This window comes from Chromobacterium haemolyticum (assembly GCF_009936155.1).
Taxonomy (GTDB): Bacteria; Pseudomonadota; Gammaproteobacteria; order Burkholderiales; family Chromobacteriaceae; genus Chromobacterium; species Chromobacterium haemolyticum.
The window spans coordinates 3,672,974-3,730,644 of sequence record NZ_AP019312.1; the positions used below are offsets into that span (position 1 = coordinate 3,672,974).

At 66.5% G+C, this 57,671-nt stretch carries 35 protein-coding genes (1 of these 35 cut by a window edge); 11 read left to right on the forward strand and 24 right to left on the reverse strand.

The annotated features are described in order from the left end of the window. From der to ndk, 9 genes are all read right to left on the reverse strand, one after another. Positions 1 to 1,296, reverse strand: the 5' portion of a protein-coding gene (der, locus tag GYH29_RS16840; RefSeq protein WP_019104354.1) for a ribosome biogenesis GTPase Der. Its footprint begins 132 nt before the window's first position; the window shows 1,296 of its 1,428 coding nt (coding positions 1–1,296); its start codon is at positions 1,294 to 1,296; its stop codon lies off the left edge, out of view. 13 nt (positions 1,297 to 1,309) lie between these two features. Next, complete coding sequence (bamB, locus tag GYH29_RS16845) at positions 1,310 to 2,449, reverse strand: outer membrane protein assembly factor BamB (protein WP_019104353.1); 1,140 nt, start codon at positions 2,447 to 2,449, stop codon at positions 1,310 to 1,312. Positions 2,450 to 2,453: 4 nt separating this feature from the next. Continuing rightward, positions 2,454 to 3,083, reverse strand: coding sequence for a YfgM family protein (locus tag GYH29_RS16850; protein WP_019104352.1), 630 nt, complete (start codon positions 3,081 to 3,083; stop codon positions 2,454 to 2,456). A gap of 14 nt (positions 3,084 to 3,097) precedes the next feature. Further along, on the reverse strand, positions 3,098 to 4,369 hold the full coding sequence (hisS, locus tag GYH29_RS16855; RefSeq protein WP_043594442.1) for a histidine--tRNA ligase: 1,272 nt from the start codon (positions 4,367 to 4,369) through the stop codon (positions 3,098 to 3,100). A gap of 56 nt (positions 4,370 to 4,425) precedes the next feature. Then, on the reverse strand, positions 4,426 to 5,709 hold the full coding sequence (gene ispG, locus GYH29_RS16860) for a flavodoxin-dependent (E)-4-hydroxy-3-methylbut-2-enyl-diphosphate synthase (protein WP_019104350.1): 1,284 nt from the start codon (positions 5,707 to 5,709) through the stop codon (positions 4,426 to 4,428). Positions 5,710 to 5,722: 13 nt separating this feature from the next. Beyond that, a complete protein-coding gene (locus GYH29_RS16865; protein ID WP_043594445.1) occupies positions 5,723 to 6,655 on the reverse strand; it encodes a RodZ domain-containing protein in 933 nt (310 codons plus the stop codon). Between the two features lie 2 nt (positions 6,656 to 6,657). Beyond that, positions 6,658 to 7,362, reverse strand: a complete 705-nt coding sequence (pilW, locus tag GYH29_RS16870) for a type IV pilus biogenesis/stability protein PilW (RefSeq protein ID WP_039756563.1) — start codon at positions 7,360 to 7,362, stop codon at positions 6,658 to 6,660. A gap of 35 nt (positions 7,363 to 7,397) precedes the next feature. Then, positions 7,398 to 8,492: a 23S rRNA (adenine(2503)-C(2))-methyltransferase RlmN gene (gene rlmN, locus GYH29_RS16875; protein ID WP_019104100.1), complete on the reverse strand. Its 1,095-nt coding sequence runs from the start codon at positions 8,490 to 8,492 to the stop codon at positions 7,398 to 7,400. A gap of 98 nt (positions 8,493 to 8,590) precedes the next feature. After that, complete coding sequence (ndk, locus tag GYH29_RS16880; protein WP_043594449.1) at positions 8,591 to 9,016, reverse strand: nucleoside-diphosphate kinase; 426 nt, start codon at positions 9,014 to 9,016, stop codon at positions 8,591 to 8,593. A gap of 136 nt (positions 9,017 to 9,152) precedes the next feature. On the opposite strand from ndk, the gene GYH29_RS16885 reads away from it, so the two are divergent. Then, positions 9,153 to 9,947, forward strand: coding sequence for an SPOR domain-containing protein (locus tag GYH29_RS16885; protein WP_052052305.1), 795 nt, complete (start codon positions 9,153 to 9,155; stop codon positions 9,945 to 9,947). Positions 9,948 to 10,359: 412 nt separating this feature from the next. Here the strand turns inward: GYH29_RS16885 and tdh are convergent, their stop codons facing one another. The 3 genes from tdh to GYH29_RS16900 all read right to left on the reverse strand — a co-directional run bounded on the left by tdh (position 10,360) and on the right by GYH29_RS16900 (position 13,556). Further along, complete coding sequence (gene tdh / locus GYH29_RS16890; protein WP_019104103.1) at positions 10,360 to 11,385, reverse strand: L-threonine 3-dehydrogenase; 1,026 nt, start codon at positions 11,383 to 11,385, stop codon at positions 10,360 to 10,362. A gap of 50 nt (positions 11,386 to 11,435) precedes the next feature. Continuing rightward, positions 11,436 to 12,635 carry a glycine C-acetyltransferase gene (locus GYH29_RS16895; RefSeq protein WP_161524159.1) on the reverse strand — a complete coding sequence of 400 codons (1,200 nt, stop codon included), beginning with the start codon at positions 12,633 to 12,635 and terminating at the stop codon, positions 11,436 to 11,438. A 198-nt stretch (positions 12,636 to 12,833) separates the two neighbouring features. Further along, entirely contained in the window at positions 12,834 to 13,556 is a 723-nt protein-coding gene (locus tag GYH29_RS16900; protein WP_019104105.1) for a substrate-binding periplasmic protein, read from the reverse strand. A gap of 114 nt (positions 13,557 to 13,670) precedes the next feature. Between GYH29_RS16900 and GYH29_RS16905 the strand changes: the two genes are divergently transcribed. The 4 genes from GYH29_RS16905 (at position 13,671) to GYH29_RS16920 (ending at position 17,679) form a co-directional block, all read left to right on the forward strand. Further along, positions 13,671 to 14,372, forward strand: coding sequence for a peptidoglycan DD-metalloendopeptidase family protein (locus tag GYH29_RS16905; RefSeq protein ID WP_043594454.1), 702 nt, complete (start codon positions 13,671 to 13,673; stop codon positions 14,370 to 14,372). Between the two features lie 133 nt (positions 14,373 to 14,505). Continuing rightward, on the forward strand, positions 14,506 to 15,240 hold the full coding sequence (locus tag GYH29_RS16910; RefSeq protein ID WP_161524160.1) for a substrate-binding periplasmic protein: 735 nt from the start codon (positions 14,506 to 14,508) through the stop codon (positions 15,238 to 15,240). Positions 15,241 to 15,307: 67 nt separating this feature from the next. Beyond that, positions 15,308 to 16,519 carry a DUF1615 domain-containing protein gene (locus tag GYH29_RS16915; RefSeq protein ID WP_051002782.1) on the forward strand — a complete coding sequence of 404 codons (1,212 nt, stop codon included), beginning with the start codon at positions 15,308 to 15,310 and terminating at the stop codon, positions 16,517 to 16,519. Positions 16,520 to 16,644: 125 nt separating this feature from the next. Then, the gene (locus GYH29_RS16920; protein WP_043594457.1) at positions 16,645 to 17,679 is read left to right on the forward strand and encodes a DUF475 domain-containing protein; all 1,035 of its coding nucleotides are present in this window, start codon (positions 16,645 to 16,647) and stop codon (positions 17,677 to 17,679) included. Positions 17,680 to 17,914: 235 nt separating this feature from the next. Here GYH29_RS16920 and coq7 read toward each other — a convergent pair whose 3' ends face one another. Then, positions 17,915 to 18,535 (reverse strand): 2-polyprenyl-3-methyl-6-methoxy-1,4-benzoquinone monooxygenase, encoded by a 621-nt coding sequence (coq7, locus tag GYH29_RS16925; protein WP_019104110.1) that lies wholly within the window; start codon positions 18,533 to 18,535, stop codon positions 17,915 to 17,917. 131 nt (positions 18,536 to 18,666) lie between these two features. Here coq7 and ppa point away from each other — a divergent pair, with 131 nt between their 5' ends. Further along, positions 18,667 to 19,194, forward strand: a complete 528-nt coding sequence (ppa, locus tag GYH29_RS16930) for an inorganic diphosphatase (protein ID WP_019104111.1) — start codon at positions 18,667 to 18,669, stop codon at positions 19,192 to 19,194. 337 nt (positions 19,195 to 19,531) lie between these two features. After that, a complete protein-coding gene (locus GYH29_RS16935; RefSeq protein ID WP_019104112.1) occupies positions 19,532 to 20,260 on the forward strand; it encodes a hypothetical protein in 729 nt (242 codons plus the stop codon). 46 nt (positions 20,261 to 20,306) lie between these two features. Here GYH29_RS16935 and GYH29_RS16940 read toward each other — a convergent pair whose 3' ends face one another. Then, positions 20,307 to 20,873, reverse strand: coding sequence for a phasin family protein (locus tag GYH29_RS16940; RefSeq protein ID WP_019104113.1), 567 nt, complete (start codon positions 20,871 to 20,873; stop codon positions 20,307 to 20,309). Positions 20,874 to 21,255: 382 nt separating this feature from the next. On the opposite strand from GYH29_RS16940, the gene minC reads away from it, so the two are divergent. The 4 genes from minC to GYH29_RS16960 are packed head-to-tail and all read left to right on the forward strand — an operon-like array spanning position 21,256 to position 24,014. Continuing rightward, positions 21,256 to 21,972, forward strand: a complete 717-nt coding sequence (gene minC, locus GYH29_RS16945; RefSeq protein WP_019104114.1) for a septum site-determining protein MinC — start codon at positions 21,256 to 21,258, stop codon at positions 21,970 to 21,972. Positions 21,973 to 21,998: 26 nt separating this feature from the next. Further along, positions 21,999 to 22,811 (forward strand): septum site-determining protein MinD, encoded by an 813-nt coding sequence (gene minD, locus GYH29_RS16950; RefSeq protein WP_019104115.1) that lies wholly within the window; start codon positions 21,999 to 22,001, stop codon positions 22,809 to 22,811. A gap of 3 nt (positions 22,812 to 22,814) precedes the next feature. Further along, on the forward strand, positions 22,815 to 23,072 hold the full coding sequence (gene minE / locus GYH29_RS16955; protein ID WP_019104116.1) for a cell division topological specificity factor MinE: 258 nt from the start codon (positions 22,815 to 22,817) through the stop codon (positions 23,070 to 23,072). A 3-nt stretch (positions 23,073 to 23,075) separates the two neighbouring features. Next, a complete protein-coding gene (locus tag GYH29_RS16960; protein WP_019104117.1) occupies positions 23,076 to 24,014 on the forward strand; it encodes a LysR substrate-binding domain-containing protein in 939 nt (312 codons plus the stop codon). 68 nt (positions 24,015 to 24,082) lie between these two features. Here GYH29_RS16960 and GYH29_RS16965 read toward each other — a convergent pair whose 3' ends face one another. The 10 genes from GYH29_RS16965 to GYH29_RS17010 are packed head-to-tail and all read right to left on the reverse strand — an operon-like array spanning position 24,083 to position 57,046. After that, positions 24,083 to 24,847, reverse strand: coding sequence for a thioesterase II family protein (locus tag GYH29_RS16965; RefSeq protein WP_161524161.1), 765 nt, complete (start codon positions 24,845 to 24,847; stop codon positions 24,083 to 24,085). Continuing rightward, positions 24,844 to 25,758, reverse strand: coding sequence for an alpha/beta hydrolase (locus tag GYH29_RS16970; protein ID WP_161524162.1), 915 nt, complete (start codon positions 25,756 to 25,758; stop codon positions 24,844 to 24,846). The genes GYH29_RS16965 and GYH29_RS16970 overlap by 4 nt, the downstream gene beginning before the upstream one ends. Positions 25,759 to 25,811: 53 nt before the next feature. Continuing rightward, positions 25,812 to 26,717 carry an NAD(P)/FAD-dependent oxidoreductase gene (locus GYH29_RS16975; protein WP_161524163.1) on the reverse strand — a complete coding sequence of 302 codons (906 nt, stop codon included), beginning with the start codon at positions 26,715 to 26,717 and terminating at the stop codon, positions 25,812 to 25,814. A 50-nt stretch (positions 26,718 to 26,767) separates the two neighbouring features. Beyond that, a complete protein-coding gene (locus GYH29_RS16980) occupies positions 26,768 to 27,733 on the reverse strand; it encodes a phosphotransferase family protein (RefSeq protein ID WP_118268170.1) in 966 nt (321 codons plus the stop codon). After that, positions 27,730 to 28,902, reverse strand: a complete 1,173-nt coding sequence (locus tag GYH29_RS16985; RefSeq protein ID WP_161524164.1) for an acyl-CoA dehydrogenase family protein — start codon at positions 28,900 to 28,902, stop codon at positions 27,730 to 27,732. The genes GYH29_RS16980 and GYH29_RS16985 overlap by 4 nt, the downstream gene beginning before the upstream one ends. Next, complete coding sequence (locus GYH29_RS16990; RefSeq protein WP_198001591.1) at positions 28,899 to 34,577, reverse strand: non-ribosomal peptide synthetase; 5,679 nt, start codon at positions 34,575 to 34,577, stop codon at positions 28,899 to 28,901. The genes GYH29_RS16985 and GYH29_RS16990 overlap by 4 nt, the downstream gene beginning before the upstream one ends. After that, positions 34,574 to 43,729: a non-ribosomal peptide synthetase gene (locus GYH29_RS16995; RefSeq protein ID WP_161524165.1), complete on the reverse strand. Its 9,156-nt coding sequence runs from the start codon at positions 43,727 to 43,729 to the stop codon at positions 34,574 to 34,576. The genes GYH29_RS16990 and GYH29_RS16995 overlap by 4 nt, the downstream gene beginning before the upstream one ends. A 14-nt stretch (positions 43,730 to 43,743) precedes the next feature. After that, complete coding sequence (locus tag GYH29_RS17000; RefSeq protein WP_161524166.1) at positions 43,744 to 47,295, reverse strand: type I polyketide synthase; 3,552 nt, start codon at positions 47,293 to 47,295, stop codon at positions 43,744 to 43,746. Then, positions 47,292 to 51,953 (reverse strand): SDR family NAD(P)-dependent oxidoreductase, encoded by a 4,662-nt coding sequence (locus tag GYH29_RS17005; RefSeq protein WP_161524167.1) that lies wholly within the window; start codon positions 51,951 to 51,953, stop codon positions 47,292 to 47,294. Before GYH29_RS17005 ends, GYH29_RS17000 begins: the two co-directional genes overlap by 4 nt. Continuing rightward, positions 51,953 to 57,046 carry an amino acid adenylation domain-containing protein gene (locus GYH29_RS17010; protein WP_161524168.1) on the reverse strand — a complete coding sequence of 1,698 codons (5,094 nt, stop codon included), beginning with the start codon at positions 57,044 to 57,046 and terminating at the stop codon, positions 51,953 to 51,955. The genes GYH29_RS17005 and GYH29_RS17010 overlap by 1 nt, the downstream gene beginning before the upstream one ends. Positions 57,047 to 57,671 lie beyond the last annotated feature (625 nt).

Sequence of the window (57,671 nt, forward strand, 5' to 3'; positions counted from 1 at the left end):
CGAAGACTTGTACTGCACGCGCAACGGCGTGCCCTGCAGCTTGAACACTTTCCGGAAAGTATGTTCCAGATAGCGGGTATAACTGTTCGGCACCGCATCCAGCGCATTGCCGTGCACAACAATAATGGGCGGGTTCTGCCCTCCCTGGTGCGCATAGCGCATCTTCGGGCGAATCAGACCTGAGCGCGGAGGCTGCTGACGTTCCAGCGCCACTTGCAGCACTCGAGTCAGCTTGGGCGTGGCCAGTTTGGCCATGGCCGCCTTGTAGGCCTCGTCGATGGACTTGAACAAGTCTGCCACGCCGCGGCCTTCAATGGCGGAGATGTAATGGAACTTTGCAAAATCCAGGAAGTTCAGTTTGCGCGCGATCTCGCGGCGCACTGTTTCCTTTTGCTCCCCGTCCAGGTTGTCCCATTTATTCACCGCCACCACCAGTGCCCGGCCCGCTTCCAAAGCAAAACCGGCGATGGTGGCATCCTGCTCGGAGATATCCAGTTGGGCATCCAGCACCAGCACCGCCACGTTGGCGTCTTCGATCGCCTTCATGGTCTTGATCACCGAGAACTTCTCCAGCATCTCGCTGACCTTGGCCCGACGACGCACGCCGGCGGTGTCAATGATGGTGTAGGTATGGCCATCTCGCTCAAAATCAATATATATGCTGTCGCGAGTGGTGCCCGCCTGGTCAAAGGCGATGACGCGCTCTTCGCCCAAGATGGCGTTGACCAGGGTGGACTTGCCGACATTGGGCCGGCCGATCACCGCGAATTTGGGATGGCGCGAGGCCTCTTCCTCCACTTCTTCGGGGAAGTCCGCCAGCACCAATTCCATCAATTCGCGCACGCCGTCGCCATGAGCGGCGGAGATCACCAACGGCTCGCCCAGCGCGAGCTCGTGGAATTCCGCGCCGGCGATGGCGTGGCGCATCCCTTCCGCCTTGTTGACGGCGAGGAAGACCGGACGCTGCAACTGGCGCAAACGGTTGGCGATGATTTTATCTTGCGGCGTCAGGCCGTTTCGACCATCCACCAGGAACACCACGGCATCGGCTTCGTCCACGGCCTGAAGCGTCTGCTTGGCCATCTCAAACAGGATGCCTTCGTCCACCACCGGCTCGAAGCCGCCGGTATCGACCACCAGATACGGCTTCTCGCCCACGCGGCCATGGCCATAGTGGCGATCGCGCGTCAGGCCGGGCTGGTCGGCGACCAGGGCGTCGCGGCTGCGGGTCAGCCGGTTGAATAAGGTCGACTTGCCCACATTGGGGCGGCCGACCAGAGCTACGGTAGGTTTCATGAATACTGCTTTATTATCCCAAAGTCAGCATCGCCAGACGCCCGTCCTTGCCTTGCATCAAGGCGGACGAACCCAGCGACACCGGTTGATTGGCCAGGGCGGACCCGACCTTGACTCGGCCTACGATGCTGCCGCTCTCATTGGATAGCAGATGGGCGTAACCTTCGCCATCGCCAACCAACACGAAGCGGCCCAACAACGCGGGGCCGGTGACGTCCCGATATTTCAGGTCGTCGGTTTTCCAAATATTGCGGCCGGTGCCGCGGTCAAACGCCCAGACAGAGCCGTCTTCCGCGGTCACGTAGACATTGCGTCCATCCACGGCCAGGCCGCGGCTGGAGGAAATTTCACGCGCCCACAGCAAATTGCCGGAACGCGCCTCAAAGCAGGCCACTCGTCCCTGATAGGCCACCGCGCACACCTGGCCGGCGTCGAACACCGGCCGCGAAGTCACGTCGGTCATCCGTTCCAGTTCGGTGGCGCCGCGCGGATTGGCCACCGCGCCCTGCCACAAGGCGTTGCCGGTCTGCGGGTTGATGATGTCCAGGCGGCCGCCAGCTTGCCCCACCATCACCGCTTCCTTGCCCACCGCCTGCATCGAGCCGTTGTTGCGCACGGTCAGCTGCGGCAGCACATTGCCGCTGGACCACAGCTGCTTGCCACCGTCGCTCAGGGAGAACCCGGTCAGGCGCGCGTCGTTGGTGCGCACCAGCACCATGTCGCCGGCCACCTGCGGAGCCTCCAGCATCAAGCTGGTCAGCGGCTGTTGCCACAGCACTTTGCCGCTGGCGCGCTCCACCGCCAACAACTTGGCGTCCTGAGTGCCCACCAGCACCATATCGCCAGCCACGGCGACACCTGCGCTCAGCTTGCGCTTCAGGTCCACGTCCGCGCTAACGCGGCCGCTAAGGGCGTCGATGCTGCGCACGCGGCCATCGGCGTCGGCGCTCACCACCAGGCCGTTGGCGTATACCGGCAGGAAGCCGGCAGCCGGCGCGGCCTGAGTCGCCGTCCATTTAACGTCCAAACCCTGCAAGGGTTTGATCGCGGCAAGCGGAGTGGGCTTGAACTGGGTATTGCCTTCAAACCAGCTGGCGCAACCGGCCAGCAGCGAGGAGGACAGCACAGCGGTCAGCAACAATTGGCGGCGCATGCGATCAGCCTCCCAGCGCATCAAGTTTGGTCTGGATGAACTGGCGGTTGGGCGAATCGCCCACCAACTTGGCCAGCGCCGATTTGTAGGCGTCGCGCGCAGCTGCGGCGTCGCCCTTGGCGACCAGCACATCGCCCTTCAAGTCCAGGAACAACGCGTCGAAACCGGCGGGGTGTTCCTTGTTCAGTTCGGCGATCGCGGCATCGTAAGTTTTCAGGTCCAGCAGCAAGGAAGCCAGGCGCAGACGGGCGATGGCGCTTACCGATTCGTCCTTGCTATTGGCCAGCACCCACTCCAACTGACTCTTGGCCAACGCAAGGTCGCTCTTGTCGAAAGCGGCCTTGGCCAGAATCAGCGAGCCCCGCGTGGCATAGGCCGAGGAGCCGAAGTCGTTCTGCAACAGGGTTACCGCCGACTTCAACTTGGCAATGTCCTTGGCGGCTACCGCCGCGTCGATGTTCTCGTACGCGGCCGCCGCTTTTTGCGCCTGCTGCTCCTGATGATAGCGGTAGCCTTTGAAACCCAGATAGGCAATGGCGGACGCCGCCAGCACGCCGGCGATCAGCTTGCCCCACTGCTGCCAGAAGGCCTTGATCGAATCAATCTGTTCTTGTTCCTGCAAGTCGAACGCCATTGCGCCCCTCTCCCTTAAGCTTTCAGTGAGATCAGCGTGGCGGCCACCGCTTCCGCCGCCACAGTGTGTTGGTCCATCTCGGCGCGCAGCGCCTTGATCACCGCCTGACCCGTCTTGATTTCATTTTCGCCGACGATGACGGCGAACTGCGCGCCGCTGCCGTCGGCTTTTTTCATTTGCGACTTGAAACTGCCTTCGCCCAAGTGCTGCACCACCGAAAGGCCGGCTGCGCGCAGGTTTTGCGCCAGCTTCATCGCATACAGCGCCGCGCCTTCACCTTGGTTCACCAGATAGATGTCGACGCTGCGTTGCGCCGGCAGCAGTTGCTTGTCCTGCAGCAACAGCACCACGCGCTCCAGGCCCATGCCGAAACCAATGCCGGCGGCGGGCTTGCCGCCCAGTTGTTCGATCAGGCCGTCATAGCGGCCGCCAGCGCAAATCGTGCCTTGCGCGCCAAGCTCGCTGGTCACCCACTCAAACACCGACTGGTTGTAGTAATCCAGCCCACGCACCAGTCGCGGGTTTTCCACGAAGTCGACGCCCAGCTCGCGGATCATCGCCTTCCAGCCTTCGTAATGCGCGCGGGACGCCTCGCCCAGATAGTCGGACAGCTTGGGAGCCTCGTTGGCCATCTGCTGCAAGGCCGGGTTTTTGGTGTCAAGCACGCGCAGGGGGTTGCTGTACATGCGACGCTTGCCGTCTTCGTCCAGAATATCCACGTGCTGTTCCAGATAGGCGATCAGCGCCTGACGATGCGCGGCGCGTTCCTCCTGGTTGCCCAGCGAATTGATTTCCAGGCGCACATACTGGGACAGGCCCAGGCGACGCCACAAATCGGCAGTCATCGCGATGATTTCGGCGTCAATGTCCGGACCGCCAAAGCCCAACGCCTCCACGCCCATCTGGTGGAACTGGCGATAACGGCCTTTCTGCGGGCGTTCATGACGGAACATCGGCCCCATGTACCACAGCTTCTGGGTGGCATTGTACAGAAGGTTATGCTCGACCACCGCGCGCAAGGTGCCCGCAGTGCCTTCGGGACGCAGCGTCAGGCTGTCGCCGTTCAGGCTGTCGATGAAGGTGTACATCTCCTTCTCCACCACGTCGGTGACTTCGCCGATGGCGCGAACAAACAGCGGCGTGGTTTCGACGATGGGGGTGCGGATATTCTGGTAACCGTAGTCGGCCAGCAACTCGCGGAGTTTGCCTTCAAAAAATTCCCACTGGTAGGACTCGGCCGGCAGCACGTCATTCATGCCTTTGACCGCTTGATATTTTTGAGCCATTGCTTGTTTTCTTGTATATCGCTTGAATCAATGCCCGGTCATTGCGCCAAACGCGCTCAAACGCCTACCGGACGAATCGGGATGGTGCGGCCGCCGCCCTCGCGGCGCTTGGCGCCGCCTTCGCCATAACGGCTTTGCACGTAGCGATCAACCAAGGCGGTGAACTCGGCGGCGATGTTGTCGCCCTTGAGGGTAACATCCTTTTGACCGTCGACGTAAACCGGCGCCACCGGCACTTCGCCGGTGCCGGGCAGCGAGATGCCGATATCGGCCAACTTGCTCTCTCCCGGGCCGTTGACAACGCAACCCATCACCGCCACCTTCATGTCTTCTACGCCCGGGTACTGCAAACGCCATACCGGCATCTGGGTGCGCAGATAATTCTGGATCTGGTCCGCCAGCTCCTGGAAGAAGGTACTGGTGGTGCGACCGCAACCCGGACAAGCGGTCACCAACGGGGTGAAGCTGCGCAGCCCCATGGTTTGCAGCAACTCTTGCGCCACCACCACTTCCTTGGTGCGCGCCTCGCCCGGCTGCGGCGTCAGCGAGATGCGAATAGTGTCGCCGATGCCTTGCTGCAGCAAGATCGCCAGCGCCGCGCTGGACGCGACGATGCCCTTGGAACCCATGCCGGCCTCGGTCAGCCCCAGGTGCAAGGGGAAGTTGCAGCGGCTACCCAGATCGCGGTACACGGTAATCAGGTCCTGCACATTGCTGACCTTGCAGGACAGCAGGATTTGCTCGGCCGGCAACCCCAGTTCCATCGCTTTGTCGGCGGACTCCAGCGCGGAAACGATCAACGCTTCGCGCATCAGTTGCTCCAGGAGCAGCGGCTGGGCGACGCGGTTGTTGGCGTCCATCATTCTGGCCAGCAAAGCCTGATCCAGGCTGCCCCAGTTGACGCCGATGCGCACGGGCTTGCCGTACTCGATGGCGGTGCGGATCATGAAGGCGAACTTGTCGTCGCCCTTGGCGCCCTTGCCCACATTGCCCGGATTGATCCGGTACTTGGCCAAGGCCTGCGCGCAGTCGGGATATTCCCTAAGCAGGCGATCGCCATTGAAATGAAAATCGCCGACCAAGGGGACGACACAGCCGGCGTCGTCCAGGCGCTGGCGGATTTCCGCCACCTTGGCCGCCGCCTCCGGGGAGTTGACGGTAATGCGCACCAGCTCGGATCCGGCTTCCGCCAGTTCCAGCACTTGCCGCACCGTGGCCGCCGCATCGGCGGTATCGGTATTGGTCATGGACTGCACCACCACCGGAGCATCCGACCCTACAATGACATGCCCCACCCGAGCCTGCAGGGTGGGGCGTCGCGCGATGTTCACGCTATCCATTCGCTACCTTGAATTACTTGAGTTCCAGCTTTGCCGTGGTGCCGCGGATCTTGTCCGAGAAGTCCACCGCTTGGCCATTGAAATTCACTGCCACTTGCGAGGCGTTGCCGATCACCAGCTTGAACGGCGGCGTGCCGACCGCTTCCTGGGTACTGCCAGGCTGCAAAGTCTGGAATACCAGCTTCTTGCCCGTGGCGTCCACCACGGATACCCAGGCTTCAGCCTCCTTGACCGTCAACACCAGCTTGCCGCTGGCGGCCGCCGCCGCGGCGGCGCTGGCCTGCGGCTTGGCCGCCGGCACCGCCGTTTGGACTGGCGCGCTGGCCACATTGGCCGCCTTGACCGGCTGGGGCGCGGAAGCCGGAGAAGGCGCGACGATGGCTGCCGGCGCCGAAGCCGGCGTCTCCGCGGAGAATGCGGCGGGAGCGGAGGCTTCGCCCATCGGCGCTGAAGACAGCTCAGTCGCGATGGCGGAAGAAGCGTCTGCAGCCGGCCGGCTGTCGCCGCCGTGGTTGCTGGCCAGCCATGCGACGCCGCCGCCCAGGGCCGCCACCACCAGCAGGCCTACAATCCACTTGCCGGAAGAGCCGCCCTCCTCCAACGCCGCTGGCTCGCCGACATGCCCCGGAGCCTCATGCGCGCCGTCGCGCACCAGATTGGCGACGTCGTTGACGGCGGAAGGAAACTGCCTGTCCAGCGCGTGCATCAACGGTTCGGGATCAATCTGCAAAAAACGGGCGTAATTGCGCACAAAACCGCGCACGAAGGTTGCGCCCGGCAAGATCGTAAAATCGTCGCGCTCTATCGCCTCCAACTGCCGCATCGACAGTTTCAGCCTATCCGCGACTTCCCCCAAACCCATGCCGGCCGCTTCTCGAGCGGCTTTCAGCCGGGCGCCGACGCTGGATCCCGTCGGCTGTCCCTGTTGTTCGAATTGTTGCTCCATCCTCAGCTTCCACTCAACAGCAGTTGTGTTTCTTTGGAATCCGGATAACGGTTCTTGAGCGCGGCGGAACATTCGCTTTCCAACACCCTGTTGCCGCTCTTGCGCCCAATCTGCACGCCCAGCCACAGGTCGTCGGCTTGCAGCGCCGCGCTCTTGCCTATCCGTTCGAAATAGAAAGCAGCCAATTTGGCATTACCCAGCCCAAGATGCAACTGTGCTAATTCCCGCAGCGCGGGCGCGAAATTGGGCGCGGCGCGCAGCGCCGCCAGCAAGTAATCGTTGGCCTGCTCTTGATTGCCGGCCTTGGCGCTGCAATGCCCCAGGTTCAAATAAGCCGTCTGAGGCGAATCATACAGCGGGTTGGCCAGCGCTTTCTGAAAATAGGACAAAGAATCCTGCAGCCGGTTTCGATCGCACAAAAACAAACCGTAATTATTGTTGGCCTCGGGGTTGCTTGGATCCAGTTGCAGGGCCTTGCGGTAATTGGCTTCGGCGGGCCCGTCCTCGCGCAACTGGGTCAATACATAGGCTCGGGACACATAGGCCGGGACATAGGCCGGGTCCGCGGCGACGGCCTGATCCGCCGTTTCGAGCGCCACTTTGTAATTGCCGATCTTGGCGTATTCAATCGCCAGTTGGCTGCGTATCGTCGCCAACTCGCGCGACACCTCGGCATCGGCGGCAAATGCGGTTGAACTCACAGCCATCCATAAACAGGCCATCAACCCCATTTGCCGTATCGTCATTGCTTATTGTCCTCTACGAGCTGCATCCATTTGGCTTGACGGCGGGTTTTGTCCATCACTTGGCCTGCCAGTTGGCCACAGGCGGCGTCGATGTCGTCGCCGCGCGTTTTCCGCACCGTCACCACGTAACCGCGTTCCTGTAGAATTTCGCGGAACGCGCGAATCGCATTGTTGCTGGAACGCTCATAACCCGAGTTCGGGAACGGATTGAACGGTATCAGATTGAACTTGCACGGCACGTCCCGCACCAGTTCCAGCAGTTGGCGAGCATGTTCCGGTCTATCGTTGACACCGTCAAGCATCACGTACTCGAAAGTGATGAAGTCGCGCGGCGCCTTTTCCAGATAGCGCTGACAGGCCGCCATCAACTGCGCCAACGGGTATTTCTTGTTTATAGGCACAATCACGTCGCGAATGGCGTCGTTGGGCGCGTGCAGCGACACCGCCAGCGCCACGGGGCACTCTTCGCGCAACCGGTCCATCTGCGGCACAAGGCCGGAAGTGGACAAGGTCACTCGCCTGCGGGACAGGCCGTAGCCATGATCATCCAGCATGATCTGCATCGCGCTGACCACATTGTCAAAATTGGCCAGCGGCTCGCCCATGCCCATCATCACCACATTGGACACGACTCGCTCGTTCTTGGGCGTCACGCCCATCGCCTTATTGGCCCACCATAGCTGGCCGATGATCTCGGCGGTGGACAGATTGCGATTGAAGCCCTGGCGGCCGGTGGAGCAAAAAGTGCACTCCAGCGCGCAGCCCACTTGGGATGACACGCACAAGGTGCCGCGTTCATCCTCGGGGATGAAGACGGTTTCGACGCCGTTGCCGGTACCGACATCGAGCAGCCACTTGCGGGTGCCATCACTAGACGCCTGCCCGGTCATCAGCGAAGGAACCTTCACTTCGGCGCGTTCATGCAGCTTGGCGCGCAAGCTTTTGGCCAGATCTGTCATCGCGTCGAAGTCGGCTTCCGCCATCTGGTGCATCCAGCGCATCACTTGCTTGGCGCGAAACGGCTTCTCGCCCATTTCGGCGAAATGCCGGGTCAGCTGGTCCAGATTGAAGTCGAGCAGGTTGGTTTTCATGCATTCCTCGGGATAAAGCAAAGGCGGTGTGGACGACCGCCTTTTCGACGGAGCCCGTCCATGAGGACAGGCTCCGCAAACAACGGAGTACTATGAGATTAGCGGGCGCTGATCTCGGATGCAGCAAAGAAATAAGCCACTTCGATCGCGGCGTTTTCCACGCTGTCGGAACCATGAACGGCGTTGGCGTCGATGGAGTCGGCGAAATCGGCGCGGATGGTGCCGGCTTCAGCCTTCTTCGGATCGGTCGCGCCCATCAGCTCGCGGTTTTTCAGCACGGCGTTTTCGCCTTGCAGCGCCTGGATCATCACCGGGCCGGATACCATGAAATCAACCAGATCCTTGAAGAACGGACGGTCTTTGTGCACGGCGTAGAAGCCTTCGGCTTCGGCGCGGGACAGTTGCTTCATCTTGGCGGCCACGATTTTCAGGCCGGCGGATTCGAAGCGATCGTAGATTTTGCCGATGACGTTTTTACCAACGGCGTCCGGCTTAACGATGGACAAGGTGCGTTCAATTGCCATATAAATTCTCCCAAACATCAAGACAAGTGGCTAAACTTGAGTATTATGCAGCCACTCGGGTTACCCAATTTTGACGAACCCGATATTTTAGCAGTGTTTTCAACCATGTGCTGCACATTTCTCAGTCTCACGGACCATGCGCGAACAAAATCAACAAGACCCCGATAAGACCGGCGGCGAGACCGACCTCAACAGCAAGCTGAAAAAGCGGCTGCTGATCGCCGGCGGCCTGGTCGCCGTGGCGCTGGCCGCCATTCCGCTGACCGACAGCCTCAATAAACCCAAGGTGGAAATGACCGCCAGCAGTCAGAGCCCCAGCTCCGGCAAGATCATCAAGCCCGCCTCCGCCCCGGCGGAAGCAGCGCCGGCGCCCGCTCCAGCCAGCGCGCCGGCAGCGGAAAGCAGCGCGCCCGCGACGGAAGCCGCCGGCGCGCCGCAAACGCCCAGCGCCGCCAGCCCGGCCAGCCCGGATCTGGACAAGACCCCTGCCGTGGTCAACAGCCGCCCGCCCGTCCACGCTGCGACCCCAGCGCTGGCCCATGAGCGCGCGGCGGCGAAAGCGGCGCCCGCCCCCAGCCCGGCAGCGGCTCCGCCGCAGACGGCAGCCGCCAAAGCCTCGCCGGCCGAACCCGTCAAAGCCCCACCTCCCGCCGCCATCGCGACGGACAAGCCCGTCGCGCCGACCAAGGAAGCCGCGGTCAAGGCAAAACCGGCCGGCAGTTCCATAGGCTATCAAGTCCAGCTGGGACTGTTCTCCAGTATCGGCAACGCCGAAAAACTGGTGAAGGAGTTGAAACAGCACGGCATTCCAGCCCATACCGTCACCCGCGTGCAGGTAGGCCCGTTCAAGAGCCGCGCCGAAGCCGACGAAACCATGGAGAAGTTACGCGGCCTGGGTTATGCGCCGCTGCTGGCCCCCTCCGGACAGTAAGAACCTGCTTACGATCTGCTGCGCATCGTGAGGCGCCATGCGGTCAGCACAACTCCGACATGCTTATGCACCATAACTACACTCCGTTTTTTCGCTCGTTTTCGCCTTGTCTCGCCCTTGCTCACAAGACTTTTAGCAGGCTCTAAGTCGAAATAAAAAAAGCCCCCTTCGCAATGCGAGGGGGCAAGCTCTGAACTCACTCAATCCATCGGAACGGGGCAAAGGCTCTGCGCGTGGGCGGCCCGAGCAGCCACGACCGCCCCTCCGCCCCCTTCTTTCTGGAAGCGTATTCTCGCCGCCCCGCCCCCTGTCGCTCAAACATTATCAAAACAAGTTCAAACCAACGGCCGGGCATGTAAAAACCCCCTCTTCGTCAGCGAAGAGGGGGTTTTCATCAAACCGGTCCCAGCCATCAGCCCCAGTCCAGAATCACCTTGCCGCTCTGGCCGGACAACATAGCTTCAAACCCTTGCTGGAATTCCGCCACTGGGAAGTGGTGAGTGATGATGGGGGTGATGTCCAAGCCTGACTGGATCAGCGCCACCATCTTGTACCAGGTCTCGAACATCTCCCGGCCGTAGATGCCTTTGATTTCCAGACCCTTGAAAATGACATGGTTCCAATCGATGGCGGTATCGGCCGGCGGGATACCCAGCAGCGCCACTTTACCGCCATGATTCATGGTTTCCAGCATCTGACGGAAAGCCTGCGGGTTGCCGGACATTTCCAGGCCGACATCGAAGCCCTCGGTCATATGCAGCTCGGCCATCACCTGCTTGAGGTCCTGCTTGGCCACGTTCACCGCGCGGGTGGCGCCCATCTTGCGCGCCAGCTCCAAACGGTATTCGTTCACGTCGGTGATCACCACATGACGAGCGCCGACATGGCGCGCGATAGCCACCGCCATGATGCCTATCGGACCCGCGCCGGTGATCAGCACATCCTCGCCCACCAGGTTGAAGCTGAGCGCGGTGTGCACCGCATTGCCGAAGGGATCGAAAATAGACGCCAGGTCATCGGAGATGTCATCCGGAATCGGGAAGGCGTTGAAGGCAGGAATAACCAGGTACTCGGCGAACGCGCCCTCGCGGTTGACGCCCACGCCGAAGGTGTTGCGGCACAGGTGACGGCGGCCGGCGCGGCAGTTGCGGCAGTGTCCACAGGTGATGTGCCCTTCGCCCGACACGCGCTGACCGACGCTGAAGCCCTGCACTTCCGAGCCTATCGCCTCAACCACGCCGACATACTCATGACCAACGTGCATGGGCACCGGGATGGTTTTCTGCGCCCAGTCATCCCAGTTCCAGATATGGATGTCGGTGCCGCAGATCGCGGTCTTGCGAATCCGGATCAACAAATCGTTATGGCCGATTTCCGGCTTGGCCACATCGGTCATCCACAGGCCGCGCTCGGCCTTCAGTTTGGATAATGCTTTCATTTCTATTCCTATCCGCCGCGCCGCCCGCCACTGGCGCGCGGCGTTACGCTTCAGATCACGCCGAGTTCGCGGCCGACTTTGATGAAAGCCGCCACCGCCAGGCGAACCTGTTCTTCGCTGTGGCGCGCCGACATCTGGGTGCGGATGCGCGCCTTGCCCTTGGGCACCACCGGGAAGGAGAAGCCGATGACGTACACGCCCTCCTCCAGCAGCTTGGCCGCCATCTCGCCCGCCAGCCGCGCATCGCCCAGCATTACCGGAACGATGGGGTGCTGGCCCGGCACGAGGGTGAAGCCGGCCGCGCTCATTTCCTGGCGGAACAGCTCGGCGTTGCGTCGCACTTTGGCGCGCAGCTCGGCACCCTCGCCGCCCTTAAGGATGTTCAGCACTTCCAGGCTGGCGGCGGCGATGGCCGGAGCCAGAGTGTTGGAGAACAGGTACGGACGCGAGCGTTGACGCAGCAGATCGATGATGGCTTTGCGGCCGGACACATAGCCGCCGGACGCGCCGCCCAGGGCCTTGCCCAGGGTGCCGGTGTAGATGTCGACGCGATCGGCGACTCCGCACAATTCCGGCGTGCCAGCGCCGCTGTCGCCGATGAAGCCGACGGCGTGGGAGTCGTCCACCATCACCAGCGCGCCATGACGCTCAGCCACTTCGCACAAGGTTTTCAGGTCGGCAATGATGCCGTCCATCGAGAATACGCCATCGGTGACGATCAGCTTGAAGCGCGCACCGGCCTGTTCCGCGGCGATCAACTGCGCTTCCAGATCTGCCATATCATTGTTCTTGTAGCGGAAGCGCTTGGCCTTGGACAGGCGCACGCCGTCGATGATGGAGGCGTGGTTGAGCTCGTCGGAAATCACCGCGTCTTCTTCGCCCAGCAAGGTTTCGAACACGCCGCCGTTGGCGTCGAAGCAGCTGGAATACAGGATGGTATCGTCGGTGCCCAAAAAGCCCGAAATCGCCTGCTCCAGGTCCTTATGCACTTGCTGGGTGCCGCAGATGAAGCGGACCGAGGCGCAGCCGTAGCCGAAGTCGTCCATGCCCTTTTTCGCCGCCTCGATCAAACGCGGGTCGTCGGCCAGGCCAAGGTAATTGTTGGCGCAAAAATTCAGCACATTGCTGCCGTTGCTCAAGGCGATGTCGGCGCGCTGCGGCGTGGCGATCACGCGCTCGGGCTTTTCAAAACCGTCGGCGCGAATCTGCGCCAGCGTGGCTTCAAGATGGGCTAAGTAGGTTCGGCTCATGACTGTCCTTGTCCAGGGATGACAAAAGAATCACCATTGCGCCGCCGGATCCGCGGCGACTCAAAAACTGGCACCATTCTAGCCCAGCCATTTCGCAGCCATCAGAGACAGTTCAACTTGTTTTTCCAAGATACTGTACCCTTGAAAAATTAATACGAGTAGACACTGTCACCATAAAATACCACGTGCCGACAATCGTCACTTCATGTACTTGGCGACGATTTTCTCCAACTTCCCGCTTTCGCGCAGTTGTTGAAACGCCCTGCTCAACTTCAACGCGGTGGCATCCGACATTTTCAGGCTGCAGGCCATATAGATGCTGGTGGTTTGCACCTGCAAGGCCTCCCGGATATGGTCGGCCGGCGTGCCCACTTGTTTGATGGTGTAGTTGGCCACCACGTCATGCACCGCCCAGACGTCCGCCACGCCCGCGGCCAACTCACGCTCGGCCTCCTCAGGCGTGGGCCTGACGGAATAGGCTATATTGTTCTTTTTCAAATAATCCGCCATCGACGAGCCCAGCAACACCACGACACGCTTGCCCTTGGCGTCGTCCAGCGAATTCAAGACCACCGGATGATGGCTGTTGATGAACAAAGATTGATTGCTTTCCATCACCAAACCCACCCAACGGTACATCTTCTCTCTCTCCGGGGAGCGCGTAAAAGGCATTAAGCAGCTGTCCGCGTCTTGCTGCACCTGAACTTGAGCGCGCTTCCAGGGAATCTCCGGCATGCGCACGCTCAAGCCGGCCAATTGCAGCGCCTGGGTCACCGCCTCCGCGGCGATGCCGCTCAATTTTCCACCCTCCCCCTTCAACACCAGCGGTGGATACTCCACGCTGTAGATGGAAAGCGTCGACGGTTCCGCCGCCAACGCCGCCACGCTCCATAAGCTGATCATCACCCATCCCAGTTTCATCCCGTTGCCTCCGCCCAGTGCCCATCACAGTCCTTAACATGATTTTTAGTCCAGCCGCCGGCGTTTGCGCACAGAAACCGCGCAGTCGCCGGCTGCGATGCTAGAATCTGCGCCATGTCCTTGTCCGTTCGTCTTATCCCCGTTTCCCTGTCCCTGCTGCTTGCCGCCTGCGCCAGCACCTCGCAACCCGCAGCGGTGGAGTCCGCCGGCTTTTACCGCGTCAAGCCGGGAGACACCTTGTTCCGCATTGCCCAGAACCACCGGGTCAGCGTGGCGAACTTGGTGCGCTGGAACGGACTGAAAGACCCCGGCAGCATCAATGCCGGCCAGTTGCTGCGCGTCTCCCCGCCCGCCGGCGCCGCTCAAGCCCCCGCCAAGCGCCCACAGCCCAGCCGGCCCGCGGCCAAGCCTTCCGCTTCGGAACCCAGCAAGCCCGCGGCTCGTCCGGTGGCCAACATCAAGCTGGTCTGGCCGGCCAAAGGTCCCATCATCGCCAAATTCAACGGCCAGGGCAGCAAGGGCATAGACATCGCCGGCGAAGCTGGCTCCCCCGTCCGCGCGGCGGCCAACGGCAAGGTCACCTACGCCGGCAAGGGCATCCGCAGCTACGGCAATCTGTTGATCATCCAGCATGACAATGCCCACCTCACCGTCTATGCTCACAATCAGTCATTGCTGGTGAAAGAAGGGCAGGCGGTCAAAGCCGGCGACGCCATCGCCACCATGGGCAGTTCCGGCACCACTCGGGTCAAGCTCCACTTTGAACTGCGCGTCCGCTCCTCTGCGGTCGACCCCATGCCTTATCTGACGGACTAAGCCGCACGGCCGCTTGTCAGCGCCAGCGACGAACGCGCAAAATGCTTTTCATGCATCATGCGCAACTCTATCGCCCGGACAGCATGGTTTCCACTGCGCGGGCCAGAAGCGAGGAAGTCGAAAAGGCAAGCCAATGGGGAGATTACTGTTACTAGGCAGCTTGCTGCTGGCCCTCGGCGCCGACGCTCACGCACACAAGCTCGTCAAGGTGGCGTTTGGCGAATCTCTGGAGCCTTATGTGATGGAGGGCGGCCAAAACGGGCTGGAGCTGGAGATCGTGCGCGCGGCACTGCAAGAACGCGGCTACCGGATTGAGCCGGTCTTCTTTTCCCAGCCCCGCCTGCCGATGGCGTTGAAGAACAAGGATATCGACGCGGTGGCCACCGTCGGCGAACAAGCCGGATTGCAAGCAGAGTATTCCGACGTCTACATCAGTTACGAGGACGTGGCCATCACCCTCAGCAGCCGCCGCATTCAATTGCACCAGGCCAAGGAACTGGGCGCTTACCGAGTGCTGGCCTTCTCACTGGCCCGGCAATACCTGGGCGAAGCCTTCAAGGACATGGCCAAAACCAATCCCAATTACGCCGAAACCGCCAACCAGGTGGATCAAAACCGGTTGTTGTTCCGCGGCTCGGTGGACGTGGTGGTGGCCGACCGCAACATCTTCGCCTGGATGAACCACAAACTCGTCACCCAGTTCAAGGAAAAAACCGCGCCGGTGGATGTCCACCGGCTGTTCCCGCCCACCGTTTACCGGATGGCTTTCCGCAGCGCCCCTTTGAGGGACGAATTCAACCAGGGCCTGCGCGCGATTCAAAAAAGCGGCGTCTACAAGCAAATCGTGAATCGTTACCAGAACCTCTGAGCGCGATTGCCGATGACAGCAAGATAGCCTAACCTTCACGGTTTGATTCCGCACCGTCCCGCGCACCGTGAAACCATCCCGTTTGCTGTTTGCCCTATTGCCCGCGCTGCTGAGCGCCTGCGCCAACGTCAGCCCGCCAGCCCCCGTCGCCGCGCCCGTCGTCGTCGCCCCGATTCCAAGCGAGCCGGAGGCCCCCGCGCCGGCGGTCGAAGCGCCGCCCTCGCCTCCTCCGGTAAGCGCGCCGCCGCTCAGGCCGGCCTACAACGACCCGCAGGCCGGACGCCTGCTGCTCAATCGCCTGCTGCCCGCCAAGATTCGCGACCGCCAGGGCTGGAGCAATGACATTCTCTCGGCCTTCACTCACCTTAAGATCCCCTACACCGCGGAGAATTTCTGCGCGCTGGCGGCGGTGATCGAGCAGGAATCCAGCTGGCAGGCGGACCCCACCGTGCCCAATCTGCCCGCCATCGTCTGGGACAAGATCGCCGAACGGGCCCACGGCTATCTGATCCCGCTGCCGGTGGTCAAGGCCGCGTTGATGAAGACTTCGCCCAACGGCAAAAGCTACAAGGCGCGCATCGACAGCCTGCGCACCGAACGGGAAATGAACGATCTGTTCGAAGACATGGCCCGCGAGGCCAGCAAGCTGGGCCTGCCGATGAGCATGAAGAACCCGATCCGCACCGGCGGGCCGATGCAAGTCAGCGTCGAATTCGCCGAAGGGCACGTCAAAGTCTGGCCCTACCCCTACCCGCGCAGTGGTAGCATCCGCCAGGAAGTGTTCACCCGCCGCGGCGGCGTCTACTTCGGCGCGGCCATCCTGCTGCAATACCCGGCACCTTACAGCCAGATGCTATACCGCTTCGCCGACTTCAACGCCGGCCGCTACAGCAGCCGCAACGCGGCCTTCCAAGCCGTGATGGAGAAACTCAGCGGCAAGGACCTGACGCTGGACGGCGACCTGCTCAGCTACAAGGACGGCAAGGTCTACCCCAGCACAACCCAGAGCGCGGTGATCAGCCAGGGCGGCAAGCTGGGCATGGGCCAGGGCGAGATTCTGCGCGACCTGAAGCTGGAGAAAAGCGCGGCCTTCGGCCAAAGCGAGCTCTACCGCAAAACCTACGCGCTGGCTGACCAGCGCTTCGGCAAGCCCGCGCCACGCGAACAGCTGCCGCAGATCGACCTGAAAAGCCCCAAGATCACCCGCAAGCTGACCACAGAATGGTTCGCCAAGCGCGTCGACGGCCGCTACCAAAGCTGTCTGGCCCGCGCGCGTTGATCTAAAGCCCCGCGCTTCGCCGAAGCGCCGCGATTATAATCCCACGTCATCACCCGCCCGCGCCGCTTGCGGCGCGAAGCGGCGGGCGGCTTGAATCCGCCCGACACAACAAGGCGAATCCATTCATGCGCACCACGCTCTCCTACTTTACCGGTTCGCTGCTGTTCAGCGTCGTCGTGCTGGCCGCCGCCGGCTGGTACGGCTTCCAACTGGGCGGCCCCGCCATGGCCGGCTCTTTTCTGGTCACCGCCCTGGTGCTGGCGATTCTGGAAACCAGCGTGTCCTTCGACAACGCGGTCGTCAACGCCAGCGTGCTGCAGGCGATGAGCTCGCTGTGGCGCAAGCTCTTCATGACGGTGGGCGTCGCCGTCGCGGTGTTCGGCATGCGCATACTATTCCCGCTGCTCATCGTCGCCGTCGCCGGCGACACGCCCTTGCTCGAGGCTTTCGCCATCGCCACCCGCGAACCGCTGCGCTACCAGCGGATCATGCATGACTCGCACCTGATGATCATGGGCTTCGGCGCCACCTTCCTGCTGATGGTGGTGGTGGAGTACTTCGTCAAAAAGGAAAAGGACGAACACTGGCTGCCGGCCATTGAGCCGCTGCTGGCCCGATTGGGCTCGGTTGAAAACGCCCAGTCGCTGATCGCCATCCTGCTGATCGCGCTGGTTGCCGCCGCCATTCCCGCCGGCCAGAAGATGGAGTTTCTCAGCAGTTGCTTCTGGGGCTACGTGGTGTTCATGGCCTTGCATGTGTTCAAGCAGCTGTTTGGCGGCATGGACATCCAAACCGCCGCCGCCAAGAACGGCCTGATCGGCTTCGTCTATCTGGAAACGCTGGACGCCAGCTTCTCCATGGATGGCGTGATCGCCGCCTTCGCCATCACCAATAATTTCTGGCTGATCGCCGCCGGGCTCGGCATCGGCGCAATGTTCGTCCGCTCGATGACCATCCTGCTGGTGGAGCGCAACATCATCGGCCAATTCAAATACCTGGAAACATCAGCGTTCTGGGCCATCGGCGCCCTGGTGGCCATCATGTTCGCCGCAGCGCTCCACATCGAACTCGGCGAAGTGCTCACAGGCCTGATCAGCGTCGCCATCATCGGCTTGGGCATTGTCACCAGCTTGCCGGGGCGCAAACGCCATCGCGACTAAATCTGTTTAGGAGCCGTTTCGTTTTGAACTTGTTTACGATCTGCTGCGCTTCGGCGATACGGCGTTGAAAACCGCCCTCGAAATGCTCATGTACCACTTGTACATTCGGCTTTCTCAGCCGTTTTCGCCTTGCCTCGCTCTTGCTTGCTAGATCGTAATCAGGTTCCAAGAGGCCCGAGCCGAAATGCGAACAGGCCTGGAGTCCAGGCCTGTTCTTTTTTTAAAGACCGCTCAGTCAAAGCCGGTAGCTGGCGCCCGTCATCACCTTGGCGGACAACTTCATCACGCCCTTCACCGGGGCCGGCAATTGCGCGGCGCCCAGGTCATGGGCCATGTCCGCATGCTTCAACTCGTCGTCGCGCATCTGCTCGACAATCGCGCGGCTCTTGACGTCCGCCGCCGGCAAACGGCTCAGATGGCTGTCCAGATGCGCGCCCACTTGCTGCTCGGTTTCCTCCAGAAAACCCAGGTTCCATTTGTCGCCCAGCACCCCGGCGGCCACGCCTATCGCCAGCGAGCCGGTATACCACAGCGGATTGAACACGCTGGGCCGGCCGCCCAATTCGCGGATGCGCCTCTCGGTCCAGGCCAGATGCTCCACCTCTTCTTGCGCCGCCTGGCGCAAGGCCTCGCGCGCCTGAGGCGTGCGCGCCGTCAGCGCCTGCCCCTGGTACAAAGCCTGGGCGCACACCTCGCCGCAGTGGTTCACCCGCATCAGCCCCAGCGCGTGTTTCTTTTCCTCCGCCGCCAGCTCCGCCTCGTCCAGCGCCGCGTCCGGATGCGGCCTCAGGCTTTGCGCGGAAGCGAACAGGGTGCGCAACCCCTTGTCGAACTCGACGATCCATTTGTCCAGCATCAATCCATTCTTTCTCGCGCTAACACAATCGCCGGCGATTATACCCGCCTGATACGCAGCACGGCAGCTACTGCTATAATTGCGCGGTTTATCGAAACATTGTGTTCAACACGTTCAACAAGGATTCCCTGATGGATCTCGCTAGCATCGGCCCGGGCAAAGACATGCCGGGCGACTTCAACGTCGTCATCGAAATCTCGGCCAACGCCGCCCCGATCAAGTACGAATTCGACAAAGACTGGAACGCGCTGGTGGTTGACCGCTTCATGGGCACGTCCATGATGTATCCGGCCAACTACGGTTTCGTGCCGCAAACCCTGGCCGGCGACGGCGACCCGGTTGACGTGCTGGTGGTAACGCCGTTCCCGCTGCCGCCGGGCGTGGTGGTGCGCTGTCGCGCGCTGGGCCTGATCAAGATGGAAGACGAATCCGGCGTTGACGCCAAGCTGGTGGCCGTGCCGGTGGAAAAACTGTGCCCGATGTACAAGTCCATCCAGAAGCTGGAAGACCTGCCGGAACTGCTGCGCAACCAGATGGTTCACTTCTTCGAGCACTACAAAGACCTGGAAAAAGGCAAGTGGGTCAAGGTGCAAGGCTGGGGCACGCTGGACGACGCCAAGGCCGAACTGGTCGACGGCATCGCCCGCTTCGAAAAATAAGCGCGCGGCGCTTGCCCTGAAAGACAACCGGCGCGGGTCGCCGGTTTTTTCATGCCCGCCCTCCCCATCCGCGCACATTCGCCTACGCTGATATTGCAACGCAATATGCCATTATTATTTGCTACAATCGCTCAAGCTTGGACGCCTTTTTCGCATCCGGTTAGTAAAGCAAGTGATTGTTACTAAATACCATAAATAATTCTTTTACCCATCGCCGCATTGCAGGTATCGTTCAATGAGGAGCGCCGGGGCGCGCTCAGGACGGCGATGCCGCAGTCGCTCGCCCAATACCCCGCCGCCCGCCGTCATCGCGTCGGGCAGCCCAACCGGAACCATAGTGACCTATATCGCCCAAGGCTCAGCACCGCAACTCCACTGGCTCCAGCAACGCCTGGCCAGCCGAGGAGTGTCCGCGACCGCGGACGCAAGCGGACTGCCGTCTTGGCTGCCTTCCGACTGGCAAGGGTTTTACCTGTCCTCCGGCTGCTGGATCAATATCGACCCCCTGCATCAAGCTCCCTTGCCATCCCGGCTGCGGCTCTGTCTCGAACAAGGCATCTCCTTGCTAGAGCTGGATGGCGCCTGGCAGCCCCTGGGCGCGGACTTCGGCTTCATGCTTTTGCTGGGGGCCGAACCCGCTCCGCCTCCCGCCGCCCTGACCTTGCTGGACGCGCTGGCTCCGCTGCCGGCCGCCTGGCTGCGTTGCGGCCCGGCGGGCAGCGCGCGCTATACCCGTCAAGTCTGGGAGGCCCTGCTGTTCATGCTGAGACGACATGCACCGCCCAGCCCGGTGACTCAAACCGTGCCGGACTGGGAAGCCTCGCTGCGAGAACAGTGGCAGCTATGGGAACAGCTGGTTCGCCTGTCACAGCGCTATCTGACGGAACAAAACCTGACCGCGGACAGCGCGACGGCGCGTCAGGACTTCGCTGAGCCTCCCCGGCAGCAAAACCACTACGCCGCCAGCCTTGCCTCGCTGATTCTCCAGGCAAACGGCTGCCGGCACGCCTGGGAGCGGCTGTGGAGCGATTTTGCGACCCAGTCGCCTCTGGCTTCCGAAAACTAAAAAAGCCCGCACGAATGCGGGCTTTTTTCAACGACAAGGACCGGAATCAGGCGGCGCTGGTCGCCTTCTTGCCGCGGGCGACAGCGGCGCTGGCGGCCTTGGCGGAGTTGGTGGCGGCTTCAACGCTGGCTTCGGCGATTTCCGCGCTGACTTTCTTGGCGGTCTTGGACACGCTTTCGAAAGCGGCGTTGGAAGTGTTCACCAGGCTTTTCAGAGCCGTCACCGCGGCATCGGAGCCCGCCGGCGCGTTCTTGGACAAACGATCCAGATTGCTCAGCAGGGTTTGGTTGCCTTCGGCGATCTGCTCTTCGACAAAAGCAGCCAGTTCATTCTGAGTGGCCAGCGCGGCGTCGTACACATTGCGCGCCACGGAGAAAGCCTGGTCGATGGACGGCTGGGCCAGGCTGCTCTGCACTTCGGCGAAAGCCTTGGGATCCTTGGCTTCGCTCAGCGCCTTGATTGCCTGGGCGTTGTCTGCCAGCAGCTTGCGCGACAGATCCAGTTGCAGCGCGGCCAAACGCTCAGCGCCGGCCAGCACGATGGAGGAGAAACGCACGGCCTTGTCGAACTGCGACTGGCCGAGAGCGGAGAATTCTTGGGTAGTGGTAAACATGACGACTCCTAAAAAATATCCAAAATTGACAGCTCAGCAACGACAGCGAACTTAACCTGCGCTCTTGATGTTGCATCGCAACAATTGCCATTGTGGCGACTCGCCTTTCTCGAGTCAAGAAAATGTTGCAACGCACAAGTCGCTAAACCACTATTTTTCATGGATTTTTACAACACAAACATTCCAGGGACATGACAGCAAGGCCCTTCCCTCCCGCTTCTAGCGATGTTTCCCGCAATTGCAACACTTGCCCGCGCCCAAGCCCATTACGCTAGCCGATTTCCACCTTTTGGCCCCAAGCCGAGCAACGCCATTGAAAGCCCGTCAGCAACCCAGTACACTCGCCCCATAGAATAAATCTATCTACATAAAGCCAAGTACAATGAGCCCTGCGGCCAACGCATTCGACATAAAATCCGCCAGCCTGGATCTGCTGGCGCTCTTGCTGCGCACCGACGACCTGGATGAGCTGAGCCAGGCGCTGGATGCGCGCTTCGGCACCGGCCACGACGCGCCGGTAGAAGCCTTCGTCCTCGACGTGGAAGCCTTGCCCGCCCCGGCCGAACTGGATTACGGCCGCCTGCTGCCCATGCTGAGCCGCCGCGGCATCCGCGCGGTGGCCCTGCGCCACCCCAGCACCGCGCTGGCCGGCGTCGCCAGCCAGTTCGGCCTAGCCTACACCAGCAGCGCCACGCCGCCGCGCTCGGCGCAGAACGCGCCGGAGCCTGCCGACAAACCCGCCGCGCCGGAACCCGCCCAGGCGACCGGCGCCATGATCGTGGACCGTCCCGTGCGCGCCGGTCAGCAGATTTACGCCAAGGGCTGCGACCTGATCGTGCTGGCCATGGTCAGCGCCGGCGCTGAAGTCATCGCCGACGGCAACATCCATATCTACGCGCCCTTGCGCGGCCGCGCTCTCGCCGGCGCCCGCGGCAACGCCGGCGCCCGCATTTTCGCCCGCAGCATGGAAGCCGAACTGGTGTCCATCGCCGGGGTCTATCGAACTATCGAACAAGCCTTGCCCGACAGCATTCTGGGCAAGCCGACTCAAATCTATCTCGAGAACGAGCGCCTGGTCATGTCCGCGCTCGGCGAGTAACAAGCCATTATTCAAAGGGATCGACTGTGGCAAAAATCATCGTTGTGACGTCCGGCAAGGGTGGCGTCGGTAAAACCACTACCAGTGCCAGCTTCTCCTCCGGCCTGGCGTTGCGCGGTCACAAAACCGTCGTCATCGACTTCGACGTCGGCCTGCGCAACCTGGACCTGATCATGGGTTGCGAACGCCGCGTGGTCTATGACCTGATCAATGTCGTCAACGGCGAAGCCAGCCTGAACCAGGCGCTGATCAAGGACAAGAACTGCGACAACCTTTACATCATCCCCGCCTCGCAAACCCGCGACAAAGACGCGCTGACGCTGGACGGCGTGGAGAAGGTATTGAAGGACCTGGCCGAAGCCGGCTTCGAATACATCGTCTGCGACTCTCCGGCCGGCATCGAAAAAGGCGCGCTGATGGCGCTGTACTTCGCCGACGAAGCGCTGATCGTCACCAATCCGGAAGTCTCCTCGGTGCGCGACTCCGACCGCATCCTGGGCATTCTGTCCTCCAAGTCCAAGCGCGCGGAAGAAAGCCGCGAGCCGGTCAAGGAACACCTGCTCATCACCCGCTACTCCGCCGGCCGCGTCGACAAGGGCGAAATGCTGTCGGTGGACGATGTAAAGGAGATTCTGCGCGTGCCGCTGCTGGGCGTGATTCCGGAGTCGCAGACCGTTCTGCAAGCCTCCAACTCCGGCACCCCGGCCATCCATCTGAAAGGCTCGGACGTTGCCGACGCCTATTCCGACGTGGTGGCCCGTTTCCTGGGCGAAGAGCGCCCGATGCGTTTCCTCGATGCCCCCAAGGTGGGCATTCTGAAACGCCTCTTTGGAGGTTAAGTCATGTCCCTGATCGAAATGATCTTTGGCAAGCGCCAGAAAACCGCGGCCATTGCCAGAGAACGGCTGCAAATCATCCTGGCCCACGAACGCAACGGCCGCAGCGCGCCCGACTATCTGCCGGCGCTGCAGCGCGAGCTGATGGAAGTGATCTCCAAATACGTCGCGGTCAATCTGGACGACATCAAAGTACAGGTGGAGCGTCAGGACGATTTTGAAGTGCTGGAAGTCAATATCGTGCTGCCGGAGCACCAGCGCTGAGCCATGACGCTGACCGAACTTCGCTATATCGTCGCGGTGGCGCGGGAGCGCCACTTCGGCCGCGCCGCGCAAAGCTGCTTCGTCAGCCAGCCGACGTTGTCCATCGCCATCAAGAAGCTGGAGGACGAACTGGGCGTCACGCTGTTTGAGCGCGGCGGCCAGGAAGTCAGCGTCACTGAGATCGGCGAGCGCATCATCGAGCAATCGCAGCGCGTGCTGGAAGAAGCCGAAACCGTCAAACGCCTGGCCGGCGAGCATCAGAACGAGTTGGTCGGCCCGCTGAAGCTGGGGGTGATTTTCACCATCAGCCCCTATCTGCTTCCGCGCCTGATCCCGGCCTTGCGCATCCTGGCGCCTGACATGCCCTTGATCCTGGAGGAGAACTACACCTCCCGGCTCTCGGAAATGCTCAAGCGGGGCGAGGTGGACGCCATCATCGTCGCCGATCCCTTCGACGAAGCCGGCACCGTGGCGAGCCCGTTGTACGACGAGCCCTTCGTCGTGGCCACGCCCAAGGGCCATCCCTGGGAAAAGCTTGGCGCCATCGCCGCCAATCAGTTGGCAGACGAGAGCGTCTTGCTGCTAACCCAGGGCAATTGCTTCCGCGACCAGGTGCTGCAAGCCTGCAGCGACCTCGCCAGCCGGCAAAGCCATGGCGGCACGCTGGCGGCCAATCTGCAAGGCAGCTCGCTCAACACCATCCGTCACATGGTGGCCAGCGGCATGGGCGTCACGGTGATGCCGTCGACCTCGATAGGCCCGACCGATGAGTCGCTGCTGTCGGTGGTGCCGTTCAAGACGCCGGCGCCGCAGCGCCGCGTGCTGTTGGTGACTCGCAAGCAGTTCTTCCGCAAGAAGGCGATCGACACCCTGCAACAGGCGGTGTTCCGCTCCGGGCTGGAAGGCGTTTCCATGCTGGAAGGCGCAACGCCAACGCCCTGAGCCGGAGCCCAAACCGCCCCAACCGCTGCGCCCCGTGCCTCAGCGGTTTTTTTCCGCCCAGCCACTGGTCACAAAAATCGGCCAAGCTCCTCGTTCAGTATCGCGAACAAACTGTCCGGCTTCCCATTCAGAAAGAAGTGATCGCCGGGAAGGATCTCGCTGCGGAAGCCGCCGGTGGTGTAGCCGCGCCATGAAGCCGCCGCCTCCGCGCCCCGGACCTCTTCGCTGCCGCCAAGGGCAAGGATGCGGCAGCTCAGCGGAGGACGCGGCTCGGGATGGTAGGTCTCTATCGCCTCAAAATCGGCATGCAGCACCGGCAGAATGATCTGAACCAGCTCCGGGTGCTCCAGCACTTCCGCCGGCGTGCCGTTCATCCTCATCACCTCGTCCAGAAACTGCTCGTCCGGCAAAGCGTGGATCGGCCGATCCCTCGCGGGCAAGTGCGGCGCGGCGCGACCGGAAACGATCAAACACGACGGCGACGGCAGGCCTCGCGCCAGCACCCGTTGAGCCACTTCAAACGCTAGGCTCGCGCCCATGCTGTGCCCGAACAAGGCGTAAGGCCGGTCCAGAAACGGCGCAATCGCGTCCGTCGCCTCGTCGGCCAGCTGATCCAGCCGGTAGCGCAGCGCATCGTGAAACCGCCGCCCCCGCCCCGGCGGATGCATCGGCCGGACATCCACCTCGGCCGGAAGCCGCTCCTCCCAGCCCCGGAACACCGCCGCGCCGCCGCCCGCATACGGAAAGCAAAACAGGCGCAGCGCCGCATGCCGGCCCGCCGGCGCGGCGTCCACCCACGCGCCGCCCGGCGCCGGCTTCCATTCGCGGTTCATGGCGCCACCTTGCGAACGAAGCCGCCGGCCTCTTTAATCGCCGCCCTCGCCTCCGGCAGCATGGGCGCCAAGGTGGCCCATGCGTGCGGCAGCCGCCGCCACACCTTGAAGTCCACCGCGACGCCGGCCGCGCTCGCCTTGCGAGCCACGCGCGCGGCGTCGTCCAGCAGCACCTCGGTGTCGCTGGCCTGGATGAACAGATCGGGCAGACCCGCGTACTCGCCGTAGAGCGGCGAGGCGATGGGATGATCGGCCGCGGCGTCGCCAAGGTAGTAACGCGAGAAATTCCTCACCGCAACGGCTGTCAGCATCACGTCGGACGCATCGTTCGCTTCGAGCGACGCTCCGGTCGCCGCCAAATCCGTCCACGGCGAGAACAGCACCGCCCCGGCCGGCAAGGGCGCGCCCGCGTCGCGCAGCGACAGCAGCAGCGCGAGCGCCAGCCCGCCCCCCGACGAATCCCCGGCGATCACGATCCGGTCCGCCACCACGCCCTCGTCCAGCAGCGCCTGATACGCCGCCAGCGCGTCGTCGACGGCGGCGGGGAACGGATGTTCCGGCGCAAGCCGGTAATCCAGCGAAAACGCCCGTGCGTCCGCTTCCCGCGCCAGCGCGGCGGCCACGCCCCGGTGCGTGACCGGGGAGCAGAAGCAATAGCCGCCGCCGTGCAGATACAGAATGACCCGCCCGGTCGCCTCGCGCCGCTCGGCGGCCTCCGGCTCTATCCACTCGCCTCGCAACGCCTGCGCGTCCAGCTTGCGCACCCGCCATCCGCGCGGCGGCTTTGCTTCGCCGCGAGCCCATTTCGCGCTGCGCTCGCGCATTTCCTGAGCGGTCAGGCCGGGTTTGCGGGTCAGAGATTTGGCCGTTCTGCGCAACAGCCACGAAAAACATAGGTTTTGCCAACTCATTGATCAATTTCCGGTAGCAAGAAAGAGAAACGCGCCGTCACGCCCCGCGCGCCTCACCCGAACACCAACTTGCGATGCGCAGCGATGCCCGCCAGCGCGCCGTTGCCGATGGCCAGCGCCACGGTGCCTCCCCGATGCGTGATGTCGCCGCAAGCGAACACGCCCGGCGTCGAAGTCTCCATCGCGTCGTCGGTCCGCACATACGGCCCCAGCGGCCCCTCCTCTATCGCGCACCCCAGTTGTTCCGCGACGGGGCTGGACAGGCGCATGCGGTTCATCGTGAACAGCCCGTCGAACGCGATCCGGCGCCCATCGGCAAGTTCGACGGTGGCGCGGTCGACAATGCGCGCGATCCGGTCGCGCACGATCTCAACGCCCCGCCGCGCCAGCGCCTCGCGCTGCTCCTCGTCCGGCTCGAAGCTAGCGTCGGTCAGAAAAACGGTCTGCCCCCACTCCGGCATCAACATCGCCGACAAATAGGACAAGGGCCCGCTGCCGAGCACGCCGATGCGGCCCCGATCCAGTTCGTAGCCGTGGCAGTAAGGGCAGTGGAACACGCTGTCCCCCCAGCGTTCCTCCAGGCCCTCCAGCTCCGGCAGCTCGTCCACCACGCCGAAGGCGAGCACCAGCTGGCGCGCCCTGTAGTGTTGCCCGGATGCGCAGATGAGCGTATAGCCGGCGTCGCTCCGCTCCGCCCGGACCACGCTGTCCTCCCGCCATTGCGCGTTAGGGTAAGCAAGCAGCTGTGCCTTGCCGTCCGCGGCGATCGCGTCCGGCGAACGTCCGTCCTGGCCGATCACGCCGTGAGATTGAGAGGCGAAGCGGTTGCGGCGCGCGCCGGCATCGATCACCAGCACGCGGCGGCGCGCGCGCGCGATCTGCAGCGCGGCGGATTGTCCGGCGTGACTGCCGCCGATCACGACGACGTCGAACAACATTGGGGAGGTTTCGGAATTCATGGGTCGAGAGTCCTTGATTGGAAATGAATGGGATGGCGCGCGGGCGGCCTTCATAGGCGGCCGCCGCCGCAAGCTTCCGCCGCGCGGTCCAGCAGCCAGCGCACGATCAGCTTGGCGCGCGGCACCCGCTGGCCTTCGTCCCGGCGCCGCAGCGCCAGTTGCTGCGTGATTACCGCCAAGCGCAGCAGGCCGTAGGCATACCAATAGGCGGGAGCCGTCACCTCGCGTCCGGCCGCCGCCGCGTACAAATCGACCAGCGCCTCGCGCGTCGGCGCGCCCGGCGCGCAGCTCGGTCCAGGCGCGTCCAGCCGCAGCAGCGACGAGTCCCGGTTCTCTATCCAGTAAGCGAGTGCGGCGCCAAGGTCGGCCAGCGGATGGCCGACGGCGGCCAGCTCCCAGTCGACGACGCCCACCACCCGCGCGGGGTCGCCCGGATCGACGAGGATGTTGTCCAGCTTGTAGTCGTTGTGCAGCCAGGCCGCGGGCGCGGTCTCGGGCATATGCTCGGTCAGCCAGTCGGCCACGGCGCTGAAGTCGGCGTCTATCGCCCCGCCCGCCTCCTCCGCGTTCCAGCGCCGCCGCCACTCGCTCAGAATGCGACGCAGATAGTCGGGGGGCCGATCGGCGGGCGCGACCTCCAGCGCATGCAGGCTCGCCAGCGTCCCGATGAAGTTTTCCGCGAGCCGGCGCACCGTGTCGGGCGCGAGCGGCCCGCAAGCCGCCGGCGCGACGCCCTCCAGCTTTTCGACCAGCAACAAGGCGGCGTCGCCGTCCTCATCAACCGCCAGCGGCCTGGGCGCGAGCCGGAACTGGCCAGCCATCCGCTCAAGGAGCGCGAAACGACGCCGCGCTTCCCGCGCGCCGCCCTCCGGCAGCCAGTAGGCAATGAGCTCGCTGTCGCCCCCTTGCACCAAAAACACTTCGCTGGCCCGGCCGCCGCCGACCCGCGTCGCGCGCGCGCCCATGCCGGAGCGGCCCAATGCCGCCATCGCCCGCTCCGCGATTCGCGCGCTCATGTCAGCTCCCGGCGGAAGCCGGCCAGCGCATGGCGCGCCACCAGCGCTTTGTGGACTTCGTCCGGGCCGTCGTAAATCCGCCCCGCTCGTTCATGCCGCCACAACACGTTGAGAATCGTGTCGCCGCTGACGCCCAGCGCGCCTTGCACCTGCAGCGCGTGATCGAGCACAGTCTGCGTTGCGCCGGCCACGAAAAATTTCGCGATCGAGATGTCGATCTGCGCGCGCTCATGACGGTTTTGCAGCCGCGTGGCCGCCTGAGTCACCAGCAGCCGCGCGGCGTCTATCGACGCGCGGCTCTCGGCGATCCAGTTCTGCACGGTCTGGCGCGAGGACAATAGCTCGCCCGCAGCCAGCTCCCGGCGGCACGCCCGCCGGCACATTATGGCGAAGGCGCGCTCGCACACGCCAATCCAGCGCGCGCAATGATGCAGCCGCCCGGTGGCGAGCCGGGCCTGCAACACGACGAAGCCCTCGCCCGGCTTGCCCAGCATCGCGTCCTCGCCCACCCGACAATCGTCCAGCTCCAGTTCGCCGTGGCTGGCCCAGCCGCAGCCTTCGTCGCCCATTACGCGCAGATTGCGGACATGGCGGAAGCCCGGCGCGTCGGTCGGCACAATGAAGGTGCTGGTGCGCGCGTGCAGCGGCGCGGCCTCGTCGGTGACGGCCAGCACGATGGCGAAGCCCGCGCCGTCGGCGCCGGACGCGAACCATTTGCGGCCGCTCAAGTGCCAGCCGCCGTCCTTGTACACCGCCGTCGTTTTCAGCGAGGAGGGGTTGGATCCCGCGGACTCGGGCTCCGTCGCCGCGAAGCAGCTGCGCAGCTCGCCGCGCAGAAGCGGCTCCAGCCAGCGCCGGCGCTGCGCGGGAGTGGCGTACTCCAGCAGCACGTCGATATTGCCGGCGTCGGGCGCCTGGTAGTTGACCGCGTAATGGCCCAGCGGCGAGGCACCCAGCAGTTCGCCTACTTCCACCAGCTCAAGCAGGCTCAAGCCCAGGCCGCCGTCCGCGCGCGGCACCTGCGGCAGCCAGACGCCTTTCATCCGGTTGCTCTCGCGGATGCCGCTCATCAGCCGTTCAACGGTTTCGAAATCGCCGTTGGCGAGCGCCGCCTCCGGTTCCGCCAGCCCCGCTTCAACGGCGGCGAATGCCTTCACTCGTGTATTCATTGTTCTTCCTCGGTTTGCTTCACGGAAACGGATCGGCGCGCGGCGGCTTCCGCGGCGCGCAAAGCGGCGGCTAACCCGTTGACGAACGGGCGGCGCATGATGCCGATATGGTCGCCGGCCAGGCGAACCGCCGTCGCCGCGCCCGACGCAGCCTGACGCCAGCCGCTTATCAGCGCTTCACCGTCCCCGTCGGCGGCCACGATCATGTGCAAGGGCCCCGCATAAGGCGTCGCCGGCGCGTAATCGGTCAGCGAATGCGCAATGAAGGCGCGCACGCGCGCCGCGAATTCGGCCAGGCCGAGCGCCTCCGGCACCGCGCCCGCCTCGATCAAGCGCTCGCGCAAGCGTTCGACTCTCCTCGCATCGTCCAGCGCGTCGAATTCGCCTTCGTCGAACACCAGTTCGGCGTCGGCCAGGCGCGCGAAGCTGTTGCCGATCTCCGCTATCCAACGGCCGCCCTGCCAATCCTGTTTCCGCGACTGCGCCGCCGGCCCCGGCGGCAAGCTGTCCACCACCGCGACCCAGTCCACCGCCTCGCCCTGTCCGGCCAATTGCCGGGCAATCTCAAAAGCGACCCAACCGCCAAAGGAATGACCGCCGAGACGATACGGGCCGTAAGGCTGCACCCGCCGGATGTCCGCGATCAGCGCCGTCGCCGTCGCTTCCACGCTGTCCGCGTCGCCGGACAGCTCCATGCCCCACACCGAGAAGGCGTTCGGCAACTCGGCCGCGAGCGCGCGCAGATACGGCACATGCCCGCCCGCGCCGGGCGCGAAGAACAGCGGCGGCGCATCGCCCTGCGCGGACAAGGCGACGAGCGAGCCGACCCGTGCGCCGTCTTCGCCCGCGCCGTCTGTCTCTATGACGCGGGCTTGCTCGGCTACCGTTTGTGCCGTCAGCAAGCGAGCCACCACCGCTGAGTTCAGCCCAAACGCCCGGCCGGCGCGGGAGCAGATCCGCAGCATCAGCAGCGAGTCTCCGCCCAACGCCACAAAATCGCTGTCGTCGGACGGCGGTTCGCGCTTGAGCACGGCCGCCCATAGCGCCCTCAGTTCGCGTCGCAGGGCCGCGCCGCTAGGCCGCGCCGCCGCGGCCCTCCCGGCCGCGGCCGGCGTCGCGGCGGTAGAGGCCCCGCTCCGGCGCTCTCCGCCGTCCGCCCTTATCGCGCCGATGGCGCCTGCGCCCTCTGCCTCGGGCTCGCCCAGCAGCGTTCGCAAGGCGCCCGCATAGAGAGCCGCGAAGCGGTTGACGGTCGCCGTAGAGAAATACCCACGCGACGGCACCAGCGTGATCCGCAGTGCGCGCTGCCGACCGTCGAAGCTGCTCTGCACCACCAGCGGCACATTAGTCATATCGCTCGCATAGCCGTCGGAAACCTCGATGTCGCGCACCGCTTCCTCCAGAGCGCGGAAATGCGTGAAGTTGAACAGCGCGTCGAACACCGTGCCGGCCTGTCGATGCAATTCGATCAAGGGGTAGCGCCGGCGACTGAAGACTTCCAGCTCGGCCGACTGCACCGCGCGCACCAGCGCGACGGCGTCGAAGGCGCCGGCCGGAAAGTCGAAACCCAGCGGCAGACTGTTCAGGAACAGGCCCAGCACCCGATCGCCGTCAACACCCTCGCTGCGGCCGTTGAACACCACGCCGCTGGTCACCGAGGATGCGCCTGCGATGCGCGACAAGGCGAGCAGATGGGCCGTCAGCAGCACGCTTTTCACTGATGCGCCCGCGCTCGCGGCAAGCGCTTCCAGGCCAGCCGACTGGGCTGCCGAAATGGGCACTTCGACCGGCTCCGCGTCGCCGCCCGGCTCCCGCGCCAGCCGCGTGACCGGCAAGGATTGCAGACGCGCGCGCCACCAATCGCGCAGCGATTCCGAACGCGCCGCCTCGCGCTCCCGCTCGACGAAATCGCGGAACCGGCTCGCGGGCGCAGCCAGCGTCAGCGGCCGGCCGGCCAGCCGCGCCGAATAGTCGGAGATCAGCTCGGAGAGCAGCAGGTTGAAACTCCAGCCGTCCAGAATCGCGTGGTGCTTGGTCACGCCGATGTGCATCGCCTCTTCGCTCAAGCGGTGCACGGCGAAGCGGATCAGCGGCGGACGCTCGACGTCGAAGCGCCGGCGCCGCTCGGCTTCGCGCCAATCTCGAATCCGCGCGTCCTGCCGCTCCGGGTCCAGGCCTCGCCAATCGCTGACCGTCAGCGGCAAAGGCACTTGACGATGCACGTACTGCAGCGGCTCCTCGTCGGCCGCGAGGTCGAAAGCGGTGCGCAGCGCCGGATGGCGTTCAAAGGCGCCGCGGAGCGCCGCCTCTAGCGCGGCAGCGTCGAATGGCAGAGCCAGACGCTGGCCGTTGACGTTGTGGTAAGCCGAGTCCTGGCCGTGCCGCATCTCGTTGGCGAGCATCGCCATCTGCATTTCGCTGAGCGGATAGGCGTCCTCGTGGACGGCATCTAGCGGCGGCGCGCTCGCGGTCCGCGGCGCCGAGTCCGCCTGCCGGACGCGCGGCGCGAGCCGCTCTATGGTCAGCGAGCGCATCAAATCGTCCAGCGAAAAATCGATGTTGACCTTGTGCGCGGCGGACAGGATCTGAATGCTCAGGATGGAGTCGCCGCCCAGCTCGAAAAAGTTGTCGGTAACGCCGATAGGCGAGCGTTTGAGCACGGACTCGAACACACCGACAAGCGCCTGCTCCACCGCGTTGCGCGGCGCTATGCGCGGACGCGCCGCGTCGGCGTCCGCCGCCAGCGCGCCGGCCAGCCTGCGGCGATCCAGCTTGCCGTTGCTCGTCAGCGGAATCGCGTCCACCTCGACTAGGCGCGCCGGCACCGCATGCGGCGGCAGGCGCTGGGCAAGCCAGTCCCGCAGCGCGGAACCGGACACGCGCGCCGAACCGCGCGCCACCACAAAACCCGCCAATTGGGCGTGGCCGTCTATGGTCGCGTCGTCGACCATGACCGCTGCCGCGGCGACGTCCGGATGCCGGGCCAGCGTCGCCTCCACTTCGCCCAGCTCGATGCGGAAACCGCGGATCTTGACCTGGTCGTCGATGCGGCCCAGATAGTCCAGCTCGCCGCGCGCGTCGAAGCGCCCTAGGTCTCCGCTGCGATAAAGCCGCTCGCCGGGCAGGAACGGGTCCGCGATGAAACGCTCACGGTCGAGCTCGGGACGATTGTGGTAACCGCGCGCCACGCCCTCCCCGCCCACGTGAATTTCGCCCGGCACGCCCGGCGGCACCGGATGCCCGGCGGCGTCGAGCAGGTAGACGCGGTAGCCCGGCAAGGGCCGGCCCACAGGGCTGCGCGACGACTGCGCGTCGCCCGGGCCCAATACGCGCTCGGTGACATGCACCGTGGTCTCGGTGATGCCGTAGAGATTGACCAGCGCCACCCCGCCCGCATCGTTCAGGCAGGCGGCGAACTGGCTGGGAATCGTCGCCTCGCCGCCAAAGAACACATAGCGCAAGCCGGCCGGCAAAGGCCGCCGCGCGTCGTCCAGCGCGCGCAGCAGTTGCTTGAAAGCGCTGGGGGTCTGGCTCAGCATCGTGACGCCCTCGCGTTCCAGCAGCGCGAGAAATTCGTCCGGCGTGCGCGAGCAGCGGTAAGGCACGATTTCCAGCCGTCCGCCATGCAGCAAGGCGCCCCAGATTTCCCATACCGAGAAATCGAAGGCATAGGAATGGAACAAGGTCCATACGTCCGACGGTCCAATGCCGTAGCTCCGGCGCGTGGCCGCGAACAAATGGTCCGCGTTGCGGTGCTCCACGCACACGCCTTTAGGCTGCCCGGTCGAACCCGAGGTGTAGATCACATAGCACAGGTCCGCGGGCGAAGTGTCTCGCGGCGGCGGCGCGTCTTCGCGCTCGCCGGACGCCGCCGCATCCCCCATCCCGATCAGAACCCCGCCGAAATCCCCGAAGCGATCTCGCGCCTCCTCGCCGCAGATCAGCGCGCCGGCGCCGATATCGTCCAGCATCCATGCGAGGCGTTCCGACGGATGGTCGAGATCCAGCGGCACGTAAAAGGCGCCCGCCTTCAGCACGGCCAGAATCGCGACGACGCTGTCCATGCCGCGCCCAAACGCCAGCGCGACAGGCGCGTTGCCGCGCACCCCGGCCGCGTCCAGCCGCCAGGCCAGCCGGTTGGCGCGGCGATCCAGTTCCGCGTAAGTGAGCGTCTCGCCGTCGCACTTCAGCGCAACGGCGTCCGGCCGCGAGCGCGCTTGCGCCTCAAAACGGCGATGCAGGCACTGGCGCTCCGCATCGTCCGCGCGACGGGCCGCCGCGTTCCAGCGCGCGGCCAGCGCGCCGCCAGCTTCGTCGCCCAACAGCGACACCCGCGCGACGCTCAGCGCCGGGCCGCCGCGTTCAAACTGGCCCAACACCCCCGCCAGCATCTCCACGACCCGCTCTGCCGACGCCGCCGAGATCCGCTGGCGGTCGAAATGCAGACGCAGGCGCAAGCGCTCGCCGGGAATCGCCACCACGGTCAGCGGGTAATTGGTCTGTTCGACCACCTCGACATCGCTCACGCCCAGTTGCTCGCGATAGCGTTTCGCATCCGCCCGCGCCGGGTAGTTCTCAAACACCACCAAGCTCTCGAACAAGGGCGCGCCGGGAGCGACTCCGCTCCAGCCCGGAATCGCGTGCAGCGGGGTATACGCATAGGCTTCGGCGTCGACGTGCTGGCGATGCAGCCGCCGCAGCCAGTCGCCCAGCGTCAGTTCAAGGTCGACGGACGCGCGCGTCGGCAGCGCGTTGACAAAGAGCCCCACCATCTGCTCGACGCCGCGCAGCGCCGCCGGCCGGCCGGACACGGTGGTGCCGAACACCACGTCGTCGCGGCCGCTCGCGCGCGCCAACAACAAGGCCCAGGCGGCCTGGATCACCGTGCTCTGCGTGAGCTCGCACTCTCGCGCCAAACGCTGCAATCCCTCGCTCGTTCGCGCGTCGAGCTCGCGTTCTATCAGACCGTGGCCGGGCGCGCGGTCCGGACGCGCGTCGTCGGCGAACGGCAGGGGCGTGGCCGAGCGCACATCGCCCAGCCGCGCTCGCCAGAAAGCCTCGGCCTCGGCGCCGTCCTGTTCGTCCAACCAGCGCAGGAAGGCGCTGTACGGCTGGGGCGGCGGCATAGCCGGAACGACGCTGCGCCGGTAAGCGTCGTAAAAGGCGAGCGCCTCCCCCAGCACAATCTGCACCGACCAACCATCCAGCAGCAGATGGTGATAGCTCCACACGAACTCGTAGCGCTCCTCTCCGGTGCGGAATAAGGCGCAACGCATCAGCGGCGCGCGGCTCAGGTGAAAGCCGGGACGCCGGTCCGCGTCCCGATAGGCGGCGAGACGGCGCTGCTGCTCCTCTTGGTCAAACGCTCGCCAGTCCTCCTCCACCCACGGCAGTTCGACGTCGCGGAAGACCACTTGCACCGGCTTGGACGGGCCGTCCCACAAAAAGCCGGTGCGCAGCACGCCGTGCCGCGCGACCACCGCTTCCAACGCGCGCCGGTAATCGGCGGCGTTGAGCGCGGCGTGGAAGGAGCAAGCCACCTGTTCGTAATAGACGCCGGACTCCGGCGCCTTCAGCGTATGAAACAGCAGGCCCTGTTGCGTCGGCGTCAACGGCAGCATGGTCTCGACTTTCGAGCGGGCTTGCTGTGCGGTATTCGATAATGTTTGGTTCATAACTGTTCGTTCAGTAGCTGTAACACTTCGTCGATATCGTTCTGGTCCAGATGGGCGAGCGGCAGGTCCGACGGCGTCAGGCCCCCAGACTCCGGCGACTGGCAATGCGCCAGCACCGCGTCCAACTCGGCGCGGAAGCCCTCGGCCAGTTCCGTGATCGCGCCTTCCCGCTGTCGCGCCGCGCTATACAGCCAATCCACCCGCAAGCGCCCTTCATGCACTTGCGCCACCACGTCCAGCCCGTAGCGCCGCGTCATCCCCGCCCCGCGCGTCCCGCCCGGCGGCTCCCCCAACCACGTGGAGCGCGGCTCGCCGCCCTCCTCCAGCCGCCATTGGCCCAGGTAGTTGAAGCACACCGTGCGCGCGTGGCCGCCCAGCTCCGACCCACGGCCGCCGTAACGCAGCGCGTGGTAAGCCAGGCCGCCGTCCGGCACGCTCCGCATCCGCTCCTTCACCCGTTTCAGATCCCCTGACAGCTCCCCGCTCAGCGGCAGCCGCAGCGGATACAGGCTGGTGAACCAGCCCACGGTGCGCGACACGTCCACGCCCGCCAGCCCGTCGCGGCCGTGCCCTTCCAGGTCCAGCACGCATTCCTCCGCGCCCGTCCATTGGCGCAAGGCGCGCGCCAGCGCGGTCACCAGTAATTCCTCCGGACGCATCCGGTAAGCCTCGCCCGCTTGCCGCAACCAGCGTTCCGTCGTCTCCGGCTCCCACTGCAGCGAGACCCGCGACTCGGCCTCAACCGTATCCTCGGCCGCGTTGAAACCCGGCAGCGGCATGCCCGGCGCGTCCATCTCCCGCCAGTAACTCAGCGTTGAGTCCGGCAAGGTTTCCGCCCATTCCCACAGCCGCTGCGACCACGCCTGATACGACACCGTCTTGGCCGGCCATGCCGCCGCCTCGCCCCGGCTCAGCGCCGCGTAGGCACGCCACAGGTCTTCCAGCAGAATCCGCCACGACACCCCGTCCACCGAGGCGTGATGCGCCAGCCACAGCAAGCGCCAGCCCTCGTCCAGCCGGTACAGCCGCGCCGCCCACAAGCTCGCGCCGCCCAGACGCAGGCTGGCTTGCAACGCGGCGGCGTCCCGCTCCAGCGCGGCCTCCGCATCGGCCAGGCCGCGCAAGTCCACGGCCTTCACTTCCACCGGTTCGCCCGCGCCGCTTTCCTGAATCCAGCGCTCTCCATTCCGCCGCCAGCCTATCCGCAGCGCGTCGTGCCGCTGCGCCACCGCCTGCAGCGCGCCGATCAGCGACTCCGCGTCGACGGCCCCGTCCAGGCCCAGATAGGCCCCCTGATTGAACTGTTCCCAGTCCGTGCCCGGCCAGTCCAGATACCAGGCCTGAATCGGGCCGGGCCTCACTTCGCCGACCACCTCGCCCTGCTCCGCCTGCGCGCCGGCTTCTTCCGCCGCGCAGCCTTCCGCCGCCAGTTCCGCAATCGTCGGATAGCGGAACACTTGCTGCGGGCTGAGGCGCAAGCCCCGCTCCGCCGCCCGCGACGCCATCTGAATGCTCAGGATGGAGTCGCCGCCCAGCGCGAAGAAGTTGTCCCTCACCCCCACGCGTTCCAGCCCCAGCAGGCCTTGCCAGATTTCCACCAGCGCCGCCTCGGCCTCGGTCTCCGCCGCCGCCGCCCCCGTCTCGACCACCGGATCCGGCAGACGCTTGCGGTCCACTTTGCCGTTGGCGCTCAGCGGCAAGCTGTCCAGCGCCATGATCGACGCGGGCAGCATGTAGGGCGGCAAGCGCCGCGCCAGCGCGTCGCGAACCGCGGCAAGATCCAAACTCGCGCCCGGCAGCAACAGCACATAGCCGGCGATGATTCGCCGCCCGTCTCGCTCGACCACCGAGGCCACGCCGCGCTCCACGCCCGGCGCCGCCGCTAGCGCGGCTTCGATTTCGCCGATCTCGATCCGGAAGCCGCCGATCTTGACCTGGTCGTCCACTCGTCCCAGGAATTCGAGATTGCCGTCGGCAAGAACACGCGCGCGATCGCCAGTCCGGTACATCCGCTCGCCCGGCACAAAGGGATTGTCGACAAAACGGTAAGCAGTGAGATCCGGCTGGCCGAGATAACCCAGCGCCACGCCCGCGCCGGCGATCCACAGGTCGCCCGGCACGCCCACCGGCACCGCTTGCAGCGAGGAGGACAACACATAAAGCCGCTGCCCCGGCAGATGGCGGCCGTAGGGCACGAAGGCGGCGTCGGACGCCAGTTCCCGCGTGTCGTACCAGCACGACCAGATGGCCGCCTCGGTGGCGCCGCCCAGCGCCAACACCTCAGGATCGGACGTCGCGGCCGCTCGGATCTGCGCGGGCAGCCCCACCGGCACGCGGTCGCCGCTCAACATCGCCAGCTTCAAGGAAGGCGGCAGCGCGCGCCCGCTTTGCCGGCACTCAAGCAGCAACAGCTCCATCACCGCCGGCACGGACTCCCATACCGTCGCCCCCTCGCGCGTCATCAGTTCCAGCCACACGGCTGGCGCGATCGTCGACGATTCCGGCGCGAGCAAGACGGCGGCGCCCGCCGCGAACGCGCCGAAGAAATCGAATACCGACAGGTCGAAACCCGCCGCCGACACGCACATCAAGCGGTCGGACGCGCCTATCTCATAGCGGCGCAGGAAAACCTCTATCGTCAGCGAGGCCGCGCGATGGGTGATCATCACGCCCTTGGGTTTGCCGGTGGACCCGGAGGTGAACATCACATAGGCCAGATCGTCGGGCGCCGCGTCCGGCAGCGCGACATCGGCCGGCGGCGTTTCGTCGATCAGGATCGCCCGCGCGGCGACGCCGCCCAACATCGGCAGATGCTCGCGCGTCGTCAGCACGTAGCCGACCGTGGCCAGCAGATCGCGCAATCGTCCCGGCGGCATCGCCGGATCGGCCGGCACATAAGCGCAGCCGGCGCGCATCACGCCCGAGTACGCGGCGACCGCGCGCGCGCTCCTAGGCAGCAGCACGGCGACCGGTTCGCGCTTCGCGCCCGCCGCCGCCACGGCCCTCGCCGTGCGCAGCGTCTCGTCGGCCAGCTCCCGGTAATTCATCGCTTCATCCACGCCGATGATCGCCGGCGCCAGCGGCGTCAGCTCGGCGTGCCGCTCTATGCCCGCGTGCAGCAGATAACCTTCGCCTACCGGCGGCGTCGCGTTCCAGTCGTGAATCAGCCGGCGCGCCTCGTCGTCGTCCACCAGGGTCAGATCGCCAAGCCGGGCATCCGGCTGTGCGGCGAGCTGGGAGAGCAGGTGCATGAAGCTCGCGCCCAAGCGGCCTATGCTCTCCTCGTCGTAACGCGAGGCGTCGAAATCGACGTAGAGCACGGTCTCCTCGCCTGGAATCAACTGGCCGACCAGCGGATAGTTGGTGCGCGTTTCGGCGGCTGCGAACTCGCTGACGTCGAAACCGGCATCGCCCCGGGCCAGCGTCCGATCCACCGGATAGTTTTCCACCACGAACAAGCTGCTCAGGAGCTCGCCGCCCTCGTAGCCCGCCCAGCGCTGGATGTCTGTGAGCGAGGCGGCTCCCAGCCTGGCCCGCTCACTCTGCTGTTCATGCAACTGCCGCAGCCATTGCGATACGCTCGCGTCGTCGTCCATGCCCACGCGCACCGGCACCGTGTTGATGAAAAGGCCGACCATCCGCTCGACGCCCGGCAAGGTCGCCGGCCGGCCGGACAAGGTGGTGCCGAACACCACGTCGCGCCCGCCGCCGGCATAGCCCAGCGTCAACGCCCAAGCGCCGGTCAGCAGGCTGGCGCGGGTTACGCCGGCCCGCCGCGCGGCGCGGTCTACCTCCTCGCGCAGCGCCGCGTCGAAGACGAAGGCGCGCCGGCCCTGGCCCTGCGCTTGAGGTCCGCGCGCCGGAGACGCGAAACCAATGGGCGTGGGCTCCTCTATGCCCTCCAGCACTTGCTTCCAGTACTCCGCCTGTTCGCGCGCGTCCCGCGCGGCCAGCCAGTTCACGAAGGGCAGAAAACGGCTGCCCGGCAGCGGAGCCGCCTCGCCCGCGCCGAGCTCGGCGTAACGGCCAAGCACCTGCTTCAGAATCAGCGGCACCGACCATCCGTCCACCACCGCGTGGTGGTAACTCCACAAGAAGCGCCAAGCGTCGCCGGGCTCGCGCACCAGGGTGCCGCGCAGCAAGGGCCCGCGTTCGAGATCGAAGCCGCGTTCGCGGTCAAGCTCCCGCAAGGCCGCGAAGCGGCTGGCGCAGGCGTCGGCGGACACGTCTCCCCAATCCAGCGTCTCCCAGTCCGGGTCCAGACGAGGGTGAACGATTTGGACCGCGCTCTTCAGCCCCCGCCAGCGGAAGGTGGTGCGCAGCGCGGCGTGCGCAGCCGCAACATCGAACCAGGCTTGGCGGAAGCGCTCCGCATCGAAAGCCCCGCTCATTTTCCAGTGCAGTTGTTCCACGTAGAGCGGCGCGCCGTCGTCGGCAATGGAATGGAACAAAATGCCCTGCTGCAGCGGCGTAAGACCGTACAGGGCCTCCAGCCGCGGATGCTCGCGCTCGATCGCGTCGATCTCGCTCTGGTCCAGATGAGCAAGCGGCAGGTCCGACGGCGTCAGCCCTCCAGACTCCGGCGACTGGCAATGCGCCAGCACCGCGTCCAGTTCCGCGCGGAAGCCCTCGGCCAGCGCCTTGATCGCGTCTTCCCGCTGTCGCGCCGCGCTATACAGCCAGTCCACCCGCAAGCGCCCTTCGTGCACCTGCGCCACCACGTCCAGCCCATAGCGCCGCGTCATCCCCGCCCCGCGCGTCCCGCCCGGCGGCTCCCCCAACCACGTGGAGCGCGGCTCGCCGCCCTCCTCCAGCCGCCATTGGCCCAGGTAGTTGAAGCACACCGTGCGCGCGTGGCCGCCCAGCTCCGACCCGCGGCCGCCGTAACGCAGCGCGTGGTAAGCCAGGCCGCCGTCCGGCACGCTCCGCATCCGCTCCTTCACCCGTTTCAGGTCTCCTGACAGCTCCCCGCTCAGCGGCAGCCGCAGCGGATACAGGCTGGTGAACCAGCCCACGGTGCGCGACACATCCACGCCCGCCAGCCCGTCACGGCCGTGCCCTTCCAGGTCCAGCACGCATTCCTCCGCGCCCGTCCATTGGCGCAAGGCCCGCGCCAGCGCGGTCACCAGCAATTCTTCCGGACGCATCCGGTAAGCCTCGCCCGCTTGCCGCAGCCAGCGTTCCGTCGTCTCCGCGTCCCACTGCAGCGAGACCCGCGACTCGGCCGCCACCGTATCCTCGGCCGCGTTGAAACCCGGCAGCGGCATGCCCGGCGCGTCCATCTCCCGCCAGTAACTCAGCGTTGAGTCCGGCAAGGTTTCCGCCCATTCCCACAGCCGCTGCGACCACGCCTGATACGACACCGTCTTGGCCGGCCATGCCGCCGCCTCGCCCCGGCTCAGCGCCGCGTAGGCCCGCCACAGGTCTTCCAGCAGAATCCGCCACGACACCCCGTCCACCGAGGCGTGATGCGCCAGCCACAGCAAGCGCCAGCCCTCGTCCAGCCGGTACAGCCGCGCCGCCCACAGGCTCGCGCCGCCCAAACGCAGGCTGGCTTGCAACGCGGCGGCGTCCCGCTCCAGCGCGGCCTCCGCATCGGCCAGACCGCGCAAGTCCACGGCCTTCACTTCCACCGGTTCGCCCGCGCCACTTTCCTGAATCCAGCGCTCTCCATCCCGCCGCCAGCCTATCCGCAGCGCGTCGTGCCGCTGCGCCACCGCCTGCAGCGCGCCAATCAGCGACTCCGCGTCGACGGCCCCGTCCAGGCCCAGATAGGCCCCCTGATTGAACTGTTCCCAGTCCGTGCCCGGCCAGTCCAGATACCAGGCCTGAATCGGGCCGGGCCTCACTTCGCCGACCACCTCGCCCTGCTCCGCCTGCGCGCCGGCTTCTTCCGCCGCGCAGCCTTCCGCCGCCAGTTCCGCAATCGTCGGATAGCGGAATACTTGCTGCGGGCTGAGGCGCAAGCCCCGCTCCGCCGCCCGCGACGCCATCTGAATGCTCAGGATGGAGTCGCCGCCCAGCGCGAAGAAGTTATCCCTCACCCCCACGCGTTCCAGCCCCAGCAGGCCTTGCCAGATTTCCACCAGAGCCGCCTCGGCCTCGGTCTCCGCCGCCGCCGCCCCCGTCTCGACCACCGGATCCGGCAGACGCTTACGGTCCACTTTGCCGTTGGCGGACTGCGGCAAGGCGTCCAGCCAGACCCAGACGCGCGGCACCATATAACCCGGCAGCCGCGCCTCCAGCCACGCCTGCACCGCGGCGGAATCCGCGGCCTCACCCGAATCCGGCCGCGCCACCAGATAGCCGACCAATTGCTTCTCGTCCGCGGCGCTGCGCCGCAGCGCGACGGCGCAACCGCTCAGCCCAGGGTGGTGGCCCAGCGTCGCCTCGATCTCGCCCAGTTCTATCCGATAGCCGCGCAGCTTGATCTGCTCGTCGATCCGGCCCAGGAACTCCAATACCCCGTCGCGCCGCCAGCGCACGCGGTCGCCAGTGCGATACCAGCGTCCGCCGTCCGGCGGCGGGGCGGCGACGAAACGCTCCGCCGTCAAATCGGCGCGCCCCAGATAGCCTAACGCGAGTCCGTCGCCGCCCGCCCACAGCTCGCCGGGCACGCCGACGGGCACCAGGCGGCCTCCCGCGTCGACCACCCGCACCTCGGTGTTGCCGATAGGCCGCCCAATCGGAATCGAGCCGCGCCGCGCGTCGCCGGCCGTCACCCGATGGCTGCAAGTAAAGGTGGTGTTTTCCGTCGGGCCGTAGCCGTTGATCAGCGCAACGCCGGGGCAGGCCTCGAGAAAAGCCCGGCAGCTGGCCACCGGCAGCGCGTCGCCGCCGGTCAGCAGTTCGCGCAGGCCGCCAAGCGCGGCCGGCTCCTCTTCCACCGCCATGCGGAACAGGTCGGCGGTCAACCACATCGTGGTGACGCCGTCGCGCGACGCCGCGTCCAGAAACGGCATGCCCGGCTCCGCGACCACCAACCGCCCGCCGTTCAACCAACATCCCCAGATTTCGAACGTTGAGGCGTCGAAACCCAGCGGAGACTGCTGCAACATCACCGTAGACGCGTCCAGCCGCGCATAGCCGCCGCCGGTCGCTAGCCTCGCCACCGCGCGGTGCGGCACCGCCACGCCCTTGGGCTGACCGGTGGACCCCGAGGTGTACATCACATAGGCCAGGCTCTCCGCCTCCGCGGGCCGCGCTTCAGACTGGAGCGGCCGCGCGACGCCGGCCTCGCAATCGGCCAGGCTCAACACCGGCCCGGCATAATCGCCGAGCCATCCGGCGTCCAAGCCGTCGGCGATGATCATCAGCGCCGGCGCGGCATCCGCCGTCATCGCGCTCAAGCGCGCGGCCGGATAAGTCGGATCAAGCGGCAAATAGGCGGCGCCCGCCTTCAGCACGGCGAGGAAGGCGGCGAGCAGCCGCGGCGAGCGCTCGCCCGCGACGCCCACCACCGCGCCCGCTTCGACGCCGGCCGCGCGCAGCGCGCCGGCCGCGCGGTCCGACCACTGATCAAGCTCCGCGTAAGTCCAGCGCACGCCGCCCTGCTCCAGCGCGACGCGTCCGGGATGGTCCGCCGCGCGCTCGCGAAACAGCCGGTCTATCGCGGCGTCGGCGCGATACGGCAGCTCATGCCGCCCCCATCCTCGCAGACGCGCCTCTTCCTCGGCGGATAATATGGGCAAGGCGCGCGCGTCCGCGTCGGGCGAGGCGAGCGCCGCGCGCAGCAGCGCCAGGTAGTGCTCGCCCAACTGGCGGATGGTGGCCGCTTCGTACAGATCGGTGTTGTACTGCCACACCGCGAAAGTGCCTCGCTCGTCGCCTTCGATCGACAGATAGAGATCGAAGCGCGCGAACGGGCTGTCCAGATCGAAGGGCACGGCCGCGCCGCTCGCGGTGCGCACCGCCGGCAGACGGACGTTCTGGAAAGCGAACACCGTCTGCGCGAACTGTTCGTGCCGGGGGCCGCCGCGCGCGCGCAGCCGCTCCACAATGGCGTCCAGCGGCACGCCCTGACGGGCGAACGCCCGCGCGCTGGCGTCGCGAGCCCGGTCCACCAGCGCGCCGAAGCTATCGCCCTCGCCCACCTTGGTGGCCAGCGCCACCAGGTTGACGAAATAGCCGGCGATCTCCTCCGCGGCCTGGAAAGGCCGGTTGGCCGCCGGCGTCAGCGTCAGCGCGCGCGCTTCGCCGGTATAACGATGTTGAAGCAGCGCGAAGGCGCTGAACAAAGTGGTAAACAGCGTGGTGTTGCGGCTGCGGGAGAACGCGGCGGCCGCGTCCATGCAATCGGCCGGAATCTCGAAGCGCTCGGTGCCGCCGCGCCCGCTCATCGCCGGCGGACGCGGGCGGTCGCCGCGTATCGCCGGCACCTCGTTCACTTCCGCCAAGTCGTCCACCCAGGCGTCCAGTTGCGCCGCGTAGTCCGGCGACGCCATCCAGCGGCGCTGCCAGGCGGAATAGTCTCGATAGCTGAGGCCGGACGCCGAAGCCTCTGCCGCGTCCGGCGACGCGAGATAGGCGCTGAAATCGCGAATCAGCACGCTCATCGACCAGCGGTCGAAGATGGCGTGATGGATGGTCAGCACCAGCACGGCGGCGCGCTCGGGCGTCGAGAACAAATCGACGCGCCACATCGGCGCGCCGGCGGCAAACGGCAGCCGGGCCAAGTCGGCGGCGCGCGCGCGCAAGGCGTCGTCGCCGTCCACCGTCCACGCTTGCAGCGTGACGATCGGCTCGGGCAAAACCGTCTGTCGCACCGGCTCGCCCTCGCTGAAAACAGTGCGCAGGATGTCGTGCCGACGCGCGAGCGCGGCGAAGGCGCGGGCCACAGCCTCCGCGTCCACCGCGTCCGCGAGTTCGATCGCCGCCTGTTCGTTGTACATCGCCGGATCGCCCAACCTTGTCGCCGCGACCAAACGAGCCTGCCCCGGCGACAAGGCCGCCGCGTCGCCGGCCTCGCCCGGCTGCGCCGGCGCCAGCGGCGCGGCGCGCGCGCCCTCGTCGTCGAGCACGCGCAACAGTTCCTCCTTGGCCTCGCGCAGCCGCGCGACCAGCGCGGCGTCTAGCGCGCCCTGCGGCGCTTGTACCTGAAGCTGATCGCCGCGACGGCACAGCGTGACGCCCGCGTCGGCAAGATCGCTCATGAGCCGTGCCATGGTCATAGCGTGATTTCCTCCGTGTCGGCGCCGACGGCCGAGTGTTGTTCTGTCACCAGCTTCCGCTCCAGCTGCGCCATGACTTGATCAATCAGTTCATCCAGCGAGGAGCCGTCGATCAAATGCGTGATGGCGACGGACACGCCCAGCGCGCGCTCCAATTCGTTGCGCAATTCCGCGCCGGTCAACGAGTCGACGCCCAGGTCCAGCAGCGAGGACTGACGCGGCAAGGCTGCCAGGCTGGACAGCACCGCGCGCAATTCCGCCTCTAGATAATCGGCGACCAGCGCGCGGCGCTCGCCGGCGGGGTGGCCGCGCAGTTGGTCGAAAGACAGAGTCCGCGCGCTCGCGGCCGGCGCGCGGCCGACCAAGCCTTCAATCAGGCGCGGCAGATCGGGCTGCGCCGCGATCCGGTTTAGATCAATCGAGGCGGCCACCAGGTGCGGCTCGCCCGAGAACGCCTGCTCCAGCGCGGCGAAGGCCTCGCCTTCGCTCAGCGGGTTCAGACCTCCGGCGCGAATCCGTTCCGCCGTTTTCGCGTCGGCCGCGCCCATGCCCGCCGCCCAAGATCCCCAGCCTATGGACAGCGCCGGCCGCGCGCGCAAGCGTCGCCGCTGCGCGAGCGCGTCGAGATAGCCGTTGGCGGCGGCGTAGGCGGCCTGCCCGTGACGGCCCACCGCCGCGGAGATGGATGAATACAGCAGGAAGAAGTCGAGCGGTTCGCCCTCGGTCAAACGGTCCAGCAAGGCCGCGCCGCCGGCCTTGGCGCTCAGGGTCGCGGCGAAAGCCGCGGCGTCCAGCGCGTCCAGCGTCGCGTCCCGCACAATGCCCGCGCAGTGCGCGACGCCGCGTATCGGCCTGCCGGCCATGGCGAGCGCGCCGCGCAAGGCGGCCTCGTCGGCAACGTCGGCCGCCGCCACGCGGACCTCGACGCCGTCGTCGCGCAAACGCGCGCAAGCGGCCTTCGCGGCATCGCCGGTTTCGCCGCCGCGGCTGATCAGCAGCAAATGGCGCGCGCCGCGACGGGCCAGCCAGCGCGCGGTCGCGAGGCCCAAGGCGCCGGTGCCGCCGGTCACCACGTAGGCGGCGTCGGCGTCCAGCGCCGGCAGCGCGGCCGCCGCGCCAACGCCCGCCCGCCGCAGCCGCGGCGCCAGCACGGTGGCGCCGCGCACCGCCAGTTGTTCTTCGGCGGCTTCGTCGGCAAGCAGCGCCGCCAGTGTGTCGAAGGAGGCCGGCGAGCCGTCGATATCGATCGTGCCTCGCCAGGCTCGCCCCTGTTCGCGCCGCGCGACGCGCACGGCCGCGCTCAAGGCGGCGAGGACGGGATCGACGTCCTCCGCCGGCCCGGTCGCCGCCCCGCCGCGCGTAACCACGGCAATGGACGCCGACGACGTCGCGGCCCGCTCGCGCGCCAGCGCGCTCAGCAAGGCGCCGCGACGCGCGACGGCCTCCACCGCGTCTTCGCCCCCGGACGCGCGGTCGAAAGCAAGCACCAGGCCGGCGGAGCCCGCGTGGCGGATCGCGTCGATCTCGGCGGCCGCGATCACGCAGCGTTCGCCGGCGGCTTCCAGCGCGCGCGCCACTTCCGCGCACAAAGCCGGATCGCCGGCGACAATCCGCTCGCCCGATCGGCGCGCGCCGGCCGGCGCCTCCACCGGCTGCCAGGCGATGCGGTAAAGCGGCGACTCCGCGGTCGCGGGCCCTTCGTCAACCCAGTAAGACTGACGGTCAAAGGCATAGGCCGGCAGCCGCGCGACGCGGCGTCCGGCGCCGACCGGCGCCGGCCAGTCGACCGGCAGGCCGGCCACATAACGCCGCGCCAGCGCGTCCAGGCGCTCGGCCGGGTCGCCGCCCGCGTCGGTCTCGGGCGGCGCCGCGTCGCGGCCGAACGGCATTCCGCCGCACACGCCGCTGTGGACGGCCGCCGCCTCGCCGCGCGCAAAGCGGCCCAGTTCGCGCGCCATCTCCTCCGCGGTAGCCGCCGTCAGTGCGAGCCGATGCGGAAAATGCGAACGCGCAACGCGCGACGCGTGGCAGGCGGCCTCCCACGCCGAGGCGTCGAGTCCGGCCAGATGGTCCGCAAGCCGCGCCGCGTTGCCGCGCAGCGAGGCGTCGGATTTCGCGGAAACGACCAGCAACTGCGCTCCTTCGCCCGCGCTGGCCGCCGTTTCGCCGGCGGCCTCGCGCGGCGGCGCGACCAGCACCGCGTGCGCATTGGTGCCGCTGAAGCCGAAGGAGCTGACCCCGGCGACGCAGGGCGCGTCTCCGCCGTCTATGCGTTCCGCGCCGAGCGCGAGGCGCAACGGCAGGGTGTCCCATTCAATGCCGCGGTTGGGCGTGCGCACATGCAGCGTGGCGGGCACCACGCCATGACGCACCGTCAACGCCGCCTTGATCAGTCCGGCGATTCCCGCCGCGCCTTCAAGGTGGCCGAAATTGCTCTTGATCGAGCCCAACAGCACGCGGTCCGAGCGATCGCGGCCGGCAAACACGGAGGCCAGCGCCGCCGCTTCTATCGGGTCGCCCAGCGCGGTGCCGGTGCCGTGCGCCTCAACATAGTTCACCTGGGACGCGTCGATGCGCGCGGCGCGCAGAGCGGCCCGCACCAGCTCGCGCTGCGCGTGCTCGTTCGGCACCGTCAGGCCCGCGCTGCGGCCATCGTGATTGACGGCCGAGCCGGCGATCAGCGCGTCTATCGTGCGCCCGGCGGCTTCGGCGTCGGCCTGCCGCTGCAACACCACCACGCCGCAGCCCTCGCCGCGCACGAAACCGTCCGCGCCGTCGTCGAAGGAACGGCAACGGCCGCTGGGCGACAACATATGCGCCCGACACTCGGCGGCGGTGGACAGCGGCGACAACACCACATTGACGCCGCCGACGATGGCGATGTCGCACTCGCCGGCGCGCAGCGCATTGCACGCCAGGTGCACGGCGACCAGCGACGACGAGCACGCGGTGTCTATCGTCAGCGTGGGTCCATGCAGGCCCAGCGCGTGCGACACGCGGCCCGCCAGCACGCTGGGCGCGTTGCCCGAAGCGGTGTAAAGATCGACGTCATCGGCCCGGCGGAAGCGGTGCGCGTAGTCCTGGTGCATGACGCCGGCGAACACCCCGGTGGCCGAGCCTTTCAGTTCCGCCGCCGTCATCCCCGCGCGCTCCACCGCTTCCCAAGTCACTTCAAGCAGCATGCGCTGCTGCGGATCCAGCATCGCCGCCTCACGCGCCGAAATCCCGAAAAAGCCGGCGTCGAAGGAAGCGATATCGTCCAGAAAACTGCCGGTGCGGCAATAGATGCGGCCCTTCGCGTCCGGGTCTGCGTCGAAGTAGCGCTCGGCGTCCCAACGCTGGGCCGGCACCTCGCTCACGCCGTCCGCGCCGTCAAGCAACCCCCGCCACAGCGCCTCCGGCGAATCGACGCCGGCGAAGCGGCAAGCCATGCCGACCACGGCGATGGGCGCGTGCCGCCGCTGCTCTGCGCCGTCCAGCTCGCGCTGCAAGCGCTCTATCTCGCGCAGCGCGTTCCGCATCAGCATAGTCGTGTCGATTTGGCTCATCGCGCGCCCTTTCTATTCAGTTCGTTCAATTTCGCGGACAGCATTTCCACGATCTCCTCCTGCGACATCGGGGCGGCGTCCGTCGGCGCGTCGATCTCGGCGGCGGGCGCGGCGGCTGTCGCCTCCGCGTCGGCCATGCCAAATACCGTCTGCGTCAGATGGTCCGCCAGCGCGGCTATGGTCGGGTTCGAGAAAATCACCGTGGTCGGGATGGCGCGGCCGAAGCGCTTTTCCAGCAGTACGCGCAGATCGGTGATCAGCAAGGAATCCAGGTCGTAGTCGAACAAGGAGCGCTCGGGGTCCAGCGAGGCCAGCGGCGTGCCCGTCACCAAGGCCGCGTCCTCCGCCAGCAGCTGGAACAAGCGATGTCGCCGTTCGTCCGCGGGCAGCGCCTGCAGTTCACTGACCGAGGACGTGGATCCCGCGCCCGGCTGCGCGGTGGCAATGCCGGCGAAACGGCTGGCCGGCACATGCGGCGGCCATTGTTCGATCAAGCGCCCCCAATCGATGGGCAGCAGCACGAGATGGGCTGGTAGATCCGCCCCCAGCGCGATCTCGAAGGTGGCGCGGCCGCATTCGGCCTCGATCTGGCCGATGCCCAGCTGCGCGAGACGCCGCTTGGCGTTGGCGCTCGAACGGGCCAGCATGCCGACGTCCTGCCACGGTCCCCAGGCGATGGACAGCGCGGGCAGCCCCTGCTCGCGGCGGCGCGCCGCCAGCGCGTCGAGATAGGCGTTCGCCATCGCGTAGGTGGATTGCCCCGGCGCGCCGAAGGCGGCCGCCGCCGAGGAGAACAGCACGAAGTGTTCCAGCGGGTAAGCCAGGGTGCGCTCATGCAGCAGCCAGGCGCCGCGAGCCTTGCCGGCCAGAGTGGCGGCCAGCGACGCCGGCGTGACGTCGCCGACCAGGCAGTCCTCCACCACGCCCGCCAGATGGCAGATGCCGCGCAACGGCGGCATGGTCGCGTCGATCTCGGCCAGCAACGCGTCGACATCCGCCTCCACCGCCACATCCGCCTGCCACACCTTCACTTCGACGCCGTCGCGGCGCAGAGCGGACAGCGTCGATTCGGCCGCGGCATCGGCCGGTCGGCGGCCGGTCAGCACCAAGGCGCGCGCGCCCAGCGCGGCCAGCCAGCTTGCAACGCGCAAGCCGAGTTCGCCCAACCCGCCCGTAATCAACCAAGTGGCGTCGGCCGAGAGCGCGAGATCGGCCCGAAGCGGCAGCGCGCGTTCATCGAAGCGCGGCGCGGTGACGGCGTCGCCCCGCACGGCGACTTCGGTCTCGCGGTCAAAGCAGTCGAGGCCGCGGCGGATCGCTCGCGCGTCGCCCGCATGCAGCGCCAGCGTCTGAAGATGCGGCGTTTCCATCGCCACCGCCCGCGACAGCGCCTGCAGCGGCGCCGAGGCCGGCGCGTCCGGCGCCAGCACCACGGCGATGCGGCAAGGCCGCTCGCGTCGCGCGGCCGTGGCGAACAGTTCCAGCGCACCCGCGTAAACCGCCGGCGCTGGCGCGTCGCCGCGCGCCTCCAGCCCGCGGCAATCGACAATCAGGCCCGCCTTGTCGAAGGGAATATCATTCACCGCCGCCACCACGACGGCCTCCTTGCCTTCGTCGCGCAGCATCGCCGCCAGCCCGGCCGCCGTCTGTCCCGCATCGCTCAGGATGGCGATGGACGCCGGCAACTCGGCGGCCTCGCCGCCCGCCGCGTCGCGCCATTCCACCGCATAGCCCTCGCGCAGCGGCTCGACGCGCAGCAATTCATTGCGAGTGACCTCGCGCGACTCCAGGCCGGTCATTTCGAGCAGCACCTTGCCGGCGTCGAACAGACTGGCCTGCCCCCGCTCGGCCGACGCGCGACAGCGCATCCCGGCGCCGGTCCGCCCTTGCAGCGCCAACCGCGCGATGCGCGTCGGCACAAAAGCCTTGCTGCCCTCGGGCCGCGCGGCCGCCGCCACCAGTTGCAACACCGAATCCAGAATCCCGGGATGCAGCAGCCAGCCCGCGTCGTCGGCGTCGGCCCGCATATCGCAAGACGCGTCGCCGTCCCCGACGACGATGTCCGACAAGCGCCGGAAGGTCGGCCCCATCACCACGCTGCGCGCGCGCAGCCAGCTATCCATCAGCTCGGTGGAGATCGCTTCTCCGCGCACCGGCTCCGACGGCGCCACGCCTGGCGCCTCGCCGGCGTCCACCCTGGCCGTGGCGTGGACGTCGGCGGACTCCAGCGTCAGCACCGTGGCTTCGAAGCCGTCGCCGTCGCGCACCAGTTGCAGCTGGACTTTGCGCGCCGCGTCCGGCGGAATCACCAAGGCCGCCGGGAAGCGCAAATCGCTCAACACGCAGGCGTCCGATCCCGTCAGCTCGCGCGCGCCGTCTGCGATCATCACCGCCAGCGCCGCGCCGGACACCACCACTTTGTCGTAGATCACATGGTCCTGCAGGAAGGGCAAGGCGGCCACGCTCCACTCCGCATCGAAGAAGGTCGCGTCCAAGGCGGGCGCGTCGGTGCGCCGTCCGAGGAAGGGCGTCGCGCCCGCCGCCAGGAAACGCGGCGCGCGGTCTATCCAGTGACGCTGGCGCTGGAAGGGATAAGTCGGCAACGCCACCCGGTTGCCGTCGCGGTAGTGCTGCGCGAGATCCAGCGCCACGCCCCCGGTCCACAGCCGCGCCAGCGCGTCCGGAGAAGCCGGATCCAGCGACTCCATGCCGGCGCCCGTGCCCAACGCCGTGTCGCCGAAGTCCAGCACCTGTTCCGCTCCGGCGGCCTCCAGCGCTTCGGCGGCGTCAGCGGCGCTAAGCGCCGTCCCCGCGCGCGCCAGTTCTTCGCGCACCGCCTCCTCGCTGTCGAGCGGCAGGCCCGAAGCCGCGCTCACCCACAGCAAGGACGGCGCGACGGCGCGGTCCGCGCGGCGCTGCCGCGCATCGTCAAGGCTCAGCGCGCCCGCCGCGAAAGCCGCGGCGAACACGCCGTCGCCCGTCGCGCACACGCTGGCCGGAACGACGCCACTCGCTTGCCACAGCTGCACGCGGGCAAGCACCGCGTCCAGATCGCCCGCGCCGCCGAAGGCGAAGCTGACTTCCGGCGCGCGCGCCGGCGTTTCCCCCGCGATCACGCCCGCATCCGCCTCGCCGGCGGCGAAGGCGCGCAGCGCGCGTATCAGCGCCTGCCGGGATTCGGCGCGAAACGCCGCGCGCTTCTCCCAATGACGCCGCCCCAGGGCCGCCGTCAGGCAAACGTCCTCTATCCTCAGTTCGGGATGGCCTTCGAGAAAGTCCGCGTAATCCGCGCACAGCGCCGGCAAGGCCTCGCCACGCGCCGACAACAGCAAGAGCGGCGCGACATCCGCCGTGCGCGGCGCGCGCGGCGGCGCCGCTTCGATGATCACGTGGGCGTTGGTGCCGCCGATGCCGAAGGAACTGACGCCCGCGCGCCGCAGCGGCTCATTCCAAGGCGCCGTTTTCGTCGGCAGATAGAAGCCGGCGTCGCCGCGCAACGCGTCTATCGCGCGTTCCGCGCCGACGGCGGCCGGAATCCGCCCATGCTCCACCGCCAGTGCGGCCTTGATCAGCCCGCAAGCGCCCGCCGCCGCGTTCAAATGCCCGACGTTCGCCTTCAGGGTGCCCAGCGCGCAGCGTGCGCCGGAACGCTCGCCCAAAGCCGCGCCCAGCGCCGCCAGTTCGACCTCATCGCCGATCGCCGTGCCCGTGCCGTGCGTCTCGACATAGCCGATCGACGCTCCGTCCACCTCGCTGAACGCCAGCGCCTGACGGATCACCTCCTGCTGTCCGCGCCCGCCGGGCGCGGTGAAGCCCACCTTGGCCGCGCCGTCGTTGTTGACCGCCCCGCCGCGAATCACCGCCATGATGGGATCGCCGTCGGCCAGCGCGTCCTCCAGGCGGCGCAACACCACCACGCCGGCGCCGTTGCCGAAGACCGTGCCGCTGCTGTCTGTGGTGAACGGACGGCAAGCGCCGTCCGCGGACAAAATGCTGCCCTCCTCGTACACATATCCCTGCCGCTGCGGCAAAGCGACGCTCACCCCGCCCGCCACCGCGAAATCGCACTGGAAGCTCAACAGCCCCTGCATCGCCTGGACCACGGCGACCAGCGAAGTCGAACACGCGGTCTGCAGCGTGATGGCCGGGCCGCCGAAGTCGAGCCGGTACGCAACCTGAGTGGCCAGATAGTCCTTGTCCACGCCCACCCATTGCTGCAGATAGCGGTTGGGCGACGCGCGGTCCAGCCGGTCGCGCACATGGTCGACAAGATAATCCACGCTGGCCGAGCCGGCCCAGACACCGACGCGCGCGCCGCGCGCCGCGCCGTGCCCTGCGCGTTCCAGCGCCTCATGCACGCATTCAAGGAAGATGCGCTGCTGCGGATCCATGGCCGCCGCCTGGGACGGCGGAATGCCGAAATAGGCGGCGTCGAACTGGTCGACGCCGTCCAGCGGACCGCCGGCGCCGACGAAGCCGGGCTGCCCCAGCACCGTCTCCGGCACGCCTTCGCGGCGCGCCGCGTCCGCGCCGAAGCGCTCGATCGCCACTTGGCCGTCGGCAATCATCGACCAGAACTGTTCCAGGGTGCTGACGCCGGGCAAGCGGCAACTGGCGCCGATGATCGCTACGGCGTCCACGGGTGTTGAGTGAGTCATTACAAAGCCTCCTTGCGTGCGCGTACGCGCTGTCGATAAGCGCGCGCGCCGTCGACGTCAATCATTGGGGAAAGGTCCGCGTCGCCCGAATCGGCGCGCTCGGCGAGCGCCCGTATCGTGGCAAGCGAAAAGAAATCGACCAGCGGGGGAACGGCGACGCCGCGCGACGCCAACAGCGCGCGCAGCCGCACCACGTGCATCGACGTGGCGCCCGCGTCGAAGAAGCCCTGCTGGGGGTCTATCTCGACGCCGACCACTTCGGCGAACGCGGCCAGCATCGTCGCCTCCAGCGAGTCGTCGCGCCGCGCAGCCGCCGTGGGCTTCGCCGACGCGGGAGCCGGTGCCGCCAGCGCGGCGAGACGCGCGCGGTCCACCTTGCCGTTCGCCGTCAGCGGCAAAGCGTCCAACACCGTCACGTGATGCGGCTGCATATAGGCGGGCAGATGCAGAACCAGCTTGGCGCGCACGGCCGCAACGATATCTCCGTCGTAATCCGGCCGCGCGACCACATGCAGCTGGATGGCCGTCGCATTGTTGCGCCGGACCACCGAGGCCACCGCCCGCGCCAGGCAACCTGCGCGCATCGCCGCCGCTTCGATCTCGCCTAGTTCGATCCGATAGCCCTGCACCTTGACCTGCCCGTCCATCCGTCCGAGCAGCTCAAGCTCGCCGTCGGGCTGCCAGCGCGCAAGATCGCCGGTGCGGTAGAGCCTGCGCCCCTCGGCGTCGATGAAGAAACGGCGCTGGGTTTCCGCCTCGTTGCCCAGATAGGCGAGCGCGAGGCCGCGGCCGCCCAGCAGCAGTTCGCCCACCACGCCGTCCGGGCGCTCCCGACCGTCCGGCGCGCGCACGAAACATTGCTGATTGGACAGCGGCCTGCCGTAGGGAATGGACGCCAGCGCCGCGTCCTCGGGGGCGATCGGATGCACCACCGACCAAATCGACACCTCCGTCGCCCCGCCCAGGCTGATGGGCCGCAACGCCGGAAACGCGTCGCGCAGCCGCCCGGCCAGACCGGGCGCGATCCAGTCGCCGCTCAACAACGCCAGCCGCAGATCCGGCGAGCGCGGCGCGGCCACGTCCAGCAATAATTCGAGCACGGCCGGCACGGAATTCCAGATCGTGATCCGGCCGTCGCAGAGCGCCTGGGCCATCGCGTCGGGGTCCCGAGCCCGCTTGGGGAAAACCACCTCGCCGCCGACCGCGAGCAGACCGAAGATGTCGTAGACCGATAAGTCGAAAGCCAGCGAGGACACGCACAGCGTGCGATCCGCCGGGCCGACGGCGAAACGCTCGTTGATGTCGTCTATCGTGTTCGCCGCGGCCTCGTGCGCAATCAACACCCCCTTCGGCCGCCCAGTAGAACCGGAAGTGAAAATCACGTAGGCCGCGTCCCCGGCCTCAAGGTCCGGGGCCGGACCCGCGTCGCCGCGCGGCAGAGGCAAATCAAGACGCAACGCTTGCACCGGCAGCGTCCAGCCGCCCTCGCTCACCACCGCGTGGCGGGCGCCGGCTTCGCCGAGCAGCTCCTCGATGCGCGCGGCCGGCCAAGACGGTTCTATCGGCAGGTAGACCGCGCCCGCCATCACGATGCCCAACAGCGCCGCCACCGCCCGCGGCCCCGGCGCGACGATGGCCGCCACCACGTCGCCGCGCGCCACGCCGCTTTGCCGCAGCGCGCCGGCGATGTCCTCCGCCTGGCGCAGCAGCTCGCCGTAGCTCAGCGTCGCCGCGCCCTGCCTGACCGCGACGGCCTCCGGCGCGGTCCGCGCCTGCCGGATGATGGGCGTTTCCAGCCGGCGCGGTGCGCGCTCCGCCTCGGTGGCGTTGACGGCCTCTCGCCGCGCCGCCTGCTCCGGCGCGAGCCGGGCCACCGTCGGCCGCTCAAGGGCAGCGGCTTCAGTCGCCATCGTTTCCAGCGCGCCGAGGAAAGCGTCGAACATCGCGTCTATCATGCCCTCGGGGAACAACTGGGCGACGAATTCCCACATCACCAGCAACCTATCGCCGCGGCGGCCGAGGACAGCGTGCAACGACACCTGCGGCGTCGGATTGGCCATATCGACCACGCGGCCAATGTCGTCCAGGATGGACAGGTCGTCCGCCGGGTCGCCGGACAACAAACTGGTCAACACAACCGGCATCAATACCGGCGCGCCGTTGCGGCGGCTCAACTCGCGCAGGATAGACACGCCGGAGCACCACGGGGCGTCCAGATCCGCCCACACTTGCCGCTGCACCTCCCGGGCGAACGCGGCAAACGACTCATGGCGCTCGCTCAGCGACAGCAAAGCGTTGCTGGTGTAATCGCCTATCGCCTGTCCGGCCTGCTCCGCCCGCGTGTTGCAAGTCACATTGAGCGTGAACGCATGCGCCGCCGTCCACAGCCGCAAGGTATCGGCGAAGGCGGCGATGCACAGCGAAGTCAGCGTGACCCCAAGCCCCTGCGCGCGCGCCGCCAACGCGGCGGACAGGGCGGCGGGCAATTCACGGCGGCAGCCGGCGAAGCGCGGTTCGGCCACGTCGGCCAGCGCCATCTTCATCGGCAATTCAGGCGCGGGCGCGATGGCTTCCACCCGACGCAACCAAGCCTCGCGCTGCTCGCCGGTCGGCGTCGCCGGCGTCATCGGCGTGATCAGTTGCGCGGGAACATCTCCGGCCGCTCCGCTCGCCAGTTCGGCCATCAGTTGCAGAAAGCTGCGCAGATCGCCGGCCAACAAGCCAAGCCGCATGTGCAGGATGGCCGTGCTGTCCGTCAGGCGGGTCACCGCCGCGACCACGGGCGGTCCGTCACGCTCGGCCAGGCTCGCGCGCGTCGCCTCCAGACGTTCGGCGGCCTCCGCCGCATCGAGTCCGCGCAAATCCTGCGGCGGCAACAAGGGGTCGTAAGCGAGCGCGTCGAACACCCCGCGCCCGTCGGCGCCCACCGTCATCCGCAAAGACGGATGGCGCGCAACCAGGCTCGCGAGACGCCGGCCCCATTCCGGCGCGCGCGCGGCGTCGATCTCGAAGTCCACTCGGATATGCGGCGACACCCTGCCCAGCGGCACGCCGCCCTGCTGGCCTATCCAATAAGCTTGCTGCATCTCGGACAGCTCGAACGGCTCTCCCGCCGCGTAGCCGCGAACCGAAACAGGCGCAGCGCTTCCATCATGCCGGGCTCTGGCGGCAACGATCTCGCGCCTCAGTTGCTCGGCCGAGAGCGCGAACAGCGTCGCGAACGACAATTCCACGCCGTGGCGCGCACGCGCCATGGCGGCAAGCCGCGCGGCCGACAACGAATCCAGCCCCAGATCAATCAGCCTGGCGTCGGGCGTCGCCGCCGCGCCGGGCACAAAACTCGAGATCTCGGCGAGAATCGCGTCGTCGCTCATGTCGGCGGCGTCATCGGCGATGATGCTCAGTTCACCGCGCAGCAGCGCGTCGCGGGTGGCGCTGCGCCGGGTTTTGCCGCTGGACGTGCGCAGGATGCTGCCGCGCCGCAGCAACGCGACGCGCGCCGGCGCCACGCCGTGTTCCCGCGCAAGCGCCGCGCGAATCACCGGCAGAATCTCGCGGGCATCCGCCTCCTCGCAGCCGCCGCGCACCTCCGCGCCGATCAAAACCCCTTCGCCCTCCTCCCCGTCGACGGCGGCGGCGAATACGCGCCCCATTCGAATGGACGGGTGGCAGGCCGACACGGTGTCTTCGAGATCGTGGCTGTAAAAATTCCGCCCGCCGACAATGATCAAATCCTTCAGCCGGCTGGTCACGAACAGATCGCCGTCGTACAGAAAACCAAGATCGCCGGTTCTCAACCAGACGCCGTCGTCATCGGCCAGCCTCGCGCCGAAGATCTCGCGCGATTCCTCAGGGCGGCGCCAGTAGCTGTCGGCAACCGTGCTTCCAGACACCCAGATTTCGCCGACGACATCCGCCGCGCACGGCTCGCGCGTGTCCGGATCGACAATCCGGACGCGCGTATCGATCAGACTCGAACCGCAGGCCGCCAACTCAACCCCGTCCGCCTCTGGCGACACCCGGCCTCGCGCCAGCGCGTCTCGCCCGAAGCGCACGCCGCGCGTGCCCTCGCCGCATCGGCCGGCGGTCACTTTCAGCGTAGCCTCGGCCAGGCCGTAGCCCGGCGCCACCACGGACGGTTTCAGTCCAAACGGCGCGAAGGCCGCCTCGAAACGGCGCACTGTGTCACAGCGCACGGGTTCCGCGCCGTTCAACGCGTAACGCAGCGACGACAGATCGGTCCCCGGCGCGAGATCCGCCGCGCGGTCCGCGCACAAGGCATAGGCGAAATTCGGCGCGGCGGTGTGGGTGCCCCGCCGCGCCTCAATGGCGCGCAGCCAGGACATGGGCTGGGCGACGAATTTCTCCGGCGCCATCAAATAGGCGGGAAAACCGCATTGCAAGGGAGTGAGAATGCCGTACACCAGGCCCATATCGTGAAAATACGGCAGCCAACTGATCATCACGCTGTCCGCGTCGTGCATCGCGCCGCGATCAAGATCCTCTATCGTCGCCCACAGTCCGGTCTGCGTGACCACGACACCCTGCGGCGTGCGCGTGGACCCCGAGGTGTACTGAAGCAAAACCGGACTGCCTTCGCCGGCGGCGCGCAAAAAGGGCGCGGCGCCCTCGGTTTCGTCCGTACGCATCCAGCGCAGGCCAGGCAAGGCGTCTCGCGCCTCAGCCGTCAGCGCGATGACCGCGCCGCAATCCTCTGCGATCGCAAGCATCGTGTCCCGGCTGTGACGCGGCGCCACCGGCACGGGAATCACGCCGGCCAGGCAGCAGCCGAAGAAAGCCGGAAGGAAATCGAGAGGTTCCTGATAGACCAGCATCACGCGATCGCCGGCCTCGGTCGCCTGCGCCAGACGCGCGGCGATGCCGGACGCCCGTTCACACAACGCCGCATAGCTGAGCGCGACGTTTTTCACCGGATCGGCCGACGCGTAGGCGAGGCTATCGGGACTCGCCTCCGCCCGCAGCAGCAACTGCCGGGCGATGCTCAGCGCTTCGCGATGCGGAAAAGCGTGATGAGGTCCGAGCTTGTTTGCGGCGGATGTCCGCCGCGATGAGACATCGGATGAGGAATACATTGCATGACCTCCATGTATCGACAACTGCTCCGGGAATACCGGCGAGCGCCCATCGAAATAAGCCCGTGCGGCCTAAGTCGAATCGTCGCTTCGCCCTCACTGGGCCGACTTTCGCCGTCACCCTGCCGCTCGTTCAGCCACGGCGAATGCCGCGATGATCGCGAGGACTTTGAATACGGGCCGGGCCGTAGCCCGCCCCATTCAAGAAGCAGTCATGCTGTTTTGATATATTCCGCCCTGTCGAAACCATGTCCTCGACAGGTTGGCGAGGGTCATCCCTTCGTTTTCACGTAAGGATGCGTGACGCGTGCGCGGCGGTTTGCCTAAGCAGCGTTTGAATCAAGAGAATAGGATTTACAGTGTGTCTCATGCGCCGTAATCGGACTTTCTTTTGAGATGATTCGATATCATTTCAGCAATCAAACCATTGCGAATCAGCATTGCTTTACGCTTTGCATTCCTATTTTCCCGTGTCGCCCAAAACCAGAAAAACGCAATGAATATTGACGCTCAAATTGTTTTCGTATAGATTTATATGATCGCATTAATTCCAAAAATCCCATACAGGAAGAATGAAGCGTCAGCACTATACTGAAAGACCTCTGGGAAAAGCATCCCCCGAACT

Bases quoted from the DNA above. Each gene is read 5' to 3' on its own strand.
- GYH29_RS16975 (WP_161524163.1), bottom strand. From the start codon at position 26,717: ATGAATTCCGAAACCTCCCCAATGTTGTTCGACGTCGTCGTGATCGGC.
- bamB (WP_019104353.1), bottom strand. From the start codon at position 2,449: ATGCGCCGCCAATTGTTGCTGACCGCTGTGCTGTCCTCCTCGCTGCTG.
- rlmN (WP_019104100.1), bottom strand. From the start codon at position 8,492: ATGAAAACCAACCTGCTCGACTTCAATCTGGACCAGCTGACCCGGCAT.
- pilW (WP_039756563.1), bottom strand. From the start codon at position 7,362: ATGGCTGTGAGTTCAACCGCATTTGCCGCCGATGCCGAGGTGTCGCGC.
- GYH29_RS16940 (WP_019104113.1), bottom strand. From the start codon at position 20,873: ATGTTTACCACTACCCAAGAATTCTCCGCTCTCGGCCAGTCGCAGTTC.
- GYH29_RS16960 (WP_019104117.1), top strand. From the start codon at position 23,076: ATGACGCTGACCGAACTTCGCTATATCGTCGCGGTGGCGCGGGAGCGC.
- GYH29_RS16980 (WP_118268170.1), bottom strand. From the start codon at position 27,733: ATGAGCGCGCGAATCGCGGAGCGGGCGATGGCGGCATTGGGCCGCTCC.
- GYH29_RS16985 (WP_161524164.1), bottom strand. From the start codon at position 28,902: ATGAATACACGAGTGAAGGCATTCGCCGCCGTTGAAGCGGGGCTGGCG.
- GYH29_RS16850 (WP_019104352.1), bottom strand. From the start codon at position 3,083: ATGGCGTTCGACTTGCAGGAACAAGAACAGATTGATTCGATCAAGGCC.
- GYH29_RS16910 (WP_161524160.1), top strand. From the start codon at position 14,506: ATGGGGAGATTACTGTTACTAGGCAGCTTGCTGCTGGCCCTCGGCGCC.
- ndk (WP_043594449.1), bottom strand. From the start codon at position 9,016: ATGGCAATTGAACGCACCTTGTCCATCGTTAAGCCGGACGCCGTTGGT.
- GYH29_RS16895 (WP_161524159.1), bottom strand. From the start codon at position 12,635: ATGAGCCGAACCTACTTAGCCCATCTTGAAGCCACGCTGGCGCAGATT.
- GYH29_RS17010 (WP_161524168.1), bottom strand. From the start codon at position 57,046: ATGTATTCCTCATCCGATGTCTCATCGCGGCGGACATCCGCCGCAAAC.
- GYH29_RS16995 (WP_161524165.1), bottom strand. From the start codon at position 43,729: ATGAGCGATCTTGCCGACGCGGGCGTCACGCTGTGCCGTCGCGGCGAT.
- GYH29_RS16900 (WP_019104105.1), bottom strand. From the start codon at position 13,556: ATGAAACTGGGATGGGTGATGATCAGCTTATGGAGCGTGGCGGCGTTG.
- GYH29_RS16905 (WP_043594454.1), top strand. From the start codon at position 13,671: ATGTCCTTGTCCGTTCGTCTTATCCCCGTTTCCCTGTCCCTGCTGCTT.
- GYH29_RS16990 (WP_198001591.1), bottom strand. From the start codon at position 34,577: ATGAACCAAACATTATCGAATACCGCACAGCAAGCCCGCTCGAAAGTC.
- GYH29_RS17000 (WP_161524166.1), bottom strand. From the start codon at position 47,295: ATGAGCCAAATCGACACGACTATGCTGATGCGGAACGCGCTGCGCGAG.
- minC (WP_019104114.1), top strand. From the start codon at position 21,256: ATGAGCCCTGCGGCCAACGCATTCGACATAAAATCCGCCAGCCTGGAT.
- GYH29_RS16885 (WP_052052305.1), top strand. From the start codon at position 9,153: ATGCGCGAACAAAATCAACAAGACCCCGATAAGACCGGCGGCGAGACC.
- ppa (WP_019104111.1), top strand. From the start codon at position 18,667: ATGGATCTCGCTAGCATCGGCCCGGGCAAAGACATGCCGGGCGACTTC.
- GYH29_RS16865 (WP_043594445.1), bottom strand. From the start codon at position 6,655: ATGGAGCAACAATTCGAACAACAGGGACAGCCGACGGGATCCAGCGTC.
- GYH29_RS16965 (WP_161524161.1), bottom strand. From the start codon at position 24,847: ATGAACCGCGAATGGAAGCCGGCGCCGGGCGGCGCGTGGGTGGACGCC.
- minE (WP_019104116.1), top strand. From the start codon at position 22,815: ATGTCCCTGATCGAAATGATCTTTGGCAAGCGCCAGAAAACCGCGGCC.
- GYH29_RS16920 (WP_043594457.1), top strand. From the start codon at position 16,645: ATGCGCACCACGCTCTCCTACTTTACCGGTTCGCTGCTGTTCAGCGTC.
- coq7 (WP_019104110.1), bottom strand. From the start codon at position 18,535: ATGCTGGACAAATGGATCGTCGAGTTCGACAAGGGGTTGCGCACCCTG.
- ispG (WP_019104350.1), bottom strand. From the start codon at position 5,709: ATGGATAGCGTGAACATCGCGCGACGCCCCACCCTGCAGGCTCGGGTG.
- GYH29_RS16970 (WP_161524162.1), bottom strand. From the start codon at position 25,758: ATGAGTTGGCAAAACCTATGTTTTTCGTGGCTGTTGCGCAGAACGGCC.
- GYH29_RS17005 (WP_161524167.1), bottom strand. From the start codon at position 51,953: ATGACTCACTCAACACCCGTGGACGCCGTAGCGATCATCGGCGCCAGT.
- hisS (WP_043594442.1), bottom strand. From the start codon at position 4,369: ATGGCTCAAAAATATCAAGCGGTCAAAGGCATGAATGACGTGCTGCCG.
- tdh (WP_019104103.1), bottom strand. From the start codon at position 11,385: ATGAAAGCATTATCCAAACTGAAGGCCGAGCGCGGCCTGTGGATGACC.